Source organism: Paenibacillus sp. Y951 (assembly GCF_056786395.1).
Window position 1 is genome coordinate 1 of record NZ_JBXCIY010000016.1, and the last position, 57,671, is coordinate 57,671.

Sequence of the window (57,671 nt, forward strand, 5' to 3'; positions counted from 1 at the left end):
CAATTGATAATAGATGATATAAATAATGATCAGAAGGATGAAATAATAATCATACTTACAAAATCATATGGATCAGGACTACATCAACAAGAAATTCATATCCTTAACAAAGATAATTTGAGTGATTTTGCAATTGAAGATGCTGAAAAATTTATTAAGAATAATGAAAAATCAGACATTGTTCATGTAGATGGAAAAGTTAAAGTAGCACTAAGCATTGGTAAGGAGAGCTTCGAAAAAAGTTATGATGAATCAATTGTGGAACAATGGAATGAAGAAATTGGATTTGGGGCTATAATCGAATACGAGGTAATAAACCAAAAACTTATAGCTATATTGGCAGGGAGTATATCTCCTGTTGAATATGCTCTATCAGTAAAGTTAACATATAATGATGAACTGAAAATACAAGAAGTTAAGATAGAAAGTGAATAAAGGATAAGTGGTTAAAGATGGGAAATCAGCTTCAAGCTCAATTAAAGGTAAGGTTAATAGAACTTTATGTTAATACGTAGTTACGAAGGGTGGGACGAAAACTGAACAAAACTAAAAAAACTATGATTCTGATTCTTTTGGTTATTTTAATAGGACTAATCGTTACTCCTTATATATATATTCAAATAAATAAAAATCTTTATGATAACAGAGTAACGAATTATCTTATTGAAGAAAAAGGTTACAAAGCGGAGGAAATACAGTCTGTTAAGGGAGTATGGGGAATTAAACTACCTGCTTTTTATGCTGTAGTTGTTTTTAATGATGAACCCTTTGTTGAATATATCTATTTTGCACACAATGCTGTACATCAATTTGAATACAGACTTTCAGATGAGGGAAACCAAAAAAGGATTACCGAAGCTGATTTGAAGCATTACGTGCCCAATTAACAAAACTTCTTATATCATAGTTTCAAAGAAAGATTAAAGACTTACCTCTACTTATTTCCCTGAAGATTGATTCAACTAACGGGACACGGCAATGCAGGCGTTTATATGAAACAGCTCTTGAAGCAACGGGAAGATTAACGCAACTTTATATAAGCAAAGACGTCTTGTTATGAAAGGGGTTGAAACGGAGATGACTATGAGAAAGAAACTTAATACCTATTCCATTTTTTTCTCAATATTATGTTGGGTAAGTTTCTATCTATCGGGATTCACTTCTGGCTTTCCTATTAACGGCCATATAATAACACTTTGGATGTCTATATTTTCCTTATTTATAAGTGTCTACGGACTTGGTGGTATTAGTAATTGGAAATCAGCATCAAGCTCGCTTATCTCTATTCTTTTAAGTGGATTATTGGTAGTTTTAGAATTACTTCTGTGGGTATTTTCAAAGTTTGTATCATTAAGCTAAGTGTAGGATAGTTTAATGACATCATCGAATACCTAATGTCACGGCAATATGACTGGGGGATATAATTTCAATGGACAACTTTATAATATATTGGAGAATGTTCAGCAAGTACCTTCCTTTTGTTTTGATTACATTGATCACTATTTCTATTGTGTTTGCTTTTATTTATTACAGAAGAAAAAAGAGTGGAGATCAAATAAATGCTATTAGAACGACAATGAGTGAATTGGCTATTTCATTCGTTATGATAGGCATACTGTTTGTATCACTCCTACCATCGAACAGCTATCTAACTTTTCAATACAGCATTAAAGTACACTTAATTCCTCTACTAACAGGGGATCTGGAGTATCTAATCAATGTAGGCATGTATCTTATTTTTATTTTTTTCGTGACATCACACAGGAAATCCAAAAACTTAAATCCAATTTTATTTGGCATGATATTTTCATTATTTATTGAGATCATACAATTTTTATTGCCAATGGGTAGAATTGCAAGTGTTACAGACGTTATATTGAATTCAATGGGATCAATAATAGGATTCTGCATCGCAAAAACAATAATGTATGGAATCAAGATAGAGTCAAATCTACGTCCGATAAATGAGTGAAATTACGGGAGTAACTAAAAGAGGTAGCTTAGTTAGCAATGTGTTACGCTAACTGGCAGTTTAGAGCAATAAAAATAAAAAAATTTAGTTTATTTTGTATATACATTTATGATAATGTATAAATACACAAAATTTAGAGGGGGGAATTGTATGTACATACCAAAATCATTTGAAGTGAATGAAAAGGAAAAACTATACGAATTAATTGAGAATAACAGCTTTGCAATTTTATTCTCTAAAAAAGGGGATAAACCATCTGCAACTCATCTCCCATTGCTATTGGATAGAAATGAGGGCTACTTATATGGTCATATGGCAAAAGCGAATTCTCATTGGGAGAACATTGAGAGTGAAGTTTTAGTTGTTTTTTCTGGTGTACATTCATACATTTCTCCTTCATGGTATGAAACGCCTCAATCTGTACCAACTTGGAATTATGTTGCTGTCCACGTCTATGGGAATCTTGAGCTAATTGAAGACGACAAAAGATTAATAAAAATATTAGATGATTCGGTAAGTTATTATGAATCAGGAAAGCCTAATCCTTGGGATATGAGCAAGGCAGACTCTAATTTCATTGATAGCCTATCAAAAAGTATTGTTGGATTTAAAATTCAAATAACAAATATAGAAGGTAAATGGAAGTTGAGTCAGAATCATTCCGAGGAACGACAAGAACGTGTGATAAATGCATTAGAATTGCAGGAAGATTACAATTCAATGCAGATTGCAAAGTTAATGAGGGAGAATTTAATGAAACATTCTCAATAGATATTTTCTAATTTATTCATTTAATATACGAAATTAAATTGTTATTAGATAACATTATTTATTACACTAACGGAGTACGATAGTTCAAAAGGTACGTAGATTAAAACCTCTACTTAGAAGCAAACTAGATTAATAGTTTCTAAAGGGAGGTTTTGTTATGAACTTGAGTGAGTTGTGGCGGTTGTACGAGGCTGATAAACGTATTCAAGAATTTAGTCCGAAAACATTAAAAGCTTATGTCCTCCAGCACAAAATGCTGATGTTGGAACTTGGCGATATCGAAATATCAGAGATCACGTTAACAATGCTGAAGGAGTACTTGGCCAAACAAGCAGATCGATTAAAGCCTAGTAGCCTAGGGCATCGAATTCGGTTTGTTCGTTCCCTTTTTCGCTACGCTTATGAGGAGACGTACCTGACTTCGAATCCCTCTCTAAAATTAAGAGAACCAAAACTGGATAAACGTATTCCTAAATTTTTGATCGAGGAAGAAGTTATTCACTTAAAGATCTCTTGTCAGTCACTTAGGGAACGAGCTCTTCTTGAGTTTCTTTACTGTTCCGGCTGCCGAGTTGGTGAAGTGGAGAAGATAAACATCGAGGATCTCAACTGGGAAAACTGCTCTGTAATAGTTAATGGCAAAGGGTCAAAGCAGAGAGAAGTTTACTTTACGACAGAGTGCAAAGTATGGTTAAAGAAGTATCTTGCTAGCCGTACTGACACCTGTAAAGCCTTATTCGTAACCGATACACATCCGACTAAAAGAATGGCTATTCCTACGATCAGGTGGGCTTTGAAACGGCTGGCAGATCGGGGAGAAATCAAAGCAAATGTTATATCCCCATCGATTTAGACATACTTATGCGTGCCAACTACTTGATAACGGTGCACCATTGGATTTCATCCAAGGTATGCTGGGGCATGAAAAAGCATCAACCACGCAAATCTATGCTCAGCTCCGTGGTGAGCGCCGGAGAGAACTTTATCGGCGATTTTTTTAGCATGAATTAGCGGTGGACTCGCCTTTAGTGATCCGTCGCTATTCAACGAAAGGGCAGGATACTTGAAAATTTCAATGATAAATGTGGTAATATATGTATGATAAGGAGGTAATATTTTGCTTGGTATCATGATTATTTCACTCACTGTTATATTTTTAGCTTTGTTAATATTTGGACTTATACTATGTAGAAAACATTCCTTTACGACAGGCTTTTATTTCTTTCTCATCTTAATTGTCCATCAGATTTTATCTTATATTTATCCCCCTTTCATTAGTAAATTAATTGATTCATTGGTTGTAGGTAATACTCCCCCGCCAATGAGTATGACTATTGGCGAATTTTTAGCTTGGTTATCTCTACTTCCTAAAATTATAGAAGTTATTGCTTTTTGCTTTTTAGTTGTTGGACTATATCGAATGTGGAAATCTAAGACCATCAAGTCATGATCATCGCAGTTTATTCCGCTAACGTGGAACGATAGTTCAATGCTATCAAGACAGTCTTTTCTTAACTAACTGGCAGGTTTTGTAATTACACATGTGTATATATTTAGTTTATATTGGTAATATAAAAAAACATATTTTGTTGTTGGGGACAAGAAAAGGAGAAATTCAATGGTTCAATCACTCATCTTTGATATGGATGGAACACTTTTTGAAACAGATAAGATTTTAGAAATATCACTTGAAGATGCTTTTAATCATTTGAGGTTACTAAATGAATGGGATAAAGAAACTCCTATTGATAAATACCGTGAAATAATGGGTGTACCTTTGCCGAAAGTATGGGAAGCTTTGTTACCCAATCATTCCATTGAAGTAAGAGAGCGAACTGATGCTTATTTTCTGGAAAGATTAATTGAAAATATAAGAAGTGGGAAAGGTGCTTTATATCCTAACGTAAAGGAAGTTTTCAGTTATTTAACTGAGAATAATTGTTCAATTTACATAGCAAGTAATGGCTTAACAGAATATTTAAAAGCGATTGTTAATCACTATAATTTGGATAATTGGATTACTGAAACATTTAGTATCCAGCAGATTGAATCGTTGAATAAATCAGATTTAGTAAAGACTATAGTAGAAAAGTATGGTATTACCAATGGAGTAGTGGTAGGAGATCGCCTTTCAGATATAAATGCGGCTAAAGATAATGGTTTAGTTGCAATAGGATGTAATTTTGATTTTGCACAAGAAGATGAACTTTCTCAGGCTGATATAGTTATAGATGACTTAATTGAACTAAAAACAATAGTATCAAAGTTAAAGGATTAAGCTAACGGAGAACGATAGTTAAATTATATTAAGGCAACCGTACGGTAGTATTTTCTCGATTAACGGTCAGGTTAATTCGAACTTACAATATAATCAAACTATAGGTAGTATATATGAGAAAAAGAATAAGAGGTGATTGTCATGAAGTTTGAATATACTGTCCTGGGAAAGCGGGATGATATATACGGTGTTAGATACATTTTGGATGAAAAAGAGCATCTTCCAAAATACAATGATATCTCCCTCATAAGAGTTTTAAATATTCTTGGAGATCAAGGATGGGAACTGGTAGTCAAAGAAAGCCGAAGTACGTATATTCTAAAGCGTCAGCTGAAATAGAAAATCCTTGAATTTTCAGTTTTTACATATCCATTTGTTATTAAACGGGCATCGCTTGTTTACTTGAACGGACGCTATTTGAAGGCAAGTAAACGATCGTAGAGGTTGATTGTGAGGAATACCTTTATGAAATCGGGGACGTATTATGAGTGAAATAGAAGAAGTGCTACCAGGTGGGAATGTGAACAAGGTTGTTCGAGTAGGCGATACGATACGCCGTAGTGCTAACAACAATCCGTATGTAAATGATCTTTTGCTTTATTTGGAAAAAAGCAGATTCTACAATGCCCCACGTTTTCTCGGCATGGATGAACAGGGGCGCGAAATGTTTACTTTTATCCCAGGTGAGGTTCCTGGAAATGACTATCCGGATATAGCACCTTACATGTGGTCGGATGCTTCGCTTATAGAAATAGCGAAATTACAGAGACATTTTCACGATGCAACACGAGGGTTTGCTTCCAAAGCAATACCAAAAAACGCTTATCCAGATCCATCAATAAATGAAGTCGTTTGTCATAACGACGCGGCGCCGTATAATATCGTCTTTAGAGACCAGAACCCAATTGCGCTCATCGATTTTGACATGGCAAGTCCGGGCCCTCGTATTTGGGATATCGCGTATACACTGTACACAACCGTTCCGCTTGCCAGTTTCGAGCCGGCTGCACCCGATGCGGCAACGATGCCCTATAGTCCCGATCTACATGTTGGAAATCGGCGTCGTCGGATTGCTCTGTTTTTCGAAAATTATGGTATGGAAGCCCCGGATAACCTAAAGCAGTGGGTTATTGAGCGCCTTCAAGCTATGTGTACAACCCTTTCGCAAGGCGCAGCTAATGGGGAGGAAGCTTTTGTGAAAATGATTGAAGAGGGTCATTTATCGCATTATGAGCAGGAAATTAAGTTTTTGACTTTGCATTTCGACGATTGGACTATATATCCAGGTTAATATATAGTGAGCAATCATTGAACTAACTAAGAACGATAGCTTAATAACTATAAGAAGGCAGCCGGATAGTGCAGACGGCTGCCTTTGTTCAACTAACGAGCAGCTTTGTTCGAATAGGGGTCGCCTCACGAAACGGTAAAAATCGTACGTTAATTGAATATGGACACAAAAATAGCCATCATAAGGATCTTGCTGTCAAAAAAATTACTGAACCTTTTTCCTCGTGAGAGCGAATTAAGGGTTGTAACACGTCAGGGAGGGGCCCCCATGAATGATAAAGAGTTACTTCCGTGGCTTGAAAAAGCAACATTGGGCGATGAGTCGGCCTTTCAGCTTGTCTATCAGGCGACTCACCAAGACGTCTATCGGACGGTTGCTTTTCTTGTCTACAACAAACAGGATATTGACGATATCGTGAATGAAATTTACATGCGCATATGGCGGTCGTTTCACACGTACGACCCGAACCGGCCGTTCCGGTATTGGTTGCACGGGATCACTGTACGCCAAGTCCAGGATTGGAAAAGAAAGACCTGGCGGCGAATTCGCCTCTTTGAACGAAACCGCCAGATGACTTGCGAACAGTTTGAGTGGACGGAAAAAACTGTCCTGCAGTCCGAAATGCAGCATGAACTGTTCAGCCTTGTCCGCCAGTTGTCGTACAAACTACGTGTGGTCGTCATCCTGCGCTATTTTCACGACTATGCTCTGGTAGAAATCGCAGATATGCTGCAGATCCCCGTAGGCACAGTGAAATCCAGGCATCATTTGGCACTGAAAGAACTCCGAAAACGTTGCGAAATGACGGGAGGAGACGTGTATGTCTTTTGACGAGGAATTACGTGAAGAACTACGCCAGGCGGCAGATTCGATGCACTGCCCACCCGATTTGTATGGACGTGTCCGACAGTCCTATCAACACTATGTAAACGAAAAGAGAGGTAGATCTCCTATGAAAAAACGCATGCTAGCAGGCATTATCGCACTAGCAATCCTGATTCCGACTGCCGTATTTGCTGCTTCTTATCTGGCCGATGATATTTTCGGATCTTCTGCGACCATTGAACAGCACGGTGGTACACAGGAAGGTTATCAAGAGATTGAAGGAATGCTTAAGGAAGTAAAAGGCAAGCTCACGGAAGACGAATTCAAGGAGTACATGGAGTTAACCAAGCAGTTAATGCAATTAAAGCTGAAGATCACCGATGAAAATGGAGTCAAACATGAGGAGAAGTTGACCAAAGAAGAGCAGCAGCAGTTTGAACAGCTCGCATCCAGACTAGCCCCTTACTTAGAGAAGATAAACGGAACTGCCAAACCGTAATAAAATGAAGCAGGGACCCATCCGATCTGGATTGGGTCCCTTTTTCTTTTGTTGAAATAAATGGAAGTTTAGTGTAACTATACTTCAAGTTAATCCCTTATTTAGTTAGAACGGGTTTCAAAAGATAGTACCGATATTCCTATTTCAATCTGGTAAGGAAACATATTACAAATTTTTACGTCTATAGTAAGGAAGGTCAGAAATTAAAAGCTCTTCGGGAGGGACATGAAAATGCTGAATAAGTTATTAATACCTTTACTTGTATGCATCACATTAATACTTGCTGCTTGCAGCAATAAACCTTATGGACATTACGAAGATAATAAAATGATTGGGAATATTAAACTGGTGGAACCAGAAAATAACTTGGTTGAAGTGGATATTTCTGAATGGGATAAAAGAGATGTTAGAGGTAACGTCAACGATTACGGCGTGTCTATTAGGGTTAAAGTAACGGATGATTTGATTATTAAGAAAGAAGATGGGTCCATATCCAATATTAATTCATTAAAAATCGGACAAAAAGTACTTCTCAACCCACCAAAAGGGAGTGATGAAGGCGTCACATATGAAGCAAAGGAAATTATTTTGATGGAAATGTCATACAAGGAGAAGTATAAACGATTATTGTCCAACCAAGAAGGGAGGTATCTGACAACCGTATTTGTTAAAGAAGGAGACTCATTGCCATCAACAACGGAAGATACACTGATGGGTCTTCTATCCCAAAGTCCAATAAACTTCGGAGTTTATCAAGAGGACTATGTTGTTGATTATAAGCAGGAATTGAATATTGAAAACTTCCCTGTCATGCTTGTCTTTGACGTAAATGGATTAGTCTATAAAACGTATGATGTGGATGAATTGGTAGCTTTTTTTAATGATCAAAAACATTAAAGTAACGGAGAATTATAATGGAGGGGCTTGGAACATGAAAGTTGTTTTCATTAAACGCTTTTTAATAGTAGTAGCAATTTTTTTCGGTTGGTTTGTTATTCACACTACTTTCGTCATAATAGATGGGTTAAATGATGAATTGAAATCTGTTGATGTAGCTGTAGTATTAGGCAATAAAGTAGAAACTAATGGACAGCCATCTGAGCGGTTAAAAGCAAGATTAGATAAGTCCGTAGAACTTTATGATGAAGGATATTATACTTTTATCGTTGTAAGTGGTGGTATTGGTAAGGAAGGCTTCGATGAGGCAAAGGTTATGAAATCTTACTTAATAGATAAAGGGATAGCGGAAGATAAAATTATAGAGGATAATAATGGGTACAATTCCTATATGACCGCCCAAAATACCGGTAAAATTATGGATGAATTAGAATTAGACTCCGTTATGGTTATTACCCAATATTTTCATGTATCTAGGACAAAATTAGCGTTTAGCAAAATGGATATTAAAGAAGTGTATTCAGCTCATGCTAAAATTTTTGAGCTTAGAGATATTTACTCAATAATACGAGAATTCCCAGCGTATTATAAATATCTCTTTGAATAAAGTTACAAAATTTTCGCAGTAGTATCCTCTAGGTATAGCGACTCCTATTTTTCTAACTGATTAGAAAAATAGGGGGTTTGCAACGATAAAATCTATTTAATTTTTGAACCACTTCTATTAATGGTTGTAGAGTCAATTAATAAAAAGATAATGGCTACAATTACGTAAACATAACTATATCTACTTAGTATGGTTTCTAGCATCGCACATAAAACTCCAAGTGCTAGAAAAACAATAGACCGTAACCAAAAATTGATTTTGAAATTTTCCATAACTAAGGAAGGTATTGCAAAAAAAACAACTAGAATAGGATATAGCATAAATAGCGACCCAAAAACAAAAACAATAATTGAATCTTCGGAAGATAGAGATAATACTGAGTATATATCCTCATCATTGTCTAAAAAGAATACGAACGCCATTGAAAAGAAAGAAAGGAACAATAAACTTAAAAACGGATGAAGTATAAAATATAGGATTTTTTTAGCTTTCATTATCGACCTCTTTGACAAAAATATTACTTGGAAATTAACTAATACATAATATTGTAGACGTAAATTCGAGATAATTTGTTTCACTAAAGATCACTCTCTTAATGCTCATTAATCGTTTCTTTCAATGTAGCGATAAACGCTTGAGCTGCCTTCGATAAATATCTTCCTTTACGACTTGCGATTACGAGAGTTCGTGTTGGATGTGACTTTAGCTTAAGGTATATTGGCGTGTAATCAGAAAGTGAATTACGAGTTAACATATTCGGAACAAAAGCGATGCCCATCTCACCGGCAACAAGCGATTGTACTGTATCGATATTTGTGCTTTCAAATACAATTCGCGGGGTGAATCCAACCGCTTCACACAGTTCTAATGTGATTTGACGGAAGCCTTGACCACGCTTCAATGCAATAAATGGTTCATCTTTTAATTCAATAATATCTATAGGGTCTGTGCAACCTGCTAATCGATGGTTCTTCGGTACTGCGACGCAGATTTCTTCTTCCATATAAGGCTCGCACGAAAGGGTTACGTCAATTAGCGGTAAGCTTAGTAGGCTTAGATCTGTCCCACCACTAGCTGTTAATTGCTCGAGCTTTGCCGTAGTTTCCTCTACAAGTACAACTTCGATTTGCGGATATTGTGCTCCAAATCTAGGAAGTACAAGCGGCAGGATATGTGCTCCTGTAATTGGTAAAGTACCAACGACGAGTTTACCTTTACGCATTTGAGCCATATCATCCATTTCTTGACGGAGCTGCTCGACCGCATCGAGAATATGCTGTGCTTTTTCGACGAACACTTGCCCAGCCTCCGTCGGTTCTACAGAATTAGTCGTTCTGCGAAATAACATCACATTCAATTCCTGCTCCAACTTTGATAATTGCTGACTTAGTGAAGGTTGAGCTATATGAAGTTTCTCCGCTGCCCGTGAGAAGTTTTTATCCTTGGCTATTTGTATAACATAGCTTAATTGTCTTAATTCCATAATTCTACCTACCTTCTATATAATAATGACTTATTATCACTACTCATAGCTACGATGCAAAATAGTAGCTTACCCCAACATAGACCGTAAAAATACTGTCTATGTAGCAAAAATCCGCCTAAAACCCCTAATAGACCGTAAAAATACTGTCTATGTAGCAAAAATCCGCCTAAAACCCCTAATAGACCGTAAAAATACTGTCTATGGAGCACAAAGTCGCCAGAAACACCTCATAGACCGTAAAAATACTGTCTATGTAGCACAAAGCCGCCAGAAACACCTCATAGACCGTAAAAATACTGTCTATGTAGCACAAAGTCGCCAGAAACACCTCATAGACCGTAAAAATACTGTCTATGGAGCACAAAGTCGCCAGAAACACCTCATAGACCGTAAAAATACTGTCTATGGAGCACAAAGTCGCCAGAAACACCTCATAGACCGCAAAAATACTGTCTATGGAGCACAAAACACACTGAAACCCCTCATAGACTGCAAAAATACTGTCTATGGAGCACAAAGTCGCCAGAAACACCTCATAGACTGCAAAAATACTGTCTATGAAGCACAAAGTCGCCAGAAACACCTCATAGACCGTAAAAATACTGTCTATGGAGCACAAAGTCGCCAAAAACACCTCATAGACCGTAAAAATACTGTCTATGGAGCATAAAGCCGTCAGAAAACCCCTAATAGACCGTAAAAATACTGTCTATGGAGCACAAAGTCGCCAGAAACACCTCATAGACCGTAAAAATACTGTCTATGGAGCACAAAGTCGCCAGAAACACCTCATAGACCGTAAAAATACTGTCTATGGAGCACAAAGCCGTCAGAAAACCCCTAATAGACCGTAAAAATACTGTCTATGGAGCATAAAGTCGCCAGAAACACCTCATAGACTGCAAAAATACTGTCTATGAAGCACAAAGTCGCCAGAAATCTCTCATAGACCGCAAAAATACTGTTTATGAAGGGAATGAACCGGTACTCTGAGTGAATTAAGCGAAAAAGTAACATTGCTATGTATCTTTTCTACTACGCTATAGCGATTAGTTCACGGAGTAGTCCGCGATCGCGCCATAGCGATCAGATCTCTGAGCGGTCTCCGATCGTCATAGCGATTTGTTCACGCAGTGATCGCCGATCGCCACAACAATCAGCTCTCTGAGCGATCTCCAACTGAGAAGGATTATCAAAATCAATAAAAGATACTACTTCTATAGGTTAATCCTATAAAGGTTATAGATATTATATCTTAGAATAATGAAAAAAGACATGATATGATTATATTAATAAAAAAATGCGTTGCACGGCAATGCTATACAATCGATAGAGGTGATTATAATGGCGAAAAAAACAATGTTCGAGAAAATTTGGGAAAATCACGTCATTCATCAAGAAGAGGGCAAACCAAGTGTAATTTATATCGACCTACATCTTGTTCATGAAGTAACTTCTCCACAAGCATTTGAAGGTCTTCGTTTGTCTGGACGTCAAGTTCGTCGTCCTGAACGTACGTTTGCAACAATGGATCATAACGTTCCGACACAAGATCGTTTTAACATTAAAGATCCAATTTCTAAGCAACAAATCGATACACTTACTCAAAACTGTAAAGATTTCGGCGTTAAGTTGTATGATCTTGATAGTCTTGACCAAGGTGTTGTTCACGTAATGGGACCTGAGTTAGGATTAACTGCTCCAGGTAAAACAATTGTTTGTGGTGACTCTCATACTTCTACTCATGGTGCTTTCGGTGCGCTTGCATTCGGTATCGGTACTTCAGAAGTTGAACATGTTATGGCAACTCAATGTTTACAACAATCTAAAGCAAAAACAATGGAAATTCGTTTCAATGGTAAACGTAAACCAGGCGTAACAGCAAAAGATTTAATTCTTGGCGTTATCGCTCAATATGGTACTGACTTTGCAACTGGTTATGTTGTTGAATATACTGGTGAAGCAATCCGTAGCTTATCTATGGAAGAGCGTATGACTGTTTGTAATATGTCAATCGAAGCTGGTGCTCGTGCAGGCATGATCGCACCTGATGAAACGACTTTCAACTATCTACGTGGTCGTCAGCATGTTCCTACTGAATATGATGCAGCGGTAGAAATTTGGAAAGAACTTGTAACTGATGAAGGCGCTGAGTTTGATACAACGGTTGATTTCGATGTAGATTCTCTAATCCCGCAAGTAACTTGGGGAACTAGCCCAGGTATGGGTACAAACATTGAAGCATCGGTACCTAACCCTGCTGACATGGCAACAGAAAATGAACGTAAAGCCGCTGAAGCAGCTCTAGAATATATGGATTTGAAACCAGGTACGCCAATGACTGAAATTGAAATCGATTATGTATTTATCGGTTCTTGTACAAATGGTCGTATCGAAGATTTACGTGCTGCTGCTGAAATCGCTCGCGGATACAAAGTGTCTGAAAAAGTTACAGCTATCGTTGTTCCAGGTTCAGGTCGCGTTAAGATTCAAGCAGAAGAAGAAGGTCTTGATATAATCTTTACAGAAGCTGGATTTGAATGGCGTGAAGCTGGTTGCTCTATGTGTCTTGCAATGAACCCAGACGTATTACAACCAGGTCAACGTTGTGCTTCAACTTCTAACCGTAACTTCGAAGGTCGTCAAGGTCGTGGTGGTAGAACGCATCTAGTGTCTCCAGCAATGGCAGCTGCGGCAGCAATCGAAGGTCGTTTCACAGATGTTCGTAACTGGGAAGTTAAACAACCAGTAGCTAACTAATTGGAGATAAGAAAGGGGTAACCATCATGGAAAAATTTATTCAACATACAGGAATTGTAGCTCCAGTTGACCGCGTTAACGTCGATACGGATGCAATCATTCCAAAACAGTTTTTGAAACGTATTGAGCGTAGTGGTTTTGGTCAATTTCTATTCTACGAATGGCGTTTTGACGAAGAAGGTAATGTAAATCCTGAATTCGAGCCGAACAAACCACGTTATGAAGGTGCATCTGTACTTATTTCTCGTGCTAACTTCGGTTGTGGATCTTCTCGTGAGCATGCTCCATGGGCAATTCTTGACTATGGTTATAAAGTAGTTATCGCACCATCTTATGCCGATATCTTCTTTAATAACTGTTTCAAAAATGGGATTCTACCTATTAAACTTAGCGAAGAGCAAGTGGAAGATTTATTCCAGCGTACTGCTAAGTATGATGGCTACCAATTAAGTGTTGATCTTGAGAGCAAGAAGTTGACTGATAACTATGGTCTTGATATTACTATTGATATCGATGAGCACCGTCGTCAATTTTTACTGCAAGGTCTTGATGATATCGGTCTTACGCTTCAACATGTTGATGCAATTACAGCATACGAAGAAAAACGCGCTCAAGGCATCGTATAATATACGATTTGCAGACACCGATTGGCAACTTATTGCTAATCGGTGTCTTTTTTTATTTTAGTAGATACATATGGAAAAAATAGAGATATAATGGTAGATAAGAGAGTTGATCGTTTAATATTGTTGCCATGCGCAACTTTTTCGGACAAGTTACGTCTAAATTGGTGATGGGTTGACAGCATATGAGATTGAAGAAATGATCATCGAGGTGGGAAATGAAAAAAGTTGTTAGTAGTTTTATCGTTGTATTGAGTTGCTTCTTACTGTTTGGAATTGTAGGTAATGTATCTGCAGCAATCGTTCCGAAAATATTTGTTGACGGGAATCAATTGCATAGTGACGTTGATCCGTTTATTACAAAAGGTACAACACTTGTCCCGCTAGCTGTATTATCAACTGGACTCGGATATACAGTGAAATGGGACCAGGCATTAAAACAAGCTACTGTGCAAGATGATGACATTAATATCGTGTTAACGATTGGTCAGAAAATCGGCATGGTTAACAATGAAAGCTATGAATTAGCTTTGGCGCCTATTGTGGTTAAGGGACGCACGATGGTACCTTTACGGTTTGTAACGGAAATTTTAGGGTTTAAGCTAGAGTGGAAACAAGTTGAGCAAGAAATTTATTTGACTAGTCCAGTGAAAGTACCCGAAATCATCGAACCGACGACACCTGCAGTACAAACAGGGACGGTAACTGGAATAACGGTGGATGCAGATTCTACTATTCACATTAATTATTCAGGTTCAATGAATGAGCCTACTACAATGCTATTGAGCTCTCCTGATCGGCTTGTTGTTGATTTATCAGATACAGGCTATACATACGACTTATCTAATAGTTTCATTAAAGGTCAGGCTGAGGTTACTTTAGATGGATTTGAGAATATTACAGGGTATCGATATTCAATATTTAGTAATAATCCTCTAACTGCAAGATTTGTTATTCTATTAAATGAGACTCCAAATTACGAAATTGTGAAGACTGATACGGAAGTGAAGATTTTGTTTGGTGAAATGGTCGAAACGGAGCCGCCGTTAACGACACCACCAGTAACGGAAAATGGGGATAATCAAGGTAAAGATGTTTATCATGTCGTGCTTGATGCTGGTCACGGCAATGGCGATCCAGGATCAGTAAATAGCAAATTAGGACTGTTTGAGAAAACCTTTAATCTGAGTTCCGTGTTGAAAATTAAAGATGAGCTTGAAAAAAATCCGAAAATAGTTGTTCATCTAACAAGATCAGATGATACATACTTAGAATTAACGGAACGTGTTGCATTTGCTGAAAATATACCAGGATTAGGTGGAAAAGCAGATATATTCATTTCTGTTCATGCGAATAGCTTTACGAAAAGTGATGCCAATGGTACGGAAACATATTATAGTAACGCTAATAGTAAGACACTTGCAGAAACGATACATCCGCATGTTGTCGCAGCAGTTGGCTTGAAGGATCGTGGTGTGAAGACCGCTGGCTTCAAAGTTATAAAAGCTACAACAATGCCGGCGATACTATTAGAAGTAGGCTATATGAGTAATGCTGGTGATATTAAAGTACTATTTAATGAAGCGACCCAAAATAAGTTGGCTGTAGAAATAGCAGCTGGCGTGAACAAATATTTGAATCTGCAATAGAATATTTGCTGAACCGATATCATTCACTCTATAAATCTATCATTCAATAATGGTATGATAGATTTATAGCTTTGAAGTTATGTACATATATCTACAGCGATTCTGTTATTTTTGTTTACCGTTTTTCGTATTTGACAATTAGTTATGCAATATATGATATTAAATTTGAATAATAAGGTGGAATTTAATTATGCCAAAACATATTTCGTGGAAAAAAATCATGAGCGGGGCGATTGCCTTTACGCTTATAGCTGGAAGCTCGATCCCTGTATTAACTGCTAATCCGATTGCAGTAGAAGCGGCTGCAACAAATACAACAAAAGCAACTGGAATTACACCATTTGTAGATATTCCTGTTGGCTTGTATGCTGAGAAGCATATTTATCGTCTGTCGCTACAACAAATTGTTAAAGGTTATCAAGATAAAAAAACAGGTACATTTACCTTCCAATACAATAATACAATTTCACAAGAAGAAGCTGTTATTATGGCCATTCGTTTTTCAGGATTGGTGAATGAGCTTAATACGACAGATATGATTATTTTTGATGAGAAGTTTATTGTCAAAGAAGATTATAAGCCATACGTAGCGCTAGCTTTCGAAAAAGGATTACTTGATCGTGAGCTGGAATATGAGCTTGCAGCTGCAGATACTGCAAATAAATGGGGTTCAAAAGCAGCAAGTCGTGAATGGGTTACCAAACTAATTATTAAAGCGCTAGGTGCACAGCAGAAAGCAGATGAACTTGCTAATAGTGCGACAACATTTACAGATAATAACAAAATAGATAGTAAATATATTGGTTATGTGAATGCAGCGGTTGAATTAGGTCTTATTAAAGGACTGACTTCAACAACATTTGGACCTACGTCACCTATTAACCGTGCAAGCTTTGCAACGATTCTAAGTCGTGCGCAAAAGGATTTCCCGATTGAAGTGGAAGGTCAGCATTATGGTATTCTAACAGCGATTACCGACAAGTCGATTACGATCTATGAGAATGATGTTGAGACAACTTATGCAACAGATGCAACAACAGGATATTACGAGACGGATAATGATTTTGCAATCGATCGTAAAGATCTAACACAGTACGGAGAAGTAGCTGTCTTTGTGTCAGGTGGAAACGCTAAGTTTATTGAAGCACAAGGTAAAGAAACGTATGTGGAGAGTATTACGACAACAGTTGGTATAGTGAATATTGAGAAAAAAACGATCTATGTATATATTGACAAAGATGCAGTTCCTATTATTTACAATGATAATGTGAAAATATTGAATGCTAAAGGTGAAGCTATTCCAGTAAACACAATTAAACAAAACGACAACATTACGATTTTGCGCGATACATTCCGTGAAAATTCGATTCCGATTTCGATTACGTTGAACGAATCTGAAAAAGTATCCTCTGTTGTAACAGGTACTATGTACAATTTAGATAAGAAAACAATTACAGTGGAAACAGATAAAGGATTTGTAGTTAAATTACTTGCTCCAAAAGTAGCAGTTTCCATTCCGTTTGTTAATAATGCTACTATGTCTGATCTAATTAAAGAAGTTGACCTAGTGACGATTAAGTTGAATGACAAGGATGAAGTTATTAGTATCGTTGTATCTGAGCGTAATATGAATACGATGTATGCTCCTAATATTGTTAACTTTGATGAATCGAATAAATTAATTACAGTGACAGATTCCGAAGGGGATAATGCGCAAGCAATTTACTTAACCGATGGCACTCGCTATATGATGGATGGCATAATAGTAGATTACAAGACGATTACAAGCTTCGTAGATGGCTGGCCTAATATTGTCCTTCGTTATGCAGAGCAAAATGGTAAAAAGGTTGCCATCTATTATAATTTGGTTTCAGAGTATGAAGGTGAGCTAGTGCTGTTGAATGAGACAGACAAAATTGTAACTTTCAGCTTGCCGGATGGTTCCTTAGTTGAAATGGATTATACTGGTGCTGATATTGATAGTTTGACGAATACATCGCATACATTCCTGAACATGAAGGCTGGTACGAAGCTAACATTTGGATTGTCTTCATCTGATGCAAGAGTCACTTCTTTCAATATGCATGAAACGCATCAATTAACAGTGCAATCTATTACACAATTAACGAAAGAAATTAAGTTCAAAGATAGTAAAGGTGACAATTATTTCGTTCTATTCGAAGAAGCGAAATTTGTGAAAGCCGATGGCTCTCCTGCAACGATTAACGATCTTGTAACTGGAAAAACAGTATTAGTAATGTTTGCTGGAAGCCGAATTTCAACGATTACTATTCCATAAAAACGACAGTATACGTAACTTTTTGTGAAAACTGCCCGAAAAGGGCAGTTTTTTTTGTAATATAAGAAATTGTTACTTGCACAGTGTAGATTTTTTCGCTACACTTTGAACGATGGTTAAGAAGTGGAGGCAAACGAATGAATGGAAAGCAAAAAATGAGGCATGTGTTAGACATATTAGCTGATATGTTTCCTGATGCTCATTGTGAACTTATTCACAGCAATCCATTTGAATTAACGATTGCTGTACTGCTTTCAGCGCAATGTACAGATGAAACAGTGAATAAGGTGACGGTTAATTTATTTCAAAAGTATAAATCTCCAGCAGATTATTTGGCTGTGCCTCTTGAAGAACTTGAAGGAGATATCCGGAGAATTGGTTTGTTTCGAAGTAAAGCTTCTAATATACAAAAATTATGCCGTATCGTAATCGATAAGTATGAAGGCGATGTGCCAGATACTCATGAAGGTTTAATTGAATTACCTGGGGTTGGACGTAAGACGGCTAATGTTGTGATGTCTAACGCGTTTGGCGTTCCTGCCATTGCTGTTGATACTCATGTTGATCGTGTCTCCAAACGTTTAGGTTTTGCCAAACAAGACGATACCGTATTAGAAGTGGAACATAAGCTGATGAAGCTAGTACCGCGAGAGGAATGGACCCTTACACATCACCGTTTAATCTTTTTTGGCCGCTATCATTGCAAAGCGCAAAATCCGCAATGTGCAGTCTGTCCTTTGATTGAGTTGTGCAAAGAAGGAAAGAAGCGTATGAAAGTCACTGAAACAACTAAAGCTAAGTTAAAAACTAATGCTAATGTAAAAACTAAACTAAAGTAATGAGGATGATTAACAAATGAAATGCATTTCCGTGTACACAAACAGCTTTGAAAATTTTTCTGATATTTATGAGCAAGTTCTAGAATCACCACCCGGGGACAATGAAGATATTGTAGTTGATGGTATTACAGTAAGTGGATCTGGACATGTACCAACTCAGTACATTGAACGTATGCGCGCAAAACCAGAGGTTGTTGTTATGAGAGAAAAAGCTCGCGATATTATGATTCTTCAACACGGTAACGTATTTGAAATCTGCTTACCATCTGATGAAGAAGAAGTAGAAGAATATGAAGTAGAATTAGAAGTTGTTGAATAAGGAGAGACATTGATATGTCGATGGTTAGTTTACTAGAGAAGATTCAATATATCTCAAGTGAAATGACTTCACATAACGATCATATACATGCTCACAAAGCATTAGAGTTGAATAGTAAGCTGACTGAAGGTCAGCTTACTATTGCTTTATGTGGACACTTTTCTGCAGGGAAATCTACATTAGTTAATACTTTATGTGGCGCCAAATTGCTACCATCTAGCCCAATTCCGACAAGTGCGAATGTCGTAACGATTTCATATGGTAAGCAGAGTAAGGCAGAAGTAGAAGTGTGGAGTAATGGTATCACTCGATATGATGAAGTAGCAATTGAACAGTTAGAGCAGTATTGTACCGATGGTGAAAAGTTTATTTCAGTTAATATACAGTATCCAAGTCCTCTATTAAAGAAAGGACTAGTACTACTTGATACACCTGGAATTGATTCAACCGATGCGGCACATAAGCTAGCGACAGAATCTGCTTTGCATATGGCAGATGTCGTGTTCTATGTAATGGATTATAATCATGTTCAATCAGAAATTAATTTTTCCTTTGCGAAAGAGCTGAAGGAATGGAATAAGCCATTATACTTTATCGTTAATCAGATTGATAAGCACCGCGAGCAAGAATTAAGCTTCGCGTCCTATGAGCAAAGTGTAGTAGAAGCATTCCATGCATGGCATTTGGAGCCTGCTGGCATCTTGTATTTGTCATTGCGAGAACCGAATCATCCGCATCATCAATGGCATTTATTACAGCGCTTACTTGATGAATTAGCAAAACAACAATCCCATCTAAGTACATTCAGTGTCTGGTCATCGATTTTCCAGTTAGCTAAGGAGCATGGTCAGATCATAGAGGAACACTCCTCTGAGAAGCGCCACGAGCTGCTAGAGGCTATCGGAGGCGAAGATCAGCTTATTCATGTGGAAACACAATTGCAGGCGCTTAATGGAGAAATTTCAGAACTGCAAGCGCAATCAGAACAGTTTCCAATTGTGCTTCGCAAAGAAATTGAGGAAGTATTAGACAATGCGAATATTACACCTGCTGAACTACGGGATTTGGCTCATCAGTTTCTGGAGAGTCGTAAGCCAGGCTTCCGCCAAGGACTACTATTTGCCAAGGGCAAGACCGCTCAAGAGCAAGAACGCCGCTTGGCACAATTTTATGTAGAACTGAAAAAGCTCACGAATGCAGCGATTGAATGGCATCTTAAAGTACTGCTTCGTAACGCAGGTAAGAAAATCGCTTATGACGAGCAAAAGTTAGAGCAGCTTCTGCTAATGGTTGATGAGCATAGTCCTTCGGAGCAATTGCTCAATGAAAAGGTAAATCATGGAGCAGTTTTCGGTAATGAATATACGATGACGTATAGTAAAGACTTGTCCAATACGATTAAGCTTAACTATCGCCTTGTTGCACTCACTATCGTTGATCAATTGTGGGACCACTTGAAGACTAGTCATCTGACTCGAAGTAATGAGCTACATGAGCAACTGATGCAGTGGAAGGAACGGGCAGCGGCAGTAGAGCAGTATCGTTTACTTGAAGAGGAAATTTCTGAATATCAAGTGAAGCTACTGTCTAGCTTAGAGCCACCTATTCAGTCGCCTGTTCTGCCTAATCCGTCGCAGCTGCTTCTAGAAGAGGACCAACCAAGTCAAGAGGATGAATTGTTATCATTTGTTGGGCAGAAGGAGCAAGTCGATCTAAGTGAGATGTTCGCTGCTCATGATGACAACGTGGCTAACTCATTTTCTGTGGAACAACAACAATCACTACAGCATGATATTAGTGATCAGCTTAAGACGGTAGCGAAGCTCATTGCATCTGTAGAAGGTCTGGATAGTAATGCGCATGATTTATTAGTGAAAAGTGAGCGACTAACACATAATGAGTTTACGATCTCTTTGTTTGGTGCATTTAGCGCAGGTAAATCATCGCTAGCTAATGCACTAATTGGAGAAGCCGTCTTGCCCGTTAGTCCGAATCCGACTACAGCAGCGATTAACAGCTTATTACCTCCAAAAGCTGGCTTCGAGCATAATACTGCACTGATTTATATGAAATCGAAAGAACTAATGCTCGATGATATGTATTACTCATTGTCACTGCTCGGCCATACGATCCCCAAGAAAGCGAAAGAAGATGTTCAGCACCTCTTTAAGCTAATTGATAGTATTACACCTGATAGTATTCATAATGGGGGTAGAGCTCACTATAGCTTCATTAAAGCGGCAAGGCAGGGCTGGGCGGCACAAGAGCAATGGTTAGGTCAAGAGCGTAAAGTTGATCGAGATCAGTATGTGTTGTATGTTGCGGAAGAACAACGCTCATGCTATGTACAAGAAATAAAGTTCTATTATAATTGTCCTTTGACTGCAGCGGGAATTATTCTAGTGGACACTCCTGGAGCTGATTCTGTTAATGCACGTCATACTGGGGTAGCGTTCAATTATATTAAAAATACGGATGCAATTATTTTCGTAACGTATTACAATCATGCATTTTCACATGCTGATCGACAGTTTTTGAACCAACTGGGACGCGTGAAGGATCAGTTTGAACTAGATAAAATGTTCTTTGTCGTTAATGCAGCGGATCTCGCTTCGGATGGTGAAGAGCTTCAAGGTGTGTTAGATCATGTCGAGCGTAATTTGAATGGGCATGGCATTATGAAGCCAAGGTTGTTCCCGATTTCTAGTATTCAAGCGTTAGAAGCGAGACAGAATGAAGATCCGACGTTATTACAGCAATCAGGTCTAGCTGTATTTGAGCAACTGTTTTTCCAATTCATTCATGAAGAGCTAGGTTCATTAACAGTAGATGCTGCTAAGCAGGAATTACTGCGTAGTCAGCAGTTAGTAGCAGGTCTGTTGCAAGGCGCACAGCATGCGCAAGCAGACAAGGCAGCATCTCTACTAGCGCTCGCATCTGCTGAGCAAGCATTAGGTGAGCCAATTGAACGTTTTGCTAAGTCGATGATCCCGCAAGCGTTAAAACAAGAAATCGAAGAGTTAATGTACTATATTATTCAGCGTATACGTTTCCGGTTTGGCGACTTCTATAATTATGCCTTCAATCCATCACAGCTAAGGGATGATATAGGGCAGCTGTCACAAGCGGTATGGACGTCATGGTTAGAATTACAACGAACGCTTGCCCTTGAGTTGGAGCAAGAACTATTGGCTACTACGATGCGTGTCGAGAAGAAACTGAAGCAGCAATTAATGGAACCTTATATTCACTTAAGTGAACAAGCCGTTACCCAATTGAACGGTTACTCTCTCGCTGCCTTTAATATTGACGATATCGATCAGCCTGCAGGGCAAATTTCTTGGGCGTATGATGAGATGAAATCAAAGTGGTTATGGAGTCAGTTCAAATCCCCAAAAACTTTTTTTGAAGGCGAAGGTAAAGTGGCACTTCGTAAAGAATTAGATGCGCTACTATTCCCAACGATGGAGATATGGATGAAGGCAGTAAGTAGCGAGTGGTTGCTGCACTATGATGCACAGTGGCAGGAGCATACGCAGATGCAAGCGAATAAATTGCTTGCTAGTATAGCTCAATTCACATCGCAGCAACGTAAATTATTGTCTGATGAAGCGTATGTATTGCAGCTTCAAACCATTTCAAAAGCAGTTAATGACATCGTCGATATTGCTTGATTATCATTATTATAAATTACTTATTACGCGAATGCCCATTTCTTTCTATGTCAGAAAGAAATGGGCATATTTGCACAAATGAGTGTGAAAATATGCAAAAATGGAGCAATACGAACATATTAGCTACTAAGTACCATCAATTGAGAGTAAAGTTAAACTATGTTCACTCATTTGCCATATTAAGAGTTCACATAGTTGGAAACGCTACAAATTGCAGTTTGCTGTTCTTTGCAGGAGTTGATAAGATTCTTGCATATTAAACAAATGTGGGGAGTTGACCGTCTTGGAAATACTGAGGCAGCTGAAAGCCTTCTATCTACCAGAGAAGAAGTTTATTGTAGGATCATTATTTTTCCTCGTTCTTGCTACTGGAGTAGGTCTTGCTCAGCCTTACCTTATGAAGTATTTGATCGACGAGATTATTTTGAAGGAGAATTTTGAACTCGTTGTACCAATTGCGTTATTAGTTGTAGGCGTTGTAACATTTAAGGCAATCAATCAGTTTTTACATGGTTTTTGTGGTGGTAGATTAGGTAACAGGGTTGCTACTAGAATGAGAAATGCATTGTATGAGAAGTTGAATGCGCTGTCTTATCAATATTATGATAAAGCAAAAACGGGAGATTTGATGTCACGTTTAACTGCGGATTTGGAAGCTATTCGTAACTTTATTGGCTTTGGTTTTGCGCAATTATTAAATGTGTTCTTGATGGCAGTTTTAGGTGGAACAATGATGATGGTTTTCAGTTGGAAGTTAACATTAATTACGTTGTTACCACTTCCGTTATTGCTATTTCTTGCTTTCCGCTTTGAAAGTCGGATTCACCCGATATTTAGAGAGATGCGTAAAGCAATGAGTAATCTGACTACTGCTGTACAAGAAAATATTACAGGCGTTCGTACCGTTAAGTCATATGCTAGAGAAGGATTTGAAGTTGACAAATTTTCAGAGCGAAGTGTTGCTTTTCAGAAAAATCAAATTAATGCGTCAGCCAAATGGGCAAAGTATTTCCCAATGATGGAACTCGTCGCCAACCTATGTGTCATTATTCTGCTTGTAGCTGGTGGTACGATGGTTATCAATAATTCTTTGACGCTTGGTCAGTTTGTTGCTTCGTTTAATCTAATCTGGTTCATTATTGGTCCAATGTGGGGACTAGGGTTCCATATTAATAACTACACGCAATTCAAGGCTTCTAGTGAACGCGTGTTAAATCTGCTAGCTGAGCCGATTAAAGTGAAGAATAAAGCGCATGCAAAAGTACTTCATGCTCAAGATGTTGTGGGTGAAGTTATGTTTAACCATGTAACATTTAACTATCCAGATAAGAAGCCTGCTGTAACGGATATTGACTTACACGCTCCTGCTGGGTCAGTCATTGGTTTACTTGGAGCAACAGGTTCTGGTAAATCAACGATAATTCAATTGCTGATGCGTGCCTATGATGTTAAGCAAGGTTCAATTACAGTTGATGGTCAAGATATTCGTGAGCTAGATGTCGGATCGCTGCGTACGATTATTGCACCTGTATTCCAAGAGACTTTTCTTTTCTCATCGTCTATTAGAGATAATATCTCTTATGGTATTTCTGGGGTATCACAAGAGGATGTCGAACGTGCAGCAAAGCTTGCGAAAGCCCATGAATTTATTATGGAAATGCCACTTGGATATGACACGGTCGTAGGGGAACGAGGCATGGGGCTATCTGGTGGACAGAAACAACGTCTTGCGATTGCGCGCGCATTTATCAAAAATCCGAAAATTCTCATTCTTGATGATGCGACCAGTGCAGTCGATATGGAAACAGAGCATGATATCCAAGCGGGCTTCAAAGAGCTAATGGCTGGCAGAACGACATTTATTATTGCACATCGTATTTCATCGTTAAGATTTGCCGATGAGATCATTGTGTTAGACGAAGGTCATATTGTACAACGTGGTAATCATCAATCATTACTAACGCAAGATGGACCTTACCGAGACACATATCAAATACAATATGCTGATTCGCCAGAGCAACAAATAGCCTCTGCGGTTAGTGAGAAAGTGTAGGATATGCTTTCGAAGCTACTTTTTATTTGCAGAGAAACAAATCAGGTAGGTAATAAAAAGTTGTAGGAGGTCTTGTAAGTGGCGAAAAAAGCAAAAGTAGAAGAAACGATTAAAAATGATCGTTTTATATATACGGATGATGACGCAATTGAGAAAAGTTTTAACTGGGAACAGCTTAGTCGATTATTTACTTACATGAAGCCTTATAAGCGTGAACTTATTCCTGTTATCATTATGATGGTTATTGGTACATTAACTAAGCTAGGTGTACCACTACTAATCTTTTATGGAATTGATCATGTCATTGATCCCAAGAAAGGTTCAGGGGTAACTAGTGATCTGTGGCTATTAGGCGCAATTATGCTTGGAATGTATCTCATTCAGTTATTTGCAACACAGTATCGAATTCGTAATACGAATATTATAGGTCAAAAGGTACTGTATGATCTGCGTACCCATATATTCACTCATATTCAGAAGCTATCATTCCGCTTTTTCGATAAGCGACCAGCGGGTTCAGTCCTTGTACGTGTAACGAATGATGTTAATGCCCTGCAAGATTTGTTCACCAATGGTGTAGTCAATCTATTGATGGATATTGTTCAATTAGTAGGTATCGTAGTGATCTTGCTGGCGATTAACATTAAGCTAGGCTTGGCAGTTATGATTACGGTTCCGCTCATGTTTATTGTGTCTACTTCATTGCGGAAACGGATTCGGTTTGCTTGGCAGGATGTTCGGATGAAAAACTCGCGCATTAACTCACATTTGAATGAAAGTATTCAAGGGATGAAAGTGACGCAAGCTTATGTACAAGAAGAGAACAATATCAAATTTTTCAAAGACATGAATGCATCTAACTTGAAATCTTGGAATAAAGCATCAGCAATGAATCAGGCGTTTGGTCCGATTATTGAGATCACTTCTGCGATCGGTACTTGTATACTATTCTGGTACGGTACTCATCTTATTCAGATTGGAGTATTCTCAGTAGGTATGTTAGTTGCATACTCAAGCTATATGAGTAACTTCTGGGAGCCGATCAATCGTCTTGGTCAAATGTATTCACAATTACTAATCGCGATGGCATCATCAGAGCGTATCTTCGAATTTATCGATGAAGAGCCTAATGTTGCACAGAAGACGGAAGCAGGAGCATTGCCGCATATTGAAGGTAATGTAAAGTTTGATAATATCGTATTTGAATATGAACCTGGTAGACCTGCGTTGAAAAATATTTCGATTGATGTGAAAGCTGGTCAATCGATCGCTTTGGTCGGTCATACTGGCTCGGGTAAAAGTACTATTATTAACCTGCTATGTCGCTTCTACGATCCTGTACAAGGACGGGTTCTCATTGACGATACCGACATTCGAGATATTACATTTGACAGTTTGCGAACACAGGTAGGTCTTGTGATGCAAGATACGTTCATCTTCTCAGGAACGATCAAAGATAATATTCGTTATGGCCGATTAGATGCGACTCATGATCAGATTGTCAAGGTGGCGCAAGCTGTTAACGCCCATGATTTCATTATGAGTTTGCCAGATGGCTACGATACGCAAGTAGAAGAACGGGGCAATATGTTGTCTATGGGTCAAAGACAATTGTTATCATTTGCTAGAGCGTTACTGTCTGATCCGAAAATTCTTATTCTTGATGAGGCTACGGCGAGCATTGATACCGATACAGAATTGAAAATTCAAGCTGCATTGAAGGTGCTGCTGAAAGGCAGAACATCGTTCATGATCGCTCACCGACTATCTACGATTCGTCATGCTGATGATATTATCGTGCTAGATCATGGTCAAATCGTCGAACAAGGTAATCACCAACGATTGATGCAAGAAAAAGGCGTGTATTATGGACTCATCCAAGCACAATATCGATTTTTATAGAGGAAATTCAAAAAGCGGACTTTGATAACGATGTTAAGCTGACGTAGCATATTCGACATCGAATATGAAGCGAACTTGGAAAGTACGGTTCGCATGTACGTAATGATGTACACTTGCGCTTCCGTCTTTCTCAAGTAACGCTCCATCTTCTCGATTCTGAAAGCCCGCTTTTTGAATCTTTATTGGAATGGAAGTTCAAAAAGCAAACATTAAGGTATGCTTAGTAAGCTATTCTAGGTATTTATAGTTGATTTTTCTACGAAGAACCTCAATAATGGAAGAAAACAATGTCTATTCGCGAATATTAGTATTCGAAAGAGTAGTCATATGATTCCAGGAGGTTCTTTTTTTATGTATGGAGCACCATATTCAAAACAAGCTCGTAAATTGCTTTTATTAGGTTCTGGAGAGTTAGGTAAAGAAGTCGTTCTGGAAGCACAGCGTCTTGGTGTAGAGACGATAGCGGTAGATCGTTATGAGCATGCTCCTGCTATGCAGGTAGCCCATCGCTCTTATGTTATTAATATGCAGGATGGAGAAGCTTTGCGCCAAGTCATTGAAGCTGAAAAACCTGATTATATTGTTCCTGAAATCGAAGCGATAGCTACAGATATGCTAGTGCAATTAGAATCTGAAGGTCATCGCGTTATACCTACTGCTCGTGCCGCACAGCTTACAATGGATCGTGAAGGAATTCGGAGATTAGCTGCGGAAACACTTGGACTGCCTACAGCACCTTATCAATTTGCCGAATCATTAGAGCAATTACGTACAGCAACAGAAGTACTTGGTTTTCCATGTGTTATAAAGCCGCTAATGAGCTCTTCAGGAAAAGGACAAAGTGTATGTCGTTCTGAAGAAGATATAGAATCATGCTGGAAGTATGCGATGGAAGGCGGAAGAACGCAGAAACAACGTATTATTGTGGAAGGTTTCGTTCAATTTGAATCGGAAATCACGTTGTTGACCGTTCGCAGTACATCTGGAACGAGCTTCTGTAATCCCATCGGTCATATTCAACGTGATGGCGATTATATAGAATCATGGCAACCACATGCGATGTCTGAAGCTCAAATTGTTGAAGCAGAGCAGATTGCACGAACGATTACTGATGAATTAGGTGGTTATGGTATTTACGGTGTAGAACTATTTCTAACGAAAGATGGCGTATTGTTCAGTGAAGTATCGCCCCGTCCACATGATACTGGAATGGTGACGATGGCAACTCAAGATTATTCGCAGTTTGCCTTGCATGTTCGTGCTATTCTAGGCTATCCTATATCTACTATTCGTCAATTGACGCCTGGTGCATCACATACGTTAAAGGCAACGACAGAATCAAAGCACATTATGATTGGTGGAGTAGAAGAAGCGTTATCTGTGCCTAATACTACGGTTCGCATATTCGGCAAGCCCGAGACTACAGTAGGTCGTCGCATGGCGCTAGCACTTTCTAGTGGTGTGAACACCGATGAAGCGAGAAGCTATGCAGCGAAAGCGGCAGCTTCATTGTTCATTGAAGAGGTAGTTCAATAAGTGGACTTTGATTATAAGAAATTAAGTAGGTGAAACAATGGGTAAGAAACAGAAAAAGGTAACAAAGCAAAAGGAATTTACGAGCAGCAAAAATGAATCTAACACGACAAGCGGTTCAAGCTTGAAGGATTTACTCGGTAGTGATGTACTTGAAAAGTTGAAAGCACAAAGTGACGCACTTGTACAAGCGGATCAAGATCGTAAAAACAAGGAAGCCGAGGCGAAAGCGGAGCAACAACGCTTAGAGCAGAAGCGACTTGAAAATGATTTTGACTATTTGCTTAACAATAGTGATACAAATTGGAGCAAGTATAAATAAAACATTTCCTTTTCAAGCTCAAAACCAAAACCAGATCTCGACGAAATATGAGCGGACACACAGTACGCTAATTAGCCTAAAATCAACAAATTAGGTTGTAAGAGGACACACAATACGTTATTGATCGTATTAGACTCAAAATTCACTAGTGAACGAGCGAATAAGGTCCTCTGAGTCCGCAAAAACTCGATCTGAGCGGAAAACGCAGGAATAACGTCCTTACAGTCCGCTTATTGCTAAAAACTAACTGGAACTATGATTTATATCAATATGCCGCCAGTGCAGCAATTGGCTTCACGATTGACGGAAGGTAACAATAAAAAGTATAGTATCGTTTCTCCAACTTTCTCGCCAGTAGCTGGTGCGGTCTTAATGGCTCTAAAGCAGCTTGGAATCATTATTACTCCACAGCTGCTTGAGAACCTTGCGCTACATCCCAGATCTCGCCATAGTTAACATTCACGATTTCTAGGCAACTGTCATATGCTAGAAGCAGAGGACTTAGAATGGAGTGGGTGACGGATGGAAATATCGGTTCGACAAGGCGACACACTTTGGAATTATAGTGTCATGTTCGAAATCCCGATCGGACTAATTATCGATGCAAATCCAGATCTGGGCGATGAATTGCAAATTGGGGATGTTGTCGTAATACCTGGCTACGAATGGTATGAATATGAAATTGTAGCGGGCGATACGATCTGGCAAATTGCTAAGCGTAATAACATTACTGTTAATCTTTTGTTACAGAGTAATCCGAACCTAGAAGCTGATCAATTGCATATTGGATCTAAAATAAGATTGCCTCGGCGCATCGTTGGTAGAATAATCAATGCGAACAAAAATTACACATATGAGCATTTTTATCAAGATGCGATGAGGCTGATGGAAGTATATCCGATGTTAACGGTGAATTCGATCGGAACATCTGTAATGGGTAAAGATATATTAGAATTACGTCTAGGAACAGGACCATCAGAGCTACATTATAACGCGGCGATGCATGCGAATGAATGGATTACTGCTGCATCGTTGATGACTTTTATTAATGATTTCTTGCTCGCTTTAACGAATAGTGGAACATTGAATGGCCAAAGCGTTTATCCAAGCTACAAGACACATACCTTCTCTTTCGTGCCTATGGTTAATCCAGATGGTGTTAATCTTGTATTGAATGGGTTGCCTGAGAAGGAGCCGTTTCGTTCAAATGTATATAATATCAATGATGGAAGTACTAATTTTCAAGGGTGGAAAGCAAATATTAATGGTGTTGATCTTAATAAACAGTTCCCAGCGTTATGGGAGGTTGATGCTGTTCAAGGCCCACAAGAGCCGGCGCCGCGAGATTACTCAGGCACAGCTCCGCTAACGGAACCAGAAGTGATTGCTCTTGCTAATCTGACTAAAGAGAGAAATTTCAATCAAGTGTTAGCTTTGCATACACAAGGAGAAGAGATATATTGGGGCTTCCAAGGGTTAGAACCACCTGAATCAGAAATGATTGCTAATCGAATGGCACAAGCGAGTGGATACAATGCTGTTCGAACGGTGAACAGTACAGCTGGATATAAAGATTGGTTTATTCAAGATTGGCGTAGACCTGGATTCACAATCGAATTAGGATTGGGCACAAATCCATTGCCACTAGATCAATTTAATGATGTGTATGATGCTACAAAAGCTATTATTTTGGAATCAATGAAAAGTGTAAATGCTTGATGCGTTGAAAGTTGGATGAGATAAAAGTTGGATACGATGAATAAGTGAAGCTTTGGCTTTCCGTGATGGAATCATCGGGAGCTGAGGCTTCTTTTCGTTTTAAATGTGCTGGTAGACCGCTCCAAGAACCAATTGCTGTTCCTATCGTCGTTGTCCTCGGATTTATTGTAATAGACATCGTAGTATAAATCCGAGGACAAAAACGAACGCAATCGCTTTTCACTTAATTCGCTTAGGTGAGCAGGTTTGGGGGTGAACAAAGTAACTATTTGCTTTAATTAGCTCAACAACGCGGGAATACGATCGAATAAAGCAACTTTTGCACTTAAATCGCTTAGGTGAGCAGGTTTGGGGGTGAACAAAGTAACTATTTGCTTTAATTAGCTCAACAACGCGGGAATGTGAGTGAATAAAGCAACTTTTTCACTTAATTCGCTTAGGTGAGCAGGTTTGGGGGGAAACAAAGTAACTATTATCTTTAATTAGCTCAACAACGCGGGAATACGATCGAATAAAGCAACTTTTGCACTTAATTAGCTCAACAACGCTGGAATACGATCGAATAAAGCAACTTTTTTACTTAATTCGCTTGGGTGAGCAGGTTTGGGGGGAAACAAAGTAACTATTTGCTTTAATTAGCTCAACAACGCGGGAATACGATCGAATAAAGCAACTTTTTCACTTAATTCGCTTGGGTGAGCAGGTTTGGGGGGAAACAAAGTAACTATTATCTTTAATTAGCTCAACAACGCGGGAATACGATCGAATAAAGCAACTTTTGCACTTAATTCGCTTAGGTGAGCAGGTTTGGGGGGAAACAAAGTAACTATCTGCTTTAATTAGCTCAACAACGCTGGAATACGATCGAATAAAGCAACTTTTTTACTTAATTCGCTTGGGTGAGCAGGTTTGGGGGTGAACAAAGTAACTATTTGCTTTAATTAGCTCAACAACGCGGGAATACGATCGAATAAAGTAACTTTTTCACTTAATTCGCTTAGGTGAGCAGGTTTGGGGGTGAACAAAGTAACTATTTGCTTTGTTTGCTCTATTAGTAAGTAATGGCAGCGACAGTTGTTAGTTGTATTAATGCTTTTGTTTGTTGCGCCAGTGTGATCTAATCTGCCGAAATAGCATCCAATCGCCGAAAAGGTAATAAAGGCATCGATATGATACGATCCAGTGCTTATTTGCTATCTTATCTGTTGTAGTGTAATGTAATGTAGAATATACGTTCGTATCGGTGTGTTGACAGAATTATACTATGAATCATTTACCGTTCACAAAAATTGGGATTAGCGTTTGCCTAATTGGCAGTATTGCGAGTATGATGTTAATATGTTTGCTTTAAAGGGTTTGAACCTTTATTGCAAGAAGAAGTTCAAAACAGTCACTTGTGATCACGATGTAACGCGTTGTGGCGAATATGAAGTGCAACGAAAGAAAAGACAAAGACAGGTAGTTGATTGGGGGAAAGATCATGACAGAGCATATCGATCTTTTTAATACAGTTACAAAGAGCGAAGATTATGGTGCGGATGATATTCAAATTCTTGAAGGCTTAACAGCTGTAAGAAAACGACCAGGTATGTATATTGGTAGTACAGGCAGTTCAGGACTTCATCATTTGGTATGGGAAATTATCGACAATGCTGTAGATGAGCATTTGGCAAAGCATTGTTCAGCGATAGAAGTGACTTTACATAAAAATGGTTCAATTACCATTCATGATAATGGTCGAGGAATTCCAACAGGGATGCACAAATCGGGAATTCCTACACCACAAGTCGTATTTACAATTTTACACGCGGGTGGAAAGTTTGGCGGCGCAGGATATAAGAAGTCTGGTGGATTGCATGGCGTAGGCGCTTCTGTTACGAATGCACTATCGGAATGGCTTGAAGTAGAAATTTTCCGTGAAGGTAAAATTCATAAGCAACGGTTTGAATATTGGATTGACAAAAAAGGCAAAGAGCATGTCGGAGAGCCAGTTTCTACTCTAGAAGTGACTGGAAATACGAATCGTTCAGGGACTAAGGTTACATTTAAACCAGATATTAAAGTGTTCGCTAACGGTATTCACTTCAATTACGATACATTAGCAGAGCGATTGCAAGAAATTGCTTTTCTTAACTCTGGGCTTAAAGTTACAATTAAAGACGACCGTACGGATACAATCGATATATTCCATTACGAAGGTGGAGCAAAGCAATTTGTCGAATTTTTGAATGAAGGCAAATCGGTTTTGCATGATGTTGTCCATTTTGCTGGTGAGAAGGAAGATATTGAAGTTGAAATCGCGCTTCAATATAACGATGGTTATACGGAGACGATTGTATCATTTGTCAACTCGATTCCAACTCGTGGCGGCGGTACGCATGAGACGGGTTTCAAGGCTGCCTATACCCGAGTCATGAATGATTATGCTCGTAAGGTAGCTATTCTCAAAGAAAAGGATAAAAACCTCGATGGTAATGATCTTCGTGAAGGTATGATGGTGGTCATTAATACGAAGATGTCTGAGGTTGAATTTGTTGGTCAGACGAAGGATCAACTCGGAAGCTCATCTGCACGTGGTACGGTTGATGCCATTGTAACTGAGCGTATGAACGTTTTTCTTGAGGAAAATCCACAGGTTGGACAATCTCTTTTGAAAAAAGCTGTACAAGCTGCAAGAGCTCGTGAAGCGGCACGAAAAGCACGTGAAGAAATTCGCACAGGGAAGAAACGTAGTGAAAGCTCCAATCTGGGAGGTAAGCTGACGCCTGCGCAATCGAAAGATTCCTCGCGTAATGAGCTGTTCATCGTAGAGGGTGACTCTGCGGGAGGATCAGCAAAGCAAGGTCGAGATTCGAAGCATCAAGCGATTTTACCACTTAAAGGTAAGCCGATGAATCCTGAGAAATCAAAGCTTGCTGATATTTTGAAAAATGAAGAGTACCGTGCGATTATAGCGGCGATTGGAGCTGGTGTTGGTTCTGAATTTGAAGCTGAGGAAAGTAATTATAGTAAAGTAATTATTATGACCGATGCCGATACTGATGGCGCCCATATCCAAGTATTGCTACTTACATTTTTCTATCGCTATATGAAGCCATTAATTGATACGGGTCGTGTCTTTATTGCACAGCCGCCTTTATATAAAGTAACTCGCAAATCAGGTAAGCTGAATACGATTCGATATGCTTGGACCGACGAAGAGTTACAAAATTATACGAAAGAAATGAATAAAGGCTTCGAACTACAACGTTATAAAGGTCTTGGTGAGATGAACCCTGATCAGCTATGGGAAACGACAATGGATCCTGAGACGCGTACGTTGCTGCAAGTTCAGATCGAAGATGCCGCTAAGGCAGAACGTCGTGTATCTACTCTTATGGGAGATAAAGTAGATCCTCGTAAGCGTTGGATTATAGAGAATGTAGACTTCACAGATTACGTCGAGTAAATAAGGAAGTTCAAAAAGTGGACTTTGATAACGATGATTATGCTAACGTAGCGTAGTCGACGTCGAAGATGAAGCGAACTTGGAAAGTACAGCATATGCTTCCGATGTATGTTTCTTACAGAAACATTGTAGGATCGCGTGTACCAACTACGTACACTTGCGCTTCCATCTTTCTCAAGTAGCGCTCCATCTTCTTGATTCTGAAAGTCCACTTTTTGAACCTTTATTGAAATAGGAAGTTCAAAACGTGGGCTTTGATAACGATGAGTATGCTGAAGTAGCGTATTCGACGTCGCATCTGAAACGAACTTGGAAAGTACGGTTCGCGTGTACCAACTACGTAAACTTGCGCTTCCATCTTTCTCAAGTAGCGTTTCACCTGCTCGGTTCTGAAAGCCCACGTTTTGAACCTTGATTGAAATAGGTGGGTTCAAAACGTGGGCTTTGATAACGATGAGTATGCTGAAGTAGCGTATTCGACGTCGCATCTGAAACGAACTTGGAAAGTGTAGCGTAAGCTTCCGAGGTATGTTTCTTTCAGAAACATTGTAGGATCGCGTGTACAAAAACGTACACTTGCGCTTCCGCCTTTCTCAAGTAGCATTTCACCTGCTCGACTTGCGAAAGCCCACGTTTTGAACCTTTAATTTAAGCTTCGTGCAAGAGATAAAAGATTGGTCGCTCGTGTACTTGTACCGTACACGTTGCTGTGTTTTGCAATGTAGTTTACTCGACATCGCATCTGAAACGACCGTTTTGAACCTTTATTGAAATAGAAATACAATTATTTCGTAGTCATGCTGAAAAGTTTAAGGAGCGAGGATTATGAGTACTTTAGAAGAGTTTTTACCTGCGTTTCTTGAAGAAGTGGTAGGGGACCGCTTCGGACGCTATTCCAAATATATTATTCAAGATCGCGCGATTCCCGATGTGCGTGATGGCTTAAAGCCTGTACAGCGTCGTATTTTATATGCCATGTACGATTCAGGTAATACACCTGATAAACCATATCGTAAATCAGCGAAAACAGTCGGTGATGTAATGGGTAACTATCATCCCCATGGTGATTCATCGATCTACGATGGTATGGTGAGAATGGCGCAGCCATGGAAGATGGGCTATACGCTTGTCGATGGTCATGGCAACTGGGGGTCACAAGACGATGATCCTGCAGCAGCAATGCGTTATACGGAAGCGCGTTTATCGAAGATTGCGATGGAACTATTACGCGATATTGAAAAGCGTACCGTGTTATTCAAAGATAACTTTGATAATACAAACAAGGAGCCTGTCGTATTACCGTCACGTTATCCCAACTTGTTAGCTAACGGTGCTAGTGGAATATCCGCTGGTTTTGCAACGGAGATACCTCCACATCATCTCGGTGAGATTATTGATGCAAGTATTGCTTACATGAATAATCCTGCGATTGAGCTTCCTGAAATTATGCAAATTGTTAAAGGTCCAGATTTCCCTACCGGTGGTATTATTATGGGGGAAGATGGGATACGTGACGCATATGAAAGAGGTAAAGGACGTATTTATGTACGTTCCAAAACAGAAATCGAAACGCTTCGTGGTGGCAAGCAGCAAATCGTTATTACGGAAATTCCTTATCAAGTTGTGAAATCTCGCCTTGTAACGGCGATGGAAAATATTCGACTTGAGAAAAAAATAGATGGTATCGCTGAAGTTCGTGATGAGAGTGGTCGTAATGGATTAAGAATTGTTGTCGAGCTGAAGAAGGATACTGATGCTACAGGTATTCTTGCTTATTTGTTCAAAAAAACAGATTTGCAGGTTACGTATAACTTTAATATGGTTGCGATTGTTAATAAAGCTCCGCAACAATTAGGTATCCTTTCAATGATTGCTGCTTATATCGAGCATCAGAAGGAAATCGTTACGCTACGTACCAAATACGATCTTGAAAAAGCTGAAGACCGTGCCCATGTGCTAGAAGGTCTCGTAAAAGCACTTAATCTACTTGACGAGATTATCGAAACGATTAAAGCTTCGAAAAATCGTGGAGATGCTAGTGATAACTTAATGGCAAAATATCAGTTCAGTGAACGACAAGCTGACGCTATTCTTACATTACAATTATATCGCTTAACGAATCTTGAAATTAATTCTTTGGAAAAAGAACATGCAGAGACGATGAAGAAAATTAAGTATTTGCGTTCAATTCTTGATAATTCCAAGAAACTAATTGCTGTTATCCAGCAGGAGCTACTAGAAATCAAGTCAACGTATGAAATTCCACGTCGTTCATCTATCCAGAGTGAAGTGGAAGAGCTGAAAGTTAATCTTGAAGTGCTCGTTAATTCGGAAGATGTTCTTGTTACGTTAAGTCACGAGGGCTATGTGAAGCGGACGAATATGCTTTCTTATACGCGATCAGGTGCTGAGCTTGAAGGCTCTGGTGTGAAGGAAGGCGATGTGATTCGTGAATTGCTGCAAGTGAACACGCTAGATAACTTGCTTTTATTTACGAAAAAAGGACAGTATTTCCTACTGCCCGTTCATCAAATTCCAGAGTTCAAATGGAAGGATACCGGTACAGCAATCGTTAACATCATTCCACTTGCGAAAGATGATAGCATTGTAACGGTCATTCCTATTAGAGATTTGAACATTGAGAAAAGTCTCGTCTTTGTTACGAAGCGTGGCCAAGTAAAACGAACAGAGTTGAAGGAATATGCAACGACTCGTTCTACAGCGATTGCGGCTTGCAAAGTATCGGATGGAGATGAAATTATTACGGTAGTATTAAGTGACAGTACTTTAGATTTGATGCTAGTTACTGCACAAGGAATGTCCATTCGTTTTGCTGAAAGTGAAGTGAATGCGATGGGCCGAACGGCTGGCGGCGTTAAAGGAATTAGCTTAAAAGCAGATGATGAGATAGTATCAGCGCTTTGGGTTGATAATGATGAGGGTGAAGTTCTAGTCATCTCCGACACCGGTCACGGTAAACGTACATTGTTACTCGATTATCCGATTCAAGCTCGTGGTGGTAAAGGTGTGCAAACCTTCGAGTTCAAAGAGGGTAAACGTGTTCGTACGAACGGACAGAAGCTATTTGCAGCATTCTATTGTCGTGAACCAATTCAGATCTCAGCATTTACTGAAAAAGCTGTTAAATATGTCGTAGACTCTGAACGTACAATTATAGAAGAACGAAAAGCAATTGGACGAGCAATATTTACGATCGATAAAGATGACTCTATTAGTATATTGTTTCAGCTTAAAGAGTTAAAGGGAATAGCAAAAACCGATGTGTAACGATTAGATAAATATTAATATCATCAAAACAAGGGTTTTCCTCAGAGGAGAACCCTTGTTTTATTGATATCAGTCTACTTAAAAATAGTGCTGCTGTTGTTCATCTCGTTCTTATTATTTCACATATAGATAGCTGTGGATCGATCAGCAATTTCAGCAAGCTTTACAAGTCCAAGTTTGGGGAGCTTTATCTTCAAATTTATTACAGATATCTTCAGTACCTATTGATATTCTCCGCTAAAAAATGCTAATATTAGGTAAGAAAGATGCTTTGAAGCGCGGTGAATACAACTTTCATGGTGACGGGATTGCATATGATTTACTTATTTTATTGTCAATTGGCACATTCTGTAAATTAATTTTATTTTAGTTAGTACAAGAATTCGACGACAACTGCACATACTATTCCTTAGAATATTCTTAGGAGGTGCTACAAGTGGGGAATAAAAGGAGAGTGAAGAAAATGGGGGTTACTACGTTAGTAAAACCTATTCCTAAGACTCAAATTGGAATGAATAAAGAACAAAAAGCTATCCTAAGAAGTTACGTAGGAAAGGCTCCGATACTTCCCATAAATCTTAACGATGTCAGGGAATGGGAGAAATATGAATAAAATTGATTTCAATGATGCTTCATTTCAAGGATTTGGGCAAGGAGAAGATATTTTAGAAGATACTAGTATTTTACTTGCCCTTACTGCTGACTACGATCCATGGCATAGTACAGTGTTAGAGCTGTTTAATAAGCACATATTTCCTGACGAAAGTGTAGTGCTTTTATATACTAATCCTTTAATAGTGAATGAAGTATTACATTTGTCAAATAAATCTTAAGTGAGATTTATGGAGAGATTTAATATTACGTATTCTGAAATAGAAAAACAAGAGAAAATAACATTCATAGAAAATATGTTAACTGTTTTTCTTGAAGAAGAAATTTTAAATGTTCTAGATGGCGATATGGAATCCATACTACTGCAAGACATAAAACATTTCATACACGATAATTATACATAACATAGCTATAGACCATAATTCCACTAATAGGATTTGTGGTCTTTTTGTGTTCAATCACAATAAACAAACACATAGGAAGGGGAGAGTTCTTTCAACAATTGGACAAATTAATCTAACGTTTACAGTATTACCCACTTACTAAATGTCGAAAAATGTTGGATAGTTTTCAATTGTAGGGATAAGGAACTATTTGCAAAATCATGTAGCGGGATTGGATGTAAGAAAGTAGTAAATTTGTCACTAATTTTATTGTTTTCTCAAAAATTATTAGCTTTTCACTGGAAAATCTATTGGTTCTATATTACAATTATGAGAGTACCTCAAATGGAAGGAATTAGATGATGATAGATGTACATTGTCATATCCTGCCAAATCTTGATGATGGCGCCTTGGATATGGAAGAGGCAATTGCGATGGCAAGACAAGCTGTGAACGATGGAATTCAACATATTGTGGCAACTCCACATCATCGGGCTCATCACTTCTTTAATGAGCGAGTGACGATAGAGGGGTCCGTTCAACAATTGAACCAGCAATTAGTAGACTATAATATACCATTACATATTTATCCTGGGCAAGAAGTTCGTACATATTCGGACCTTCTGCTAGATTACGAGAAAGGTCTTTTACAAACTCTTAATAATAGTCGCTACTTGCTGGTAGAATTTCCAAGTTCACATGTACCTGATCTAGCTGAAGAAATAATGTATGAGTTGAGTCTAATAGGTGTAGTTCCGATTATTGCACATCCGGAACGTAACAAAGAGCTTGCTAATGATAGTACTAGATTGAAAGGTTTAGTACGTGAGGGAGCATTAGCTCAGATGACGACCAATTCGATAACAGGTCAACTAGGGAAATCAGTTCAGAAGAAATCTTTAGCGATGTGTAGGGAAGGACTTGTTCATTTCATTGCAACTGACGCACATAATGTACAGACTAGACCATGTATTCTTTCTGAGGCATACCAATTAATTAATGACCAGTTAGGCAAAGAGTTTGTCCATTACTATCAGACAAACGCTGAGCTTTTGCTACAAAATGAAGCTATCGAACAGCAATTTCCTTTAATAGCTAAGCGCAGCTGGTACAAATTTTGGTAGTGGTTTCAAAAATGGAGGAGAGAAATGAATCTATTTTTAAAAAGAATGGTACAAACCATCGCGCTTTTACTAGTTGTAGTAGTAGGAGGCAGCGCTGTTGGATCGCCAGTAAGTGAAGCAGCAAGTCAAAAGACGCTTACTGTCGAACGCATCGATATGCATTTTATCGTGGATGGCAAAGTGTACCACACACCAAAGGATCAACAGGCATTCGTTTACAAAGGGCGTACCTATGTGCCGATTCGCTTTGCGAGTTATTTGTTTGAGAATTGGGTAGTTTGGGATCAAGCTAACGCAACAGTGAATATTGATCACCCTACAGCGACACAGTTGAAGCAGCTTCAACAGTTCAAACAGCAATATTTGACTCCAAATGCGGATGTCACGAAGCCAGCATCTGTTGGACGTACAGAGAAAATAGCTCAGAACACGATTGAAACGAGCTATAAGTTCTATGGGGTAAACCAGCCAGCACCTAGTGATGCTATCACTGTCAATTATAAAGGTACTGTGTATGTCCCAGTTAGATACTTCTCAACGCAAACAAACAGTACGATCTCCTATAATGGAGCTGCCAAGAGTATTACGATGAAGCTTGAGAAGAATCAAGAGGATTCGAATGCAGGTAATGGTAATGGCGACGGTAGTGGAGAAAATGGTGGCAAGCCTGGCGAGGGTGCTGGAGAAGGTACAACTGATCCAGGAGCTATCGATCCAGGTACTGGATCTGGAGCAATTGATCCAAGTAAGCCTACTAGAGAAAGTATTATAGCTGCAACTCAGACAAAGTTGGACGAATTGCAGACAGGATGCTCAACAAGAGCTTATTCTCTGTATAATAAGTATTTATCCGCTGCAGACAGTGATAAGCAAAGCTATCTTGAGCAAGGATATGCAGTGCTTGCTGATTGCGATGTGAAATTTGGAGCAGCGATTAGCAGTATGAGTTCACAGCTAGAGCAGCATGGATATGAAAGCGGCGATGAAGCTGTGAAATTCCAAAAACAATACGATGATACTAAAGCTGCTATGCTTTCGAAGTTTTTAGGCTAATAGTTTCAAATGACGAATTCGTCATACTAATATATGAGGTGATAATGAAATGAAGAAAATGACTAAAAAAACAATTATGTTATCCGCTGTAGCATTGATTGCAGCTAACGCTTTAACTTTTGGCCCTGTTTCTTATAAAGTGAGTGCAGCAGATCCAGTAGTGGTAAGTGCAGTAATTGCTAGTGCAGCGGTAGTTGATGCAGTTGATAAGTATAAAAATGTACATGCTCAGCTGAAAGATGATACTGTATTGCTTCCATTGGTTAAAACGGCTTTTGATGAAGCTAATGACTATGTAAATTCAGTTGATTTTGATGTAACTTCATTGCTACCAAATCTTTGGACTAACGTTTCTGCAAAGCTAAATTCTACTGAAGAGGCAGAATTTATTGATGAGTTGAATAATGTTATTACATTTGTTCTTAGAGATTTTGATCCATCTAAAACTCCTGTAACAGACCTTGAAACTGAACTAGAAGATAGTTTGACTGCTTTGTCTGATATACTAGAGTCAAAAGACTATCCACGTATTAACAAAGTACAAGTGGCTGAGTTTATTTTAGAGCTTCAAGAAGAGGCATTAGTGAAAATAGAAGGAGCCGAGTTTAAAGATTTAGAAAAGTTGGGGTCTACCGACGTAAAAGCTTTAATCAAGGACCGTTGGGAGACTTCTCAATCTCAATCTCAAGTTATTCTGCTTCTTAAAGCGTTATATAACGGAGAGTTGGATCTACTAGTAGATGATTTAGACACAGCGAGAGGAATCGTAGATGCTGCGTTCACACCTCATACTGTTAAACAAGCAAGTGTTGCATTAGGCCTTGCTTATGTGAAAACTCAATTAGTTGGCAAAACACAGCTTGAAAGCATATCTGCTAAAGGTAATAAAGAACATCATATTAGTAAGTTTACTATGTTGGGGATTAAGGGATTACCACTTTCTGCATTTAATTTCAGTACTAATGACTTAGTTAACCCGGTGTTTGATACTGATAATGATGATGGTGTGTTAAAGATAACATCAGATACTTCGATTACTTCTTCAAATGGAACAATTTCAATAACAGCTAAATTGAAAGCTGGACCTGAAGTACCTTCTTGGTTGGAAGGAGCAACAGTATTCACTCAAGATGTAACATTGCCTGTGTATATTTCTGGCGGAGGCGGAGGTGGTGGCGGTGGCGGTTTCATTGACACTGAACTAGGCCTAGTTTCTAACGCAACTGCAATCTCTCAAAGCATTAGTGCGAAACTTGCTGCTGCTCTAGTAGGTATTGGAGAAGTGAAAACAAATAAAGATCTATTCGCTCTTCGTGCGATCGTTGAAGACGAATTAAGAGCTGCGCTTACAGTTAATGCTGGAAGTAAAGTGACTACGAATAATGGTGTTTCTGAATTGAAGCTAACAGCAGCAGACTTAAGTAAAGTATTAAGTCAAGTTGAGTCAATATTGAAAACAGCTAATGAAGCACTTCAAGCAGTAGTTCCAGATGCAGATCCAGTTAACGCGGTTCTTAGTCTGTCTGTAGGAAATCGTGATGATGTTAAAGTTGTAATTAGTGGTGAGCTACTTGAAGCAGTCAAAGCGAAAGGCATCTACGCAATTGGAGTAATTTCTAATGGTGTTGTAATCGAAGTTCCGCTTACGGAGCTTGAAGGAGATAGCGTACTACAAATTTCAAAAGTAGCTGATGCTGCACCTTCATTAAATGCTGGAGCGAAACAAGTATCTGATGTATTCTCTGTTACAGTGGTTGATGCAAACGGTAATGAAAAGCATGAATTCAAAACTTCTGTCCGTATGACACTTCCAGCGAACAGTGCTACGGCTGGTCAAGAACAATTCTTAACACTTGGGAGAATCGTTGATGGCAAGCTAGTTTATGTTGGTGGCCAATATAACCCAACTAAAAAGCAGTTGTCTACAGTAAGTAATACATTATCATCTTATGTTGTTATTGAGAATAATGTATCATTCAAAGATTCTGGTGAACTGGCTTGGGCAGAAGATGATATTCTAACTGCAGCAGCAAAAGGTGTTATTAATGGACATCCTAACGGAACATTCGCTCCTCGTGCTAACATTACTCGTGCTGAATTTACAGCTATATTAGTGAGAGCATTAAGAATTGAAACATCTGATGTTACTGAGAATTTTGCTGATGTGAATGAAGGTGACTGGTATCACTCTGTAGTAGCAACTGCGGTAACTCATGGTCTTATTAATGGACGTACAAGCACTACATTTGATCCTAATGCCCCAATTACAAGAAGTGAAATGGCTACAATAACTTCGAACGTACTTGTCAAAGTATATGGCTACAAGGCTGTTAGCGACATTGACAATGCATTGAATGCATTTGTAGATCAAACTGACGTTGTTCCAGTACATCGTGCTGGTGTTGCCCTTGTTGCACAAGAGGGAATTGTTCAAGGTAAAGGCTTAGGCGTATATGATCCAAAAGGAACATTTACACGTGCTGAAGCTGCGGTAGTTGTAAACAAATTGTTGAATCTAAGATAATAGCAGTAGATTCCTCCTCTGCTTCTTTGGGGGAGGAATCTTTTTATTTTGAATATTATGCAGGTAAGACCCCCAACAACACGAATAGCTAGAATATGTATAGACGGGAGTACGTTCGAGAAATGGAATTAGAGCTTAGGGATTATGTGGAGATCATAAAGAAACGACTATGGTTAATCGGGGCGATTGTTGTAATACTAGCCTTGGTAACAGCAGTCGTTAGTTATTTTTTTATTAAGCCGGAATATCAATCGACTACTAGCTTAATTGTCAACAATAATAGTGAAGTAGCTAGTGGGCTCGATTTGAACAGCGTCAATCTAGACCTTAGATTAATCGATACATACAAACAAATAATTAAAACAACAGTAATTACAGATAAAGTTGCCGAGCTTAATTCAGGCATTCAATTAACTGGCGAACAAATTATCCAATTAATTACAGTTTCATCGGAAAACAATACTCAAGTATTAACTATATCTGCTCGTCATCATGACTATGCAACGACGGTTAAGCTAGTTAACGATGTTGCGGCTGTATTCGTTCAAGAAATACCGAAAATTATGACGGTTAATAATGTGTCGATTCTCAATAAAGCGAAGCTTAGTGAGAATCCATCACCAGTACAACCAAACCCAATGCTAAATATTGCTATAAGTATCGTTATTGGCTTAATGCTAGGTGTCGGGATTGCCCTTTTACTAGAATATTTGGATGATACTATTAAGGACTCACAGGATGTTGCGAAATATTTAGATTTACCGGTATTAGTTAGCATACCGAGGCTAACTGCGGATGATTTTAAAGTCGGAGTGGCCAAAACAACTTCAAAAGCAACGAAGTCTACTAGAGTGGAGGCGAACAACAATGTCACACTCTCCGAATAATGAGAAACGAGCAATTATTTCTCTGAGCAATCCAAAATCTCCAATTAGTGAATCATATCGAACGTTACGAACGAATATTAGCTTTTCAGCTGCTGATAATGAAGTAAAAGTGATTATGGTCACTTCCGCTAGTCCTGGGGAAGGGAAATCAACAACGGCTGCTAACATTGCAGTAACTTATGCACAAGCTAATCTTAAAGTAATGGTTATGGAGTTGGATCTACGTAAGCCAACGGTACATAAAACATTTAGTGTTACGAATCGTGCAGGCATTACGCATGTCTTAACAAAGCAGGCGAATTTAGTTGAAGTTATTAGAACAACGGATATTCCTAATATCGATATTATTAGTTCAGGTCCAATACCACCGAATCCAGCGGAATTATTAGGGTCTAATCAATTAATTACAGTGTTAAATGAGCTAAAGGAAATATATGACATTATCATTCTAGATACTCCGCCCCTTCTTGCTGTAACTGATGCACAATTGGTTGCTGCTAAATGTGATGGAGTTATACTCGTTGTTGATTCAGGGAAAGTAAAGCGTAGTGCGGCTATCGATGCCAAAGAAAAGCTAGACAGAGTAAATGCGAAAATTTTGGGAGTTGTCCTTAATAACATTAAGAAGAAGAAAAATGATAACTACTACTACTATTACTATGGAGAAACTGAAGACTAGTAGAGATGATGGAGGCAAGATATGAGCTACTCCCGGATGCGAACTCTAGTACTTATGATAGTAGATAGTAGTATTATTTTGGGTTGCGTTGCATTGGCATATTTATTTCGTTTTGATGCAGTTCTTACTTCGGTAGAAATCCGGCAGGCCGCTATATATAGCGGGATCGCTATAGTAATAGGTTTAATTGTACTTTATAAGCATGGACTATATCGTCGTGCTTGGCAATTTGCTAGTGTTGGTGAAGTTGTGCTCGTCTTTAGAGCTGTAACGATAGGTATTCTATTAGCATATACCATTACTTCACTCGTCATTCCAGGCCGTGTACCTATTTCAATTGGATTCCGCACCTATGAACTTGCCCTATTAGGAATAGGTGGATCACGATTTATCCTTCGAATTATTAAAGACAATTACATCAAGCCGTCTAATAAGCAACGTCAATCGTTAATTATTGGAGCAGGTCAATGTGGTGTACTAGTTGTCCGAGAGCTTAAGATGAATGCTGCCTCTAATCAATCTGCAGTTGGATTTATAGATGACGATCCGAAAAAATGGGGACAAGAAGTACTCGGTCTTCATGTTATTGGCGGACGAGAGCATATTGTGAAAATCTGTAATGAACAGCAAATAGATGATATTATTATCGCTTTACCATCGGCGTCCCGTACGCAAATATCAGACATAATTTCTATTTGCAAGCAAACGAATGCGAAGCTGAAGATGGTTCCGCAAATTAGTGAATTACTAGAAGGCAAAGTCGAGCTAAGTATGATCCGTGATGTCGGAGTTGAGGATCTGCTTGGCCGTGAGCCTGTAACCCTTGAAAATGATGGTATTGATGAATATATTGCGGATAAGGTTGTATTAGTTACAGGAGCTGGTGGTTCTATCGGTTCAGAGCTTTGCCGGCAAATTATGAACTTCAAACCAAGTAAGCTATTGTTGCTCGGTCATGGTGAGAATAGTATCTATCAAATTCATCGAGAATTGAAGGATAAAGTTGAGAACCTAGTACCGATCATTGCAGACGTCCAAGATCGTAAACGAATGGAACAAATATTCGAGCAGCATCAGCCACATGTAGTTTTCCATGCGGCTGCGCATAAGCATGTTCCTTTGATGGAAGAAAACCCCTCAGAATCCATTAAAAATAATGTATTCGGTACACGTAATGTGGCAGAATGTGCAGATATTTATGGTGCAGAGCGGTTCGTATTGATTTCCACTGATAAGGCTGTTAACCCTACTAGCATTATGGGGACAACGAAGCGAATTGCTGAAATGTTTATTCAATGCTTAGCGAAGCAAAGTAAGACGAAATTCAGTGCTGTTCGATTCGGTAATGTATTAGGTAGTCGAGGAAGTGTTATTCCGTTATTCAAGGAGCAAATTGCTAAAGGTGGGCCAGTAACCGTTACTCATCCTGAGATGGTTAGATACTTTATGACGATACCTGAGGCTTCCAGACTTGTTATTCAAGCAGGTGCATATGCTAACGGCGGTGAAATTTTCATTCTTGATATGGGTGAACCCGTGAAGATCGCAGATCTTGCTAGAGACTTGATTCGTCTATCTGGCTATGAGCCTGAAGTTGATATTGAAATTAAATATTCAGGCATACGCCAAGGTGAGAAGCTTTATGAGGAATTATTGCTGGAAGAAGAAGGAATGACCGATACAGAGCATAGTCGTATCTTTATCGGCAGACCCGCATCCTTCAATCGTGAAGATATTGAACTAGAGTTAAGACGGTTAGAACGTATATTAGGTGAAGATCGTGCAATTATTCAAGAGCTATTGTCTCGAATTGTTCCTACATATATTAGGGAGACGAAGAAAGATAAGAGGGTTCTTGTTACGAGTAGATAGACATGAAGAGGAAGAGAAGCATTGCTCGACTTCCTCTATTTTAGTTGCAAGGATGGTAGATACAATTGGTTAACACAACTAAAGAGAAAAAAATATATCTTTCTTCTCCACATATGAGCGATGAAGGTTTTGAAAAAGAATACGTAGAAGAAGCATTTGCGACGAATTGGTTATCATCCATAGGTGCGAATGTAACTGGTTTTGAAAAAGAGTTGGCATCAATGGTAGGTTCAAAGGATGCTGCTGCATTAAGTAGTGGAACAGCAGCTATCCACCTAGCTTTAAAAGCAGTAGGAGTTGAAGAAGGGGATATTGTTTTTTGTCAGTCGCTTACCTTTTCAGCTACTGCAAATCCAATTATTTATCAAAAAGCAATACCTGTTTTTATTGATAGCAATCAAGAAACTTGGAATATGTGCCCGATAGCACTAGAAGAAGCATTTGTAAAATATCCTCAAGTAAAAGCAGTTATAGTTGTACATTTATACGGGATGTCCGCTAATTTGGATGCAATATTGGATTTATGCAAGCGATATAATGTAGCATTAATTGAAGATGCTGCAGAATCTTTAGGTGCTTACTATAAAGGGAAACATACTGGAACCTTTGGGGAGTATGGTATTTTTTCTTTCAATGGTAATAAGATCATAACGACTTCTGGTGGTGGTATGCTAGTTTCAGATAATGTAGAAAAAATAGCGAAAGCTAAATTTTGGGCGACTCAATCCCGAGATCAAGCCAGACATTATCAGCACAGTGAATTAGGGTACAATTACAGAATGAGCAATGTAGTTGCAGGAATTGGCAGAGGACAACTTAAAGTATTGGATCAAAGAGTGGCTAAGAAGAAATATATATTTGATACATATAAAAGAGAATTAGGTCGACTTGAAGGCGTTGAATTTATGCCTATCAATGACTGGAATGAGCCAAATTATTGGTTAAGTAGTTTAACTATAAAAGGGAAGATCAAGCCTTTAGATATTATTCTTGCACTAGAAGAAGAAAATATTGAATCAAGGCCAGTTTGGAAACCAATGCATCTGCAGCCTTTTTTTGAACAATATGACTATGTCGGTACAAATGTTTCCGAAACGCTTTTTGAAAATGGACTTTGCTTGCCTTCAGACACAAATATGACTGATGAGGATTTAATTAGAATAATAAATATAATAAAAGGATTGTGGAATTAGCGATGATCCGAGAAAAAGGGTTCTACGAAAAGTACGTAAAACGATTACAAGATTTTATAGTAGCTCTGTTGGCACTTATTATATTAAGTCCGCTTTTTCTAATAGTAATAGTTCTAGTGAAAATTAAGCTAGGAAGTCCCGTTCTATTTACACAAGAGCGCCCTGGTTTGAATGAAAAGATATTTAAGATGTATAAGTTCAGAACGATGACCAGTGAAAAAGACGGAGAAGGCAAATTATTGCCTGACAATGTTAGACTTACACGCTTCGGAAAGCTTTTAAGAGCAACTAGTATAGACGAATTACCTGAATTGTGGAACATAGTTCGTGGAGACATGGCCTTGGTAGGTCCAAGACCATTATTAGTGCAGTATTTACCTTTATACAATGCTAAGCAACAAAAAAGACATAAAGTCAGACCTGGCCTAACGGGACATGCTCAAGTTAATGGGCGAAATGCAATTAGTTGGGATGAAAAATTCAAGCTTGATGTTGAATATGTTGATCATATTAGTTTCATAGGAGATAGGAAGATAATATTTTTAACTGTTAAAAAAGTTTTTGTAAGAGAAGGTATTAGCTCGAATACTTCAGCGACAATGGAGATGTTTAAAGGGTCTTCTTCTGAAAGTGTGAATCTATGAATACTAAACTATTAATAATTGGTGCAAATGGGCATGGAAAAGTAGTTGCAGATATAGCATTGAAGATGAATCAGTGGATGACTATTGCTTTTCTTGATGACAATGAGTCTCTAAAACTTTCAATGGGATTTGATGTGATCGCGAAGTCCACTGATGCTCATAAATATATTAATGAGTATGATATTTTTGTAGCTATTGGAAATAATATTATTCGCGAGAGAATAATGGCGGTACTAGACACTTTAGGAGCTAGCATCTCGGTATTACTTCACCCTAGTGCAATTATTGGAACAGAAGTGGAAATTGGTGCTGGTACCGTAGTTATGGCGGGAGTAGTTATTAATCCTTCTACGAGCATTGGAAAAGGATGCATTATTAATACAGGCTCAACTATTGATCATGATAATAGAATAGACGATTATGTACATATTTCACCAGGAGTTAATCTAGCGGGTACAGTTAGTATAGGTAGAAGTACTTGGATTGGTGTTGGAAGTGTTGTAATCAATAACGTGAAAATCACTTCGAATTGTATTTGCGGAGCAGGTTCAGTGGTAGTAGAAGATATATCTGAAACTGGCACTTATGTTGGAGTTCCAGCAAAGAGGCTACGTTAAATTAAATAAATGAGGGAGAAATAACATGGATTTATTATATAAAACTTTATTTTATATAAGCGGGTTTATAATTGTTTGGGCAATGGTTGGTTATCCATTATCTATAAAGGTTATTGGGAACATTTACAAGAAACGCAGGTTAGAAAAAGACTATTCACATCAACCTTTTGTAACTGTAATGGTAGTTGCTCATAATGAGGAAAAGGTAATACTTGAAAAGCTTAATAACATTATAGAATTAAATTATCCCAGAGAAAAAATTAAATTCTTAATTGCATCTGATAATAGTACTGATAAGACAAATGAAATCGTAAAACAGTTTATAAGAGAACATCAAAATCTAGATGTTCGACTCTATGAGGTTAAGGCACGTAAAGGAAAAACAAATGCTCAAAATGAAGCACATAAAACAGTAACAACAGAGTATTTAGTTATGACTGATGCCAATTCTATTATGGATAAAGACTCTGTAAAAGAACTAATGGCAGCTTTTACTTCGGATGAAATTGCATACGTATCGGGAAGATTATCTATTGTAAATCAGGCATCTAGCGATGTGAGTAATGCTGAAGCGAACTATTGGGACAGTGATTTAGCTACGCGTGCGATTGAGGGAAGAATACAGACAATAACTGCAGGAAATGGTGCATTATATGCTTGCAGGACAAAGGAATACTATGATTTTGATCCGATTCAATGTCATGATAGCGCGATGCCACCATTATATGCTCTTAAAGGTAAAAGAGCTATTGCGAACCATGACGCGATTGCAAATGAGAAAGCGGGGGAAGTTATAGAAGATGAATTCGGACGTAAAGTGAGGATGAATCGAATTATTCTAAAGCATATTTTGCCTGATGTAAGAATATTAAATGTATTTAAATATAAATGGTTTTCATTTTTTTATTTTGGTCATAGAACATGTAGATATCTTCTATGGATTGCACATTTAATGTTGCTTGTAACTAATACGGCATTAATACCAGAATCTTGGTTTTATTTGATCACATTTGTAGGACAGGTGATGTTTTACCTATTGGCACTAATAAGAGCGATTACCAAATTAAATAACAAATATCTGACATTAATTTATTACTATTGTGTCACAATTGTTGCCCAATGGGTTGGTGTATATAACATATTGTCTGGAAGGGCAAAGCCTTTTTGGGAAAAAGCGGAAAGTACTAGATGATGAGATGTTAAATGTTTAATGGTGTTGTGAGGAGAATACTTAAAGTCCGTCGTTAATAAAGTTTACTAATGAATTTAAAAGTTGATGAGACTTTCGTTCATAAATAAGAAACTCCTAAAATGAAACTTAACATTAATTACTTTATTGATAATCAAATTTAAGCTAGACACTTAAATACGGGAGAGAGAAATATGAGTAAAGTATTTTTTGCTACAAGGGTACGCGGTTTTTTCAAACATTTATTTAATAATAAGAGTATTAACCACGAGTTTATGTATAAGGATATTTATGAAGTAAACAGTAGAAAAAGAGTGGTACTTTCTAAAGTAGCTAGGTGGAGGTTATTTGATTGGCTGGGTGTAATTCAGGTAATTGATTGTATGAATAAAGAGAGTGATATAAATGGTAGTTTCAATCGATTTCTAATCTCAGATAAACCATATTTTATTTATCTTGAGAATCCAACAGCATTATATCATTATAGAATTGGAAGAAACAACAGTTGGTTAGGACGAAGGAAGATTTCTAATTTATTAAATAATGAAAATTTAAAGGCAATTGTATGTATGTCTGAAGCTTGTTTTAGTACTTTTGATGATGTTTGTGGAAAACTAAATGAAAAGAAAGTGATCAAAAAGTTAATATATCCTTATGTTCCTAATAATCCACTTGTATCAGAAAATAGTATTAAGAGTAGATGTGAAAAAGATGAGCTTAATTTGCTTTTTATCGCTCAGGGAACACGATTTGTTTCAAAAGGAGCATTAGAAGTAATCGAAGCATACAAAAAACTATACTCCAAAAATAAAAATATTAATTTAACTGTGGTAACGTCTATTAAAGAGCTGGATGAGAGTTTATTGAATAGACTTAAAGAAGCATCAAACATTAAACTTCGGGATTTTAATTTAAACTGGGCAGAAATGGAAGCAATGTACGAAAACAGTAGTGTGTTATTACAACCTACAAGTGATGAAAGCTTTGGATTGACAATTTTAGAAGGAATGAAGGCTGGATTGCCGGTAATTTCTACAAAACTATATGCAATCCCTGAAATGATTAAAGATGGGGTGAACGGATATATTACAGAACCAAAATGGTGGTTTTTTGATGAAAATAACATACCCAATCCAAAGGTATGGAATAATAGAAAAAAGACGATTCATTCTAGAAAGTTAGATGAAGATTTAATACAGTTTATTTATGAAAAAATTGACAAGTTAAATAAGGATAGGGATCTTTTAGAGGGGATGTCGCTAAAGTCGTTCCGTATTTCCAACTCTGTTCCTTTTAGTGAGGCTTCAATTACTGATTCATGGAATAGCTTATTAGATACTATTGGCAATGAAGAGAAGTAACCAAGTAGTCTAAACCACTGCAGATTTTGTAGTTCGTCCATCTATGTTAATTAGAAAAGACGAACTTAAAGAGTGGTATTAATATATTATAAATGCATATTGAGAGGTATATTATGAAAATTTTGCACATTAATTCTTATTATTCCTATTACGGGAAGCCAGGATTTCATAAAAATTTATATGATATCCAAGTTGCGAATGGCGATGAAATCACAGTATATGTTCCATTGGATTATGAGATTAACACTAGTAGATTCGATTTTGGGGGTTATACAAAAATTGTGAAAACTCATAATTCTTACGATAGATATTTTTTTCATATGAAGCAGGGAAAAATATTTAGAGATATAAATGATCGTTACATCATATCAAACTTTGATTTGATCCATGCTCACTCTCTCTTTTCTAATGGTTATATTGCTTATAAATTATTTGAAAAATATAAAATACCATATATTGTAGCAGTGCGGGATACGGATGTTAACATATTCTTCAAAAAATTATTTCATTTAAGAAATCTGGGAGTAAAGATAATGAAATATGCTAAAAAAATAGTTTTTTTATCACCTGTATACAAAGAACTTACCTTAAGTGAATATGTTCCAGAAAGTTTAAGAGACAGCATGAGAGAAAAAATGGTAGTGATTCCAAACGGTATAGATCCATTTTGGTTGGAAAATAGGGATAATATACCTTTATCTAGTAATGATAAAAATGAAATTAATATAGTTTTTGCAGGACGTGTATCAAAACGGAAAAACCCTTCTACAACAGCAGAAGCATGTAGTATTTTACAAAAAAAAGGCTATAAAGTTAAGTTTACTGTAGTTGGACCAAAAGACGATCAAAATGAGTATGAAAAACTTGTGAGATATAATTTTGTTAATTACATTGATCCTCAACCAAAGGAAAATTTAATTAATATATATAGGGATAATGGAATATTTGTAATGCCTTCCGTAACTGAAACCTTCGGTTTAGTTTACGTTGAAGCTATGAGTCAAGGTCTACCAGTTATATATTCAAAGGGGCAAGGTTTTGATGGGCAATTCGACGAAGGAACTGTGGGGTATCACGTGGACTGCTTCGATGCGGTTGAAATCTCAAATAAAATAATTGACTTAATTGAAAATCACGAAAATATAAGGGAGAATTGCTTGGTACTTTGCGAAAGATTTAAATGGGAACATATTCATAAAATGTATTTGGAAATTTATAAATAGTAAAAGTATATGGCATTGTGGGGAATTTTTTATAATGAATAAAAAGAAAATTATAATTGATATAATTCTTAACATCGTTTCTAATGCAATTCCCATTCTTACACTACAATTAATCATTCTGCCTTTAGTTGCGGCAAAAGTGGGTGATGGACGGTATGGTTTAATAATTACACTTATAAGTTTGTTTACTTTATTTAGCCATCCGATGGGCTCAGTTCTAAACAATATAAGATTATTAGAGCAAAAAGAATATGTGAAAAAAAAATATAAAGGTGATTTTAACATACTACTCGTATTTAGTATAGTTTTAAACACATTTATTATGATATTTGCTACCTTCTATTATATTGGTTTTCAATCCACTTCTAGTATAGTATTAATAGTATTAATATCCATATTGAATCTAATTAGAGAATATCTTATTGTTTCTTTCAGAATAATATTAAATTACAAGGGGATTCTGATTAATAATCTATATTTGGTTTTAGGATACTTTATAGGTTATTTGATATTTATTTTTAACGGATATTGGCAAATGATTTATATTTTTGGTTTTTTGTTTAGTATAATTTATATACTCTTCAACTCTAATATACTTAACGAAGGATTCAAAAGGACACAATTTTTCAAAAGTACAACAAAAAAAACTATTATTTTATTTTTTTCAGTTCTAATTGTTACTGCTTTATCTTATGCCGACAAACTAATATTATATCCTTTACTTGGTGCTTCTGCTGTATCAATATATTACGTTGCAACTATTTTGGGTAGAATTGTTTCTATGGGAATAACGCCAGTTAATGGTGTTATATTAAGCTATCTATCAAGAATGGATAAGATTAAAATGAAACACTTTTTGAAGTTTTTTTCTGCTTTGCTCATTATGGGCACAATAAGTTATGTGATTTGTATTTTAATAAGTAAACCATTATTGAACTTATTATATCCGGAGTGGGCCGAGAAATCATTGGAATTTATTTATATAACTACTTTAAGCGCGATATTAAGCCTAATAAGTTCATCAGTAAATTCATTTATATTAAAATTTTACAACATTAACTGGCAAGTGATTGTAAATGTATTAAATCTAATATTGTATATAATCCTAACATTAATACTTTATAAAAATTATGGATTAATGGGTTTTTGTATAGGTATTCTTATTTCAAATATTTTCAAATTATTATTAATGTTATCAATATTATTAATTAATTTTTATAAAAATAAGAAGAAAATTAATGTTAACTAGGTGGGGTCCAAATGATGTTAAAAGATCGTAACTATTTTATATCTAAAAATATTAATGATAGATTCAAAAAAAATATTGATATTGGAGACTATAAATTTCAGTATAACGACAGAAATGCTTTTTTTTGTGAAGATAAAGGGAATAAAATCGTTATATTCGGACTATTAGTTGATAGTTCTAATAGTGATAGAACAATACAAGAGATAGCTAAAGAATTGGTACAATCTCCAAATGTGACAGAACTAATAAGTAAAAGTAAGAAACTCGCAGGTCGCTTTGTCATTGTCTATAGATCTAATCAAGACTTTATAGTACTCCCAGATGCAACTGCTAGTATTCATGTGGCACATACTATAGTTCATAATGGGTTAGAAATATCTTCAAATCCTAAGTTGATTGCCGATAATAATGGATACATTGAATCAGAACAGTCAAAGAAAGTTAAATCCCAAGCTGCTGAAATGCATCCGCTACCTTATGAAATGTCGATGTATGATGAAATAAAAATAGTTAATGCTAATCATTATTTAGATTGTCAAAAAAGGTTAGGTGTTAGATATTATCCATTAGAAAAAAAGGATGATATAAGTTTTGATGTCGCTTCAAGAAAATCAGCAGAATTACTTTCTAATATAGCAAAAGGGTATATAAAGAATTCATTGTTATCAATCCCACTTACTTCTGGAATAGATAGTAGAACTGTGTTGTCGCTATTTAAAGATGATGCTGAAAGTATACCATTGTACACTTTTTATCACGAGAATTTCTCAGACAAGACTTCTGATATTGTTGTTCCAGCACGAATATCAGAACATTATAACTTGGATTATTACTGTATTAAAGATTTGGATATTCCTAAGAATATATACAATATATTCTTAGAAGAACTAGGTAGTAATGTTAATAATTCAATTGCTAGAAATGCATATACGTACTTTAAGAGTGATTTTTCTCATTGCACTTTTTTATCGGGGGATATTATCCCACTTGTTAAAAGCAGTTTCGGTAGAAATATTCCAGAAATGTTTGCAACACATCAATATTTTGTAACAAAAACACATAACTATTCTTATTATAATAAGCTAGAAGTTAAGAGATGGATTAGAGATATAAGATCGTATGTTAAAATCACGAATACATCTAAGTATGATCTATTTTTCTGGGAGCATAGAATAGGAAGATGGACAGCTAATAACCTTCTAAACTATGATATACTAACTGATTCTTTAAATTTATTTAATTGTCGAGAATTAATTGAAACATGGTTATTAGTTCCGAGAGCTGAACGAACTAAACACTCAATTCACAAGAATATTATTACAAGAATGTGGAATGAATTGTTAAATTTCCCAATTAATCCGGATAGAAAAAATAAACTGTTATATAATAGTTCACTTTTGTTTTATCTTGGGAGTTTTATTAAGTATAAATTGAATCGGGGGAATTATTAAATTATAATTCATAAGTTAGTATAGGGATTGTCTTAAAGTTAAACAGGAAGAGCATGCAAAGGAAAGGGTTTTATATGAATTTAAATGAGTTTGAGCTAAGAAAATATAAACAAGATCGGAATATTAGTATTGCAGTGTTGTCCTCTTTTCCACTTCTAATTATACAACTTTTTTTACTGCATTTTTTTAATATTTTCGGGACAAGTTTAGGCAATACTGTACAGCTAATAACAAAGGTAATTGTAGGGTTGTTATTTTTAAGTGTTTTACCTACTATTATAAATAGGAATTTGTTAATATTCTTATTTACTTATTTAATTGGTCTAGGAATATTTGGTTTAAACTTCTTAATATTCCCCCAAAATATCCCTAATTTAATTGATATAATCTTTCCCTTTTTTTTTACTTGTCTTCCAAGTTTTATTTATAGTTATAGTATACAGAAGAGAAATGTTTTTTTTGATATAATGGTAAAATTCAGCGTTGTTGTATTCTGTCTTGGAACGATATTAGGAGTGCTAGCCTTTACCAAAACAATTAATTTAGGACAATATAATATGGCTTTATCTTATTATATGTTATTTCCCTCTGTAATTGGTTTATATAATTTTTTTACCTTTAAAAAAATTACTCATCTGTTACAGGTTATTACATCTATTGCAGTTATTTTGGCATTGGGTTCACGAGGAGCAGTTTTATGTATTTTATTTTATGTTATTTTGTATCTTATTGCTAATAAACCTAAACTAACCATCAAAACAATTTACTTTTACAGTACTGTTTTCACTTTATTCTTATTGATTATGAGTAATTTTGAAAGAATAACTAATTATTTATTTGAAGTTTTTTATAAATTGGGAATTAGGAGTAGGACTTTGTACGAGTTTTCAGTAAGTGATTTAAACCTAAGTGGACGAGATTTATTGTACAACGAAATAATAAATCAAATAAAAGAGCATCCTTTTATAGGTATTGGAATTACAGGCGATAGATTACAATTAGGCATGTATACACATAATATAGCATTGGAGATACTCTCAGGGTTTGGAATTGTTTTGGGTACTTTTATTCTCTTTTTTATAATTATTATTTCTCTAACTAGTATAAAAGGAACTAATAAATTTGATTTAAATCTCATGATTATATGGATTAGTTTAGGTCTTATTCCTTTATTGGTCAGTAATTCATATTTACAATCTTTCCATTTTTGGATTTTTATGGGCTTGGCATTTAAAACTTTTACAGATAAAATTAAAGTTAGGACTAGGGGAGAGAACAGTACGAGTGTTAGTAATATTTAAGTGTAAAGTATTTAATCTTCTAAATATATAATTGATAGTTTGTAGGAGGTAACGGTATTGAAAATTACAATTGCAGGGACAGGTTATGTTGGGCTTGCTAATGCTGTATTATTAGCGCAACATAATGATGTAATAGCTCTTGATATTCTTCAAGAAAAGGTTGATCAAGTTAATAATAGAGTCTCCACTGTAGTCGATGCAGAAATTGAAGATTATCTTACAAATAAAAGTTTGAATTTATTTGCTACAACAGATAGTTATTTAGCATATAAGGAAGCGGAATATGTTATTATTGCTACTCCTACAAACTATGACCCAGATCAGAATTATTTTAATACACGATCTGTTGAAGCAGTAATTGCAACTGTATTATCCATTAATCCAGATGCGGTCATGATAATTAAGTCAACAATTCCAGTTGGTTATACAGTCCAATTGAGAGAAATGTTTAAAACTGACAACATTATCTTCTCACCTGAATTTTTAAGAGAAGGTAAGGCTCTCTATGATAATTTATATCCTTCGAGAATTGTTGTAGGAGAAAAGTCTGATCGTGCTGAAAAATTCGCAGAATTATTAGTGCAAGGTGCATTAAAACAGGATATTTCTATATTATATACTGGTTCGACGGAAGCGGAAGCGATAAAATTATTTGCAAATACTTATTTAGCCTTGAGAGTAGCATACTTTAATGAACTAGATTCTTATGCAGAGATTAGAGGACTAGATACCAAGGAGATTATTGAAGGTGTTGGATTAGATCCTCGTATTGGTACTTATTATAATAATCCTTCATTTGGATATGGTGGCTATTGTCTACCGAAAGATACTAAGCAATTATTAGCCAATTATGCTGATGTTCCTCAAAATATTATGTCAGCAATTGTTGATGCTAATCGTACAAGAAAAGATCATATCGCAGATATGATTTTGCAAAGAAAGCCAAAGGTAGTTGGAATCTATCGTCTAACCATGAAAATGGATTCTGATAATTTTAGACAGTCAGCAATACAGGGTGTAATGAAACGTATTAAAGCTAAAGGTATTGAAGTAGTTATCTATGAACCATCAATGGTGGAAGATGAATTCTTTAATTCAAGAATTCTACGTGATCTTGAAGAATTCAAGCAACATTCAGATGTTATAATAGTTAATCGACTAACAGATGAATTAAAAGATGTACTCGAAAAGATATATACTAGAGATATATATAGCAGAGATTAACCAATAAAACCCAAGGAGGCTCCCCCATGAC

52 protein-coding genes and 1 pseudogene (1 of these 53 running past the window's edge) are annotated in these 57,671 nt (G+C 37.2%); 49 read left to right on the forward strand and 4 right to left on the reverse strand.

Annotated elements, in window-relative coordinates; genetic code table 11:
* The 14 genes and pseudogenes from AC1TPB_RS19025 to AC1TPB_RS19090 all read left to right on the forward strand — a co-directional run.
* Positions 1 to 435: pseudogene (locus AC1TPB_RS19025) on the forward strand (hypothetical protein); the annotation flags it as partial.
* Positions 436 to 524: 89 nt separating this feature from the next.
* Positions 525 to 887 carry a DUF3139 domain-containing protein gene (locus AC1TPB_RS19030; RefSeq protein WP_482077975.1) on the forward strand — a complete coding sequence of 121 codons (363 nt, stop codon included), beginning with the start codon at positions 525 to 527 and terminating at the stop codon, positions 885 to 887.
* 569 nt (positions 888 to 1,456) lie between these two features.
* Complete coding sequence (locus tag AC1TPB_RS19035; protein ID WP_482078066.1) at positions 1,457 to 1,972, forward strand: VanZ family protein; 516 nt, start codon at positions 1,457 to 1,459, stop codon at positions 1,970 to 1,972.
* A gap of 150 nt (positions 1,973 to 2,122) precedes the next feature.
* Positions 2,123 to 2,743, forward strand: coding sequence for an FMN-binding negative transcriptional regulator (locus AC1TPB_RS19040; RefSeq protein WP_482077976.1), 621 nt, complete (start codon positions 2,123 to 2,125; stop codon positions 2,741 to 2,743).
* A gap of 157 nt (positions 2,744 to 2,900) precedes the next feature.
* The gene (locus tag AC1TPB_RS19045) at positions 2,901 to 3,596 is read left to right on the forward strand and encodes a tyrosine-type recombinase/integrase (protein ID WP_482077977.1); all 696 of its coding nucleotides are present in this window, start codon (positions 2,901 to 2,903) and stop codon (positions 3,594 to 3,596) included.
* Positions 3,574 to 3,744, forward strand: a complete 171-nt coding sequence (locus tag AC1TPB_RS19050) for a tyrosine-type recombinase/integrase (protein WP_482077978.1) — start codon at positions 3,574 to 3,576, stop codon at positions 3,742 to 3,744. The genes AC1TPB_RS19045 and AC1TPB_RS19050 overlap by 23 nt, the downstream gene beginning before the upstream one ends.
* Positions 3,745 to 3,860: 116 nt before the next feature.
* On the forward strand, positions 3,861 to 4,193 hold the full coding sequence (locus tag AC1TPB_RS19055) for a hypothetical protein (RefSeq protein ID WP_482077979.1): 333 nt from the start codon (positions 3,861 to 3,863) through the stop codon (positions 4,191 to 4,193).
* A gap of 168 nt (positions 4,194 to 4,361) precedes the next feature.
* On the forward strand, positions 4,362 to 5,021 hold the full coding sequence (locus AC1TPB_RS19060) for an HAD hydrolase-like protein (protein ID WP_482077980.1): 660 nt from the start codon (positions 4,362 to 4,364) through the stop codon (positions 5,019 to 5,021).
* Between the two features lie 141 nt (positions 5,022 to 5,162).
* Positions 5,163 to 5,360, forward strand: a complete 198-nt coding sequence (locus AC1TPB_RS19065) for a hypothetical protein (protein WP_482077981.1) — start codon at positions 5,163 to 5,165, stop codon at positions 5,358 to 5,360.
* A gap of 145 nt (positions 5,361 to 5,505) precedes the next feature.
* The gene (locus AC1TPB_RS19070; RefSeq protein WP_482077982.1) at positions 5,506 to 6,312 is read left to right on the forward strand and encodes a phosphotransferase; all 807 of its coding nucleotides are present in this window, start codon (positions 5,506 to 5,508) and stop codon (positions 6,310 to 6,312) included.
* Between the two features lie 267 nt (positions 6,313 to 6,579).
* Positions 6,580 to 7,143 carry a sigma-70 family RNA polymerase sigma factor gene (locus tag AC1TPB_RS19075; protein WP_482077983.1) on the forward strand — a complete coding sequence of 188 codons (564 nt, stop codon included), beginning with the start codon at positions 6,580 to 6,582 and terminating at the stop codon, positions 7,141 to 7,143.
* Positions 7,133 to 7,636 (forward strand): DUF3600 domain-containing protein, encoded by a 504-nt coding sequence (locus AC1TPB_RS19080; protein WP_482077984.1) that lies wholly within the window; start codon positions 7,133 to 7,135, stop codon positions 7,634 to 7,636. The genes AC1TPB_RS19075 and AC1TPB_RS19080 overlap by 11 nt, the downstream gene beginning before the upstream one ends.
* 231 nt (positions 7,637 to 7,867) lie before the next feature.
* Positions 7,868 to 8,533 (forward strand): hypothetical protein, encoded by a 666-nt coding sequence (locus AC1TPB_RS19085; RefSeq protein WP_482077985.1) that lies wholly within the window; start codon positions 7,868 to 7,870, stop codon positions 8,531 to 8,533.
* Positions 8,534 to 8,567: 34 nt separating this feature from the next.
* A complete protein-coding gene (locus AC1TPB_RS19090; RefSeq protein WP_482077986.1) occupies positions 8,568 to 9,140 on the forward strand; it encodes a YdcF family protein in 573 nt (190 codons plus the stop codon).
* A 92-nt stretch (positions 9,141 to 9,232) separates the two neighbouring features.
* Here the strand turns inward: AC1TPB_RS19090 and AC1TPB_RS19095 are convergent, their stop codons facing one another.
* On the reverse strand, positions 9,233 to 9,634 hold the full coding sequence (locus AC1TPB_RS19095; RefSeq protein ID WP_482077987.1) for a hypothetical protein: 402 nt from the start codon (positions 9,632 to 9,634) through the stop codon (positions 9,233 to 9,235).
* A 98-nt stretch (positions 9,635 to 9,732) separates the two neighbouring features.
* A complete protein-coding gene (locus tag AC1TPB_RS19100; protein ID WP_482077988.1) occupies positions 9,733 to 10,623 on the reverse strand; it encodes a LysR family transcriptional regulator in 891 nt (296 codons plus the stop codon).
* Positions 10,624 to 11,970: 1,347 nt separating this feature from the next.
* Between AC1TPB_RS19100 and leuC the strand changes: the two genes are divergently transcribed.
* From leuC to AC1TPB_RS19145, 9 genes are all read left to right on the forward strand, one after another.
* Positions 11,971 to 13,386: a 3-isopropylmalate dehydratase large subunit gene (leuC, locus tag AC1TPB_RS19105; protein ID WP_482077989.1), complete on the forward strand. Its 1,416-nt coding sequence runs from the start codon at positions 11,971 to 11,973 to the stop codon at positions 13,384 to 13,386.
* A gap of 26 nt (positions 13,387 to 13,412) precedes the next feature.
* A complete protein-coding gene (gene leuD, locus AC1TPB_RS19110) occupies positions 13,413 to 14,012 on the forward strand; it encodes a 3-isopropylmalate dehydratase small subunit (RefSeq protein ID WP_482077990.1) in 600 nt (199 codons plus the stop codon).
* A gap of 215 nt (positions 14,013 to 14,227) precedes the next feature.
* A complete protein-coding gene (locus tag AC1TPB_RS19115; protein ID WP_482077991.1) occupies positions 14,228 to 15,658 on the forward strand; it encodes an N-acetylmuramoyl-L-alanine amidase in 1,431 nt (476 codons plus the stop codon).
* 190 nt (positions 15,659 to 15,848) lie between these two features.
* Positions 15,849 to 17,957 (forward strand): S-layer homology domain-containing protein, encoded by a 2,109-nt coding sequence (locus AC1TPB_RS19120; protein ID WP_482077992.1) that lies wholly within the window; start codon positions 15,849 to 15,851, stop codon positions 17,955 to 17,957.
* A 137-nt stretch (positions 17,958 to 18,094) separates the two neighbouring features.
* Positions 18,095 to 18,796 carry an endonuclease III gene (gene nth / locus AC1TPB_RS19125; protein WP_482077993.1) on the forward strand — a complete coding sequence of 234 codons (702 nt, stop codon included), beginning with the start codon at positions 18,095 to 18,097 and terminating at the stop codon, positions 18,794 to 18,796.
* Between the two features lie 16 nt (positions 18,797 to 18,812).
* Positions 18,813 to 19,115, forward strand: a complete 303-nt coding sequence (locus AC1TPB_RS19130) for an NAD/NADP transhydrogenase alpha subunit (protein ID WP_482077994.1) — start codon at positions 18,813 to 18,815, stop codon at positions 19,113 to 19,115.
* A 14-nt stretch (positions 19,116 to 19,129) separates the two neighbouring features.
* The gene (locus tag AC1TPB_RS19135) at positions 19,130 to 22,789 is read left to right on the forward strand and encodes a dynamin family protein (protein ID WP_482077995.1); all 3,660 of its coding nucleotides are present in this window, start codon (positions 19,130 to 19,132) and stop codon (positions 22,787 to 22,789) included.
* Between the two features lie 283 nt (positions 22,790 to 23,072).
* Positions 23,073 to 24,842, forward strand: coding sequence for an ABC transporter ATP-binding protein (locus AC1TPB_RS19140; protein ID WP_482077996.1), 1,770 nt, complete (start codon positions 23,073 to 23,075; stop codon positions 24,840 to 24,842).
* Positions 24,843 to 24,920: 78 nt separating this feature from the next.
* Positions 24,921 to 26,744 carry an ABC transporter ATP-binding protein gene (locus AC1TPB_RS19145; RefSeq protein ID WP_482077997.1) on the forward strand — a complete coding sequence of 608 codons (1,824 nt, stop codon included), beginning with the start codon at positions 24,921 to 24,923 and terminating at the stop codon, positions 26,742 to 26,744.
* Here the strand turns inward: AC1TPB_RS19145 and AC1TPB_RS19150 are convergent.
* Positions 26,708 to 26,878, reverse strand: a complete 171-nt coding sequence (locus AC1TPB_RS19150) for a hypothetical protein (protein ID WP_482077998.1) — start codon at positions 26,876 to 26,878, stop codon at positions 26,708 to 26,710. The genes AC1TPB_RS19145 and AC1TPB_RS19150 overlap by 37 nt on opposite strands.
* A 217-nt stretch (positions 26,879 to 27,095) precedes the next feature.
* Here AC1TPB_RS19150 and purT point away from each other — a divergent pair, with 217 nt between their 5' ends.
* From purT to parE, 5 genes are all read left to right on the forward strand, one after another.
* Positions 27,096 to 28,280 (forward strand): formate-dependent phosphoribosylglycinamide formyltransferase, encoded by a 1,185-nt coding sequence (gene purT / locus AC1TPB_RS19155; RefSeq protein WP_482077999.1) that lies wholly within the window; start codon positions 27,096 to 27,098, stop codon positions 28,278 to 28,280.
* A gap of 37 nt (positions 28,281 to 28,317) precedes the next feature.
* A complete protein-coding gene (locus AC1TPB_RS19160; protein WP_482064018.1) occupies positions 28,318 to 28,599 on the forward strand; it encodes a YqkE family protein in 282 nt (93 codons plus the stop codon).
* 255 nt (positions 28,600 to 28,854) lie between these two features.
* Positions 28,855 to 29,055, forward strand: a complete 201-nt coding sequence (locus AC1TPB_RS19165; RefSeq protein WP_482078000.1) for a hypothetical protein — start codon at positions 28,855 to 28,857, stop codon at positions 29,053 to 29,055.
* Positions 29,056 to 29,121: 66 nt separating this feature from the next.
* A complete protein-coding gene (locus AC1TPB_RS19170; RefSeq protein ID WP_482078001.1) occupies positions 29,122 to 30,318 on the forward strand; it encodes a M14 family zinc carboxypeptidase in 1,197 nt (398 codons plus the stop codon).
* Positions 30,319 to 31,798: 1,480 nt separating this feature from the next.
* Positions 31,799 to 33,766 carry a DNA topoisomerase IV subunit B gene (parE, locus tag AC1TPB_RS19175; protein WP_482078002.1) on the forward strand — a complete coding sequence of 656 codons (1,968 nt, stop codon included), beginning with the start codon at positions 31,799 to 31,801 and terminating at the stop codon, positions 33,764 to 33,766.
* Here parE and AC1TPB_RS19180 read toward each other — a convergent pair.
* Positions 33,754 to 34,200: a hypothetical protein gene (locus tag AC1TPB_RS19180; protein ID WP_482078003.1), complete on the reverse strand. Its 447-nt coding sequence runs from the start codon at positions 34,198 to 34,200 to the stop codon at positions 33,754 to 33,756. The genes parE and AC1TPB_RS19180 overlap by 13 nt on opposite strands.
* Before the next feature lie 391 nt (positions 34,201 to 34,591).
* Between AC1TPB_RS19180 and gyrA the strand changes: the two genes are divergently transcribed.
* The 21 genes from gyrA to galU all read left to right on the forward strand — a co-directional run.
* A complete protein-coding gene (gene gyrA, locus AC1TPB_RS19185) occupies positions 34,592 to 37,054 on the forward strand; it encodes a DNA gyrase subunit A (RefSeq protein WP_482078004.1) in 2,463 nt (820 codons plus the stop codon).
* Between the two features lie 436 nt (positions 37,055 to 37,490).
* On the forward strand, positions 37,491 to 37,667 hold the full coding sequence (locus AC1TPB_RS19190; protein WP_482078005.1) for a hypothetical protein: 177 nt from the start codon (positions 37,491 to 37,493) through the stop codon (positions 37,665 to 37,667).
* Complete coding sequence (locus AC1TPB_RS19195; protein ID WP_482078006.1) at positions 37,660 to 37,887, forward strand: hypothetical protein; 228 nt, start codon at positions 37,660 to 37,662, stop codon at positions 37,885 to 37,887. Before AC1TPB_RS19190 ends, AC1TPB_RS19195 begins: the two co-directional genes overlap by 8 nt.
* A 9-nt stretch (positions 37,888 to 37,896) precedes the next feature.
* Entirely contained in the window at positions 37,897 to 38,070 is a 174-nt protein-coding gene (locus AC1TPB_RS19200) for a hypothetical protein (RefSeq protein ID WP_482078007.1), read from the forward strand.
* Positions 38,071 to 38,408: 338 nt separating this feature from the next.
* Complete coding sequence (locus AC1TPB_RS19205) at positions 38,409 to 39,173, forward strand: tyrosine-protein phosphatase (protein ID WP_482078008.1); 765 nt, start codon at positions 38,409 to 38,411, stop codon at positions 39,171 to 39,173.
* Between the two features lie 24 nt (positions 39,174 to 39,197).
* Complete coding sequence (locus tag AC1TPB_RS19210) at positions 39,198 to 40,226, forward strand: stalk domain-containing protein (RefSeq protein WP_482078009.1); 1,029 nt, start codon at positions 39,198 to 39,200, stop codon at positions 40,224 to 40,226.
* 49 nt (positions 40,227 to 40,275) lie between these two features.
* Complete coding sequence (locus AC1TPB_RS19215; protein WP_482078010.1) at positions 40,276 to 42,750, forward strand: S-layer homology domain-containing protein; 2,475 nt, start codon at positions 40,276 to 40,278, stop codon at positions 42,748 to 42,750.
* A gap of 122 nt (positions 42,751 to 42,872) precedes the next feature.
* On the forward strand, positions 42,873 to 43,637 hold the full coding sequence (locus AC1TPB_RS19220; protein WP_482078011.1) for a YveK family protein: 765 nt from the start codon (positions 42,873 to 42,875) through the stop codon (positions 43,635 to 43,637).
* The gene (locus tag AC1TPB_RS19225; RefSeq protein ID WP_482078012.1) at positions 43,618 to 44,316 is read left to right on the forward strand and encodes a CpsD/CapB family tyrosine-protein kinase; all 699 of its coding nucleotides are present in this window, start codon (positions 43,618 to 43,620) and stop codon (positions 44,314 to 44,316) included. Before AC1TPB_RS19220 ends, AC1TPB_RS19225 begins: the two co-directional genes overlap by 20 nt.
* Before the next feature lie 21 nt (positions 44,317 to 44,337).
* Entirely contained in the window at positions 44,338 to 46,188 is a 1,851-nt protein-coding gene (locus AC1TPB_RS19230) for a polysaccharide biosynthesis protein (RefSeq protein WP_482078013.1), read from the forward strand.
* 113 nt (positions 46,189 to 46,301) lie between these two features.
* Positions 46,302 to 47,381, forward strand: a complete 1,080-nt coding sequence (locus AC1TPB_RS19235) for a DegT/DnrJ/EryC1/StrS family aminotransferase (RefSeq protein WP_482078067.1) — start codon at positions 46,302 to 46,304, stop codon at positions 47,379 to 47,381.
* A gap of 2 nt (positions 47,382 to 47,383) precedes the next feature.
* The gene (locus AC1TPB_RS19240) at positions 47,384 to 48,025 is read left to right on the forward strand and encodes a sugar transferase (protein WP_482078068.1); all 642 of its coding nucleotides are present in this window, start codon (positions 47,384 to 47,386) and stop codon (positions 48,023 to 48,025) included.
* Positions 48,022 to 48,642 carry an acetyltransferase gene (locus tag AC1TPB_RS19245; protein WP_482078014.1) on the forward strand — a complete coding sequence of 207 codons (621 nt, stop codon included), beginning with the start codon at positions 48,022 to 48,024 and terminating at the stop codon, positions 48,640 to 48,642. Before AC1TPB_RS19240 ends, AC1TPB_RS19245 begins: the two co-directional genes overlap by 4 nt.
* 25 nt (positions 48,643 to 48,667) lie before the next feature.
* The gene (locus AC1TPB_RS19250) at positions 48,668 to 49,834 is read left to right on the forward strand and encodes a glycosyltransferase family 2 protein (protein WP_482078015.1); all 1,167 of its coding nucleotides are present in this window, start codon (positions 48,668 to 48,670) and stop codon (positions 49,832 to 49,834) included.
* A 191-nt stretch (positions 49,835 to 50,025) separates the two neighbouring features.
* Positions 50,026 to 51,192, forward strand: coding sequence for a glycosyltransferase family 4 protein (locus tag AC1TPB_RS19255; protein ID WP_482078016.1), 1,167 nt, complete (start codon positions 50,026 to 50,028; stop codon positions 51,190 to 51,192).
* Between the two features lie 113 nt (positions 51,193 to 51,305).
* Positions 51,306 to 52,415 (forward strand): glycosyltransferase family 4 protein, encoded by a 1,110-nt coding sequence (locus AC1TPB_RS19260; protein WP_482078017.1) that lies wholly within the window; start codon positions 51,306 to 51,308, stop codon positions 52,413 to 52,415.
* Between the two features lie 34 nt (positions 52,416 to 52,449).
* On the forward strand, positions 52,450 to 53,664 hold the full coding sequence (locus AC1TPB_RS19265; protein WP_482078018.1) for a lipopolysaccharide biosynthesis protein: 1,215 nt from the start codon (positions 52,450 to 52,452) through the stop codon (positions 53,662 to 53,664).
* 11 nt (positions 53,665 to 53,675) lie between these two features.
* Positions 53,676 to 55,115, forward strand: a complete 1,440-nt coding sequence (locus tag AC1TPB_RS19270; protein ID WP_482078019.1) for a hypothetical protein — start codon at positions 53,676 to 53,678, stop codon at positions 55,113 to 55,115.
* A gap of 74 nt (positions 55,116 to 55,189) precedes the next feature.
* Positions 55,190 to 56,416: an O-antigen ligase family protein gene (locus AC1TPB_RS19275; RefSeq protein WP_482078020.1), complete on the forward strand. Its 1,227-nt coding sequence runs from the start codon at positions 55,190 to 55,192 to the stop codon at positions 56,414 to 56,416.
* Between the two features lie 57 nt (positions 56,417 to 56,473).
* Entirely contained in the window at positions 56,474 to 57,640 is a 1,167-nt protein-coding gene (locus AC1TPB_RS19280; RefSeq protein WP_482078021.1) for a nucleotide sugar dehydrogenase, read from the forward strand.
* Positions 57,641 to 57,666: 26 nt separating this feature from the next.
* On the forward strand, positions 57,667 to 57,671 hold the 5' end (the start) of the coding sequence (galU, locus tag AC1TPB_RS19285; protein WP_482078022.1) for a UTP--glucose-1-phosphate uridylyltransferase GalU. The gene runs 868 nt beyond the window's last position; only the first 5 of its 873 coding nucleotides appear in the window; the start codon lies at positions 57,667 to 57,669; its stop codon lies beyond the right edge, outside the window.

What these genes read in the sequence shown, in the direction of transcription:
- AC1TPB_RS19035 (WP_482078066.1), top strand. Translation starts at nt 1,457, where the DNA reads ATGTTCAGCAAGTACCTTCCTTTTGTTTTGATTACATTGATCACTATT.
- AC1TPB_RS19040 (WP_482077976.1), top strand. Translation starts at nt 2,123, where the DNA reads ATGTACATACCAAAATCATTTGAAGTGAATGAAAAGGAAAAACTATAC.
- AC1TPB_RS19045 (WP_482077977.1), top strand. Translation starts at nt 2,901, where the DNA reads ATGAACTTGAGTGAGTTGTGGCGGTTGTACGAGGCTGATAAACGTATT.
- AC1TPB_RS19050 (WP_482077978.1), top strand. Translation starts at nt 3,574, where the DNA reads ATGTTATATCCCCATCGATTTAGACATACTTATGCGTGCCAACTACTT.
- AC1TPB_RS19060 (WP_482077980.1), top strand. Translation starts at nt 4,362, where the DNA reads ATGGTTCAATCACTCATCTTTGATATGGATGGAACACTTTTTGAAACA.
- AC1TPB_RS19065 (WP_482077981.1), top strand. Translation starts at nt 5,163, where the DNA reads ATGAAGTTTGAATATACTGTCCTGGGAAAGCGGGATGATATATACGGT.
- AC1TPB_RS19070 (WP_482077982.1), top strand. Translation starts at nt 5,506, where the DNA reads ATGAGTGAAATAGAAGAAGTGCTACCAGGTGGGAATGTGAACAAGGTT.
- AC1TPB_RS19075 (WP_482077983.1), top strand. Translation starts at nt 6,580, where the DNA reads ATGAATGATAAAGAGTTACTTCCGTGGCTTGAAAAAGCAACATTGGGC.
- AC1TPB_RS19080 (WP_482077984.1), top strand. Translation starts at nt 7,133, where the DNA reads ATGTCTTTTGACGAGGAATTACGTGAAGAACTACGCCAGGCGGCAGAT.
- AC1TPB_RS19085 (WP_482077985.1), top strand. Translation starts at nt 7,868, where the DNA reads ATGCTGAATAAGTTATTAATACCTTTACTTGTATGCATCACATTAATA.
- AC1TPB_RS19090 (WP_482077986.1), top strand. Translation starts at nt 8,568, where the DNA reads ATGAAAGTTGTTTTCATTAAACGCTTTTTAATAGTAGTAGCAATTTTT.
- AC1TPB_RS19095 (WP_482077987.1), bottom strand. Translation starts at nt 9,634, where the DNA reads ATGAAAGCTAAAAAAATCCTATATTTTATACTTCATCCGTTTTTAAGT.
- AC1TPB_RS19100 (WP_482077988.1), bottom strand. Translation starts at nt 10,623, where the DNA reads ATGGAATTAAGACAATTAAGCTATGTTATACAAATAGCCAAGGATAAA.
- leuC (WP_482077989.1), top strand. Translation starts at nt 11,971, where the DNA reads ATGGCGAAAAAAACAATGTTCGAGAAAATTTGGGAAAATCACGTCATT.
- leuD (WP_482077990.1), top strand. Translation starts at nt 13,413, where the DNA reads ATGGAAAAATTTATTCAACATACAGGAATTGTAGCTCCAGTTGACCGC.
- AC1TPB_RS19115 (WP_482077991.1), top strand. Translation starts at nt 14,228, where the DNA reads ATGAAAAAAGTTGTTAGTAGTTTTATCGTTGTATTGAGTTGCTTCTTA.
- AC1TPB_RS19120 (WP_482077992.1), top strand. Translation starts at nt 15,849, where the DNA reads ATGCCAAAACATATTTCGTGGAAAAAAATCATGAGCGGGGCGATTGCC.
- nth (WP_482077993.1), top strand. Translation starts at nt 18,095, where the DNA reads ATGAATGGAAAGCAAAAAATGAGGCATGTGTTAGACATATTAGCTGAT.
- AC1TPB_RS19130 (WP_482077994.1), top strand. Translation starts at nt 18,813, where the DNA reads ATGAAATGCATTTCCGTGTACACAAACAGCTTTGAAAATTTTTCTGAT.
- AC1TPB_RS19135 (WP_482077995.1), top strand. Translation starts at nt 19,130, where the DNA reads ATGTCGATGGTTAGTTTACTAGAGAAGATTCAATATATCTCAAGTGAA.
- purT (WP_482077999.1), top strand. Translation starts at nt 27,096, where the DNA reads ATGTATGGAGCACCATATTCAAAACAAGCTCGTAAATTGCTTTTATTA.
- AC1TPB_RS19160 (WP_482064018.1), top strand. Translation starts at nt 28,318, where the DNA reads ATGGGTAAGAAACAGAAAAAGGTAACAAAGCAAAAGGAATTTACGAGC.
- AC1TPB_RS19165 (WP_482078000.1), top strand. Translation starts at nt 28,855, where the DNA reads ATGATTTATATCAATATGCCGCCAGTGCAGCAATTGGCTTCACGATTG.
- AC1TPB_RS19170 (WP_482078001.1), top strand. Translation starts at nt 29,122, where the DNA reads ATGGAAATATCGGTTCGACAAGGCGACACACTTTGGAATTATAGTGTC.
- parE (WP_482078002.1), top strand. Translation starts at nt 31,799, where the DNA reads ATGACAGAGCATATCGATCTTTTTAATACAGTTACAAAGAGCGAAGAT.
- gyrA (WP_482078004.1), top strand. Translation starts at nt 34,592, where the DNA reads ATGAGTACTTTAGAAGAGTTTTTACCTGCGTTTCTTGAAGAAGTGGTA.
- AC1TPB_RS19195 (WP_482078006.1), top strand. Translation starts at nt 37,660, where the DNA reads ATGAATAAAATTGATTTCAATGATGCTTCATTTCAAGGATTTGGGCAA.
- AC1TPB_RS19200 (WP_482078007.1), top strand. Translation starts at nt 37,897, where the DNA reads ATGGAGAGATTTAATATTACGTATTCTGAAATAGAAAAACAAGAGAAA.
- AC1TPB_RS19205 (WP_482078008.1), top strand. Translation starts at nt 38,409, where the DNA reads ATGATGATAGATGTACATTGTCATATCCTGCCAAATCTTGATGATGGC.
- AC1TPB_RS19210 (WP_482078009.1), top strand. Translation starts at nt 39,198, where the DNA reads ATGAATCTATTTTTAAAAAGAATGGTACAAACCATCGCGCTTTTACTA.
- AC1TPB_RS19215 (WP_482078010.1), top strand. Translation starts at nt 40,276, where the DNA reads ATGAAGAAAATGACTAAAAAAACAATTATGTTATCCGCTGTAGCATTG.
- AC1TPB_RS19220 (WP_482078011.1), top strand. Translation starts at nt 42,873, where the DNA reads ATGGAATTAGAGCTTAGGGATTATGTGGAGATCATAAAGAAACGACTA.
- AC1TPB_RS19225 (WP_482078012.1), top strand. Translation starts at nt 43,618, where the DNA reads ATGTCACACTCTCCGAATAATGAGAAACGAGCAATTATTTCTCTGAGC.
- AC1TPB_RS19230 (WP_482078013.1), top strand. Translation starts at nt 44,338, where the DNA reads ATGAGCTACTCCCGGATGCGAACTCTAGTACTTATGATAGTAGATAGT.
- AC1TPB_RS19235 (WP_482078067.1), top strand. Translation starts at nt 46,302, where the DNA reads ATGAGCGATGAAGGTTTTGAAAAAGAATACGTAGAAGAAGCATTTGCG.
- AC1TPB_RS19240 (WP_482078068.1), top strand. Translation starts at nt 47,384, where the DNA reads ATGATCCGAGAAAAAGGGTTCTACGAAAAGTACGTAAAACGATTACAA.
- AC1TPB_RS19245 (WP_482078014.1), top strand. Translation starts at nt 48,022, where the DNA reads ATGAATACTAAACTATTAATAATTGGTGCAAATGGGCATGGAAAAGTA.
- AC1TPB_RS19250 (WP_482078015.1), top strand. Translation starts at nt 48,668, where the DNA reads ATGGATTTATTATATAAAACTTTATTTTATATAAGCGGGTTTATAATT.
- AC1TPB_RS19255 (WP_482078016.1), top strand. Translation starts at nt 50,026, where the DNA reads ATGAGTAAAGTATTTTTTGCTACAAGGGTACGCGGTTTTTTCAAACAT.
- AC1TPB_RS19260 (WP_482078017.1), top strand. Translation starts at nt 51,306, where the DNA reads ATGAAAATTTTGCACATTAATTCTTATTATTCCTATTACGGGAAGCCA.
- AC1TPB_RS19265 (WP_482078018.1), top strand. Translation starts at nt 52,450, where the DNA reads ATGAATAAAAAGAAAATTATAATTGATATAATTCTTAACATCGTTTCT.
- AC1TPB_RS19270 (WP_482078019.1), top strand. Translation starts at nt 53,676, where the DNA reads ATGATGTTAAAAGATCGTAACTATTTTATATCTAAAAATATTAATGAT.
- AC1TPB_RS19275 (WP_482078020.1), top strand. Translation starts at nt 55,190, where the DNA reads ATGAATTTAAATGAGTTTGAGCTAAGAAAATATAAACAAGATCGGAAT.